Origin of the sequence: Trinickia sp. EG282A (assembly GCF_040965455.1) — a bacterium.
In the GTDB taxonomy this organism is placed as follows: Bacteria; Pseudomonadota; Gammaproteobacteria; order Burkholderiales; family Burkholderiaceae; genus Trinickia; species Trinickia symbiotica.
In genome coordinates, this window is the sequence record NZ_JBFRCC010000001.1 from 1,308,724 (window position 1) to 1,366,394 (window position 57,671).

A 57,671-nucleotide genomic window follows, 5' to 3' on the forward strand; every position below is an offset into this window, starting at 1 on the left:
GGCGACGATCATTCCGAGCATCTCCGTGCCCGTCTCGCTCATCGGCACGCTCGCGGCGATGTACGAGCTCCATTACTCGATCGACAATCTCTCGCTGATGGCGCTCATCATCGCGACGGGCTTTGTCGTAGACGACTCGATCGTGATGATCGAGAACGTAGTCCGCTACCTCGAGGAGGGCGACAGTCCGCTGCAGGCGGCGCTCAAAGGGGCAGGGCAGATCGGGTTCACGATTCTGTCGCTGACCGTATCGCTGATCGCGGTGCTGATTCCGCTCCTGTTCATGGGCGGCGTGATTGGGCGCCTATTCAGCGAATTCGCCGTGACGCTGGCCGTAACGGTCGTGCTGTCGGCCGTGGTCTCACTGACCGTTGTGCCGATGCTCTGCGCACGGATTCTGCGCGCGCAGGCGGAGCGGCATCCGAGCCGCTTCGAGCGTGTGAGCGAGCGCCTGTTCGATAAGACGCTCGCCGCCTATGAGCGCGGGCTGCGCTGGGTGCTCGATCATCAGCGGCTGACGCTCGCGGTCGCGGGCGCGACGGTAGCACTCACGGTGCTGCTCTATGTCGTCGTCGCGAAGGGGCTCTTCCCCGTGCAGGATGTCGGCGTCATTCAAGGGATCAGCGTGGCCGACAACGCGGTCTCGTACAAGGCGATGGTCGAGCGCCAATCGGCGCTGGCTGACGTCATTCTGCGCGATCCTGACGTGACTTCGCTGACCTCATACGTCGGCATCGACGGCACGAACGTGACGCTCAACAATGCGCGCTTTCTGATCAACCTGAAGCCCATCGACGAGCGTTCCGATAGCGCCGAAGCCATCGCAAGGCGGCTGCGGCGCGAAGTGGAAAACGTGCCCGGCATCAAGCTCTACGTGCAGCCCGAACAGGATCTGACGCTCGATACGACGATCTCCCCGAATCAGTATCGCTTCGTTTTACGCGGGCCGAGCCAGGCCGTGCTCGCTAAGTACGTCCCCCAACTCGTGGACCGCATGAAGCGGATCGATTCGATCGTCGACGTGACGAGCGATCTCAACAACGATGGGCTCGGCATCGATGTGGAGGTCAATCGGCAGCTCGCCGCGCGCTACGGCATCACGCCCGCGACGATCGACAATGCGCTCTACGACGCGCTCGGGCAGCGCATCGTCTCGACGATCTTCCAACAGTCCGATCAATACCGCGTCATTCTTGTCGCGAAGCCCGAAGCGATTCCCGACGTGCAGTCGCTCGGCAACCTCTATGTGCCGACGCAGACGGGATCGAGCGGTCAGGTGCCGCTCTCGGGAATCGCGACGATCAAGATCGTGAAGTCGCCGCTTGTGATCAGCCACCTTGCGCAGTTCCCCGCCGTGACGATCTCGTTCAATCTTGCCGACGGCGCATCGTTGAGCACGGCCGTGCGTCAGATCGAAGATGCGCAAAACGCCGTCGGCCTGCCGGCGTCGATCACGGCATCGTTCCAGGGTGCCGCGCAGGCGTTCGAGGATTCGCTCTCGAGTGAAATCTATCTGATCGTCGCGGCGATCGTGGCCGTCTACATCGTGCTCGGCGTGCTCTACGAGAGCTTCGTCCATCCCGTGACGATCCTCTCTACACTGCCCTCGGCCGGCATCGGCGCGCTGCTTGCCCTGATGATCGCGGGCAAGGATCTCGACGTCATTGGAATCATCGGCATCGTGCTGCTGATCGGTATCGTCAAGAAGAACGCGATCATGATCGTCGACTTCGCGCTTGCGGCAGAGCGCGATGAGGGCAAGTCGCCGAGAGAAGCGATCTTCGAAGCGTCTTTGCTGCGCTTTCGACCGATCCTGATGACGACGATGGCCGCGATGCTCGGCGCGTTGCCGATGCTCGTCGGCACGGGCACGGGCTCGGAGCTGCGCCGGCCCCTCGGCCTCGCAATCATCGGCGGGCTGACGGTGAGCCAGGTGCTGACGCTTTTCACGACACCGGTCATCTATCTCTTCTTCGACCGGCTGGCCCGTCGCTTCGGGCGCAGGCCCAGCACCGCGGCGGGCGGGGAGCTGCCGTCGTGAACCTGCCGGGGCTTTTCATTCGCCGACCCGTCGCGACGACGCTCGTCGCGGTCGCCATCGTTTTGTCGGGCATGCTCGCCTATTTCAAGCTGCCTGTGGCGCCGCTGCCGAACGTCACGTTTCCCGTGATCGTCGTGCAGGCGCAGATGGCGGGCGCGAGCCCGGAGATCATGGCGACGACCGTGGCCGAGCCGCTCGAACGCAGGCTCGGAACGATCGCGGGCGTGAACGAGCTCACCTCGATCAGCTACGTGGGGATGTCGCAAATCATCGTCCAGTTCGCGCTCGATCGCGACATCAATGGTGCCGCGCGAGATGTCGAGGCGGCGATGCAAGCCGCGCGCGCCGATCTGCCGACGACGCTGCGCGCGAACCCGACCTACCGCAAATATAATCCGGCCGACGCGCCGATCATGGTGCTGGCGCTGACGTCGGATACGTTGACCAAGGCCCAACTCTACGACGCCGCCGATTCGGTCCTTCAACAGCAACTTTCGCAAGTGAGCGGCGTCGGCGAGATCACGCTCGGCGGCGGCGCGCTGCCTTCCGTGCGCGTCGAACTCGATCCGGGCAAGCTCAATAGCTATGGCATCGGGCTCGAGGACGTCCGCGCCGCGATCGGCGCCGCCAATGCCGATAGCGCAAAAGGGCATCTCGACGTCGAAGGCGAACGCTACGAAGTGCTCTCGAACGATCAGATCACGAAAGCCGCGCCGTATCGGGACGTCGTGATCGCCTATCGAAACGGCGCGCCCGTCATGCTTCATGACGTCGCGTCCGTCATCGATTCGAACGAAAACATCCGCAACGTCGGGCTCTATAACGGCAAGTCGGCCGTCATCGCCATTCTCTATCCGCTGCCCGGCAGCAACATCGTCAACACGGTCGGGCAGATCCACAAGATTCTGCCGTCGATCGAGGCGACGCTGCCGAAAGGCGTCGATGTCGATGTCGCGCTCGACCATTCCGAGTCGGTGAAAGCATCCGTGGCCGATACGCAGCGCACGCTTTTCATCGCCGTGCTGCTCGTCGTCGGCGTCGTATTCGTCTTCCTGCGCTCGCCGCGCGCGACGCTCGTGCCCGCGGTCGCCTTGCCATTGTCGATCGTCGGCACGTTCGGCCCGATGTACCTGCTTGGCTACAGCATCGACAATCTCTCGTTGATGGCGCTGACGATCGGCACGGGCTTCGTCGTCGACGATGCCGTCGTCGTGCTCGAGAACGTCGTCAGGTATCTCGAGCTGGGGTTGAGCCCGAGAGAGGCAGCGATGCGCGGCAGCGCCGAAGTGAGCTTCACGGTGATCTCGATGAGCCTCTCGCTGATCGCCGTCTTCCTGCCGATTCTGCTGATGCCCGGCATCGTCGGCCTGCTGTTTCACGAGTTCGCGGTGACGCTTTCCATTGCGATCCTCGTCTCGCTCGTGGTCTCGCTGACCGTGACGCCGGCGATGTGCGCCTACGTGCTGAGCCGCGAGAACGCCTCGCATTCGACGAGCCGCTGGGCGAGTTGGACGGAGGCGCAGTTCGAACGGTTCAAAGCGGCTTACTCGCGCTCGCTTTACCTGGCGCTCGATCACTCGTTCATCGTGGTGCTGATCCTCTTGGGCTTGCTGGTCGCGAATGTGTTCCTCGCGAAGCTGCTCCCTTCGACGTTTTTTCCCGAGCAGGACAACGGCGTTCTGATGGGCCAGATCATCGCCGACCAGAGCATTTCGTTCCCCGCAATGGCGAAGAAGCTTGCGCAGCTGCAGGCGATCGTTAAGAAGGACCCGGCCGTAGCGTCAGTCGCGGGCTTCGCCGGAGGCCGCGCGCTGAATACGGCGATGGTGTTTATCGAGTTGAAGCCGCTCAACGAGCGGCATGCCTCCGCTCAACAGGTCGTCAATCGATTGCGGCCGAAGCTCAATCAGGTGTCGGGCGCACGGCTCTTTCTGCAGGCGCAGCAGGATTTGCGCATCGGCGGCAGGCAATCGGCGGCCGAGTATCAATACACGCTGACGAGCGACAACACGCAAGCCGTGTTCGAGTGGACGCCGAAGCTCGTCGATGCACTGCGCAAGTACCCGCAACTGCAGGACGTCAACTCCGACCTGCAGCAAAACGGCCTGCAAACCTTCATCAACATCAACCGTGCCACGGCGATGCGGTACGGCTTTCAGCCCAATCAAGTCGACAATACGCTCTACGATGCTTTCGGTCAGCGCACCGTATCGACCATCTATAACCCGCTCAATCAGTATTTTGTCGTCATGGAGGTGGCGCCCCAGTACTGGCAGTACCCGCAGACGCTCAATCAGATCTTCTTGAGCAAAGCGGCGGGTAACGCGAGCGGAACGGCGCAAACGCAAATGTCGTCGGGCACGGTCTCCGCGGTTTCCTCGTACTCGGCCGTGTCGAGCACGAGCAGCTCGACGGGCTCGATGGCCCCGACCTCAGGCACGAACTCGCTGAACGCGAACGCCGAAGCCAACGCGACAACGAACAGCATCGCCAACAGCAAGGGCGGCGGCTCGACAGGCAGCGCGGACAGCACCGCGGCCGAAACGATGGTACCGCTGCCGGCCTTCATGACCTTTACGAACAGCCATACTGCGACGCAAGTCAACCATCAAAGCGGGCTCGTGGCCGCGACGATATCGTTCAACCTGCCGCCGAACGGGTCGCTGAGCCAGGCGGCGGTGGCGATTCGCGACGCTACCGAGAACATTGGCATGCCCGCCTCGGTGCACGGCGCGTTCGCGGGCGCGGCTCAAGCGTATTCGCAATCGATGGGCACCGTGCCGCTGCTGATTCTTGCCGCGCTCGGCGTCGTCTACATCGTGCTCGGCATCCTCTACGAGAACACGATCCATCCGCTCACGATCCTGTCGACGCTCCCGTCGGCCGGCATTGGGGCCACGCTCGCGCTGCTGATCTTCGGTACGCCGTTTTCCGTGATCGCGCTGATCGGCATCATTCTGCTCATCGGCATCGTCAAAAAGAACGGCATCATGATGGTCGATGTGGCGATCCAGCTTCAGCGCCAGCAAGGCCGCGATACGAGGCAGGCGATTCATGAAGCCGCCGTGATGCGTCTGCGGCCAATCCTCATGACGACGGCCGCCGCCGTGCTCGGCGCCGTACCGCTCGCGGTCGGGATCGGGCAGGGCGCGTCGTTGCGCCAGCCGCTCGGCGTCACCGTGATGGGCGGCCTACTGCTATCGCAGGTGTTCACGCTTTATACGACCCCCGTCATCTACCTCTACCTCGACCGCTTGCGTGCAAGGCTCGCAAGATGGTCCTCACGTCTCCCGTGGAATCGCACCACACCCGACACGGCGGCATAAGCATGAAATTCGTTCGCACTCCTATCGTTCTGGTTCTGGCATTGGCGCTCGGCGCTTGCGCTGTCGGGCCCGATTATCGTCGGCCGGCGGTCGCGGTGCCCACCAAGTTCAAGGAGCTCGACGGCTGGGCGCAGGCGCAGCCCGCGGCCGAGGCGCCGAAGGGCGACTGGTGGACCGTCTTCCACGATCCGCTGCTCGACGAACTCGAGCCCATGGTCGTCGTCTCGAATCAGACGGTGAGGCAGGATTACGCAAACTACGAGGAGGCGCTCGCCGAAGTGCGCGTCGCGCGCGCGTCGCTCTTTCCCAGCATCGGCGCAACCGGCTCGGCAACGCGCGAACGGTCGTCGACCGGCTCTTCGAGCTCGTCGCTCTCGGCGAGCAGCTTCTCGGTGTCGCGACGCAACGTCAATAATTCCGCGTCTCTCGAAGGCAGCGTCAGTTGGGCCCCCGATCTCTGGGGCCAAGTGCGGCGCACGGTCGAGGAGAACGCTGCGTCGGCGCAGGCGAGCCAGGCGACGCTGGCCAACGCGACGTTGTCCGAGCAGGTGACGCTCGCGACTGCCGTCATCGACTTGCGCATCACCGATGCGAACATCGATCTACTGACGAAGACGGTCGAGAACTACAAGGAGTACCTTCGCGTCGTGTCGGACCAGGCTCAGGCCGGCACCGAGCCGCCGTCCGATCTCATCACCGCGAAGACGCAGCTCGAGAGCGCGCAGTCGAGCCTGATCGCGCTCGGCGTGTCGCGCGCGCAGTACGAGCATGCGATCGCGGTACTCGTCGGCAAGAATCCGGAGGATCTCGACATTTCGCATAGCACCTCGATGCCGGTGTTGCCGTCGATTCCGGTCGGCCTACCGTCGACTCTGCTGCAGCGGCGGCCCGATATCGCCGTGGCCGAACGCGAGATGGCCGCTCAAAATGCTGCGATCGGGGTGGCTGTTTCGGCCTATTATCCGACGATCTCGCTTTCGGCCGCCGCCGGTTTCTCGGCCTCGCCGCTAGCCGGCTTGCTCAATATCGGCAACTACGTCTGGTCGCTCGGCGCCGATGTGAGCCAGACGCTTTTCGACGGCGGCGAGCGTAGCGGGAAGGTCGCCGCCGCGAAGGCAGCCTACGATGCGGCCGTGGCCAACTATCGGGGGACGGTGTTGACGGCGTTCGAAGGTGTCGATAATGACTTGGCGGGTTTGCGCATTCTCGCCGAGCAGGCGAAGGTGCTCGAAGCCGAAGTGAAGGACGCGACGCGCGGCGCGCAGATCGCGCTCGACGAGTATCAGGCCGGCACGGTCGATTACACGACGGTGGCTACCGCGCAGACGACGCTGCTGAGCGCGCAGGAGACGGCGCTCGGTGTCGAGCAGACGCGGCTCGTCGATGCCGTCTCGCTGATCGGTGACCTGGGCGGCGGATGGTCGGCCGACGCGCTTTGCGATCCTCAGCATACCAAGTGCGAAGCGCCGGCCTCGGGGAATTCGGGCGCATCGGCTCCCGCCGCCTCCGCGCCCGCCGGCTCCAATGCTAGTGCGGAACGTTCACCACTCCATGCTTCACGCTGATCGCGTTGGCGCCCGGGCTCTCGGCGATCGCCGGCAGGTTGGCGAGCGTCAGCGCGGGAGCCGCACCCGGGGTACCTCCGCGCGGCACCGTGCGAACGACCTGCGACGGCGGCAGCGGCGTGCCGCTTTTCAGGTGAGTCCACATCAGGTTGAGTGCCTGCAGATAGTAGTAATGAACGGGCACGAAGCGCGTGTCGAAGCCAGGGAAGCCGAGAAACGCGTCGAAGTGCTGGCCGTTCGTCACTTCGATCAGTGACAGTCGGCTGTGCGACCCTTCGACGACGCTGTTCGCCGCCAGATACGCGCGCGACGCGTGATTGATCGGCACGAGCGCATCGCTGCGGCCCTGAACGACGATCGCGGGCTTGCCATGCAGATCGGCGCGCACACGAATCGCGTCGACGCTCGCCACCATGCGCGGGTCCTGATTCGTCCATAGCGCGCGCAGGCAGGCGGCCCCGGCGAAACTGGCATCCGGCGTGGCCAGTCGATGATCGGCACCGCCCGCGGGCGCTTCGTTGTAGACGAGATTGATGCCGTTCGTAGGCGGCACGCCATTGCCGAGACCGAAGATCGTCGGCATCGGCGAGACGGCGGGCGTGAAGCCGGCCGCGCCCGTCGACGGATTCGTCGTGCCGAAACTGAAGCCGCAGAGATTGTCGATCACGCTCGATCTCGTATAGGCATTCGCGTAGGTCACGGCCACGGCCGGAACCGCCTGCGAATCCCACATCGGCGCCTGCAGCAGATCGGAGTCCGCTTCGTAGCCGGCTTCGTGCAGTCGCGCGAGTGCGTCGTTCGCCTGGCTTTGCGTGTCCGTTCCGCTCACCATGCCGGCCGCGGCAAGCGACGCGCAGCGAGCCTCGCGGATCGCCGTCGTGGTCGCGAGGGGCAGCGCCGTGAGATACGGTGCGCCGGCGGCAGCCTGCGCGAGCGCGGCGCACGGCTGCAGCAGATTCGCGAGCGTCGTGTAGTCGGCGAGCGGCTTGCCGGCCGCGAAGATGCGCTGGCCGCCCTCGAATACCTCCGCGCGGGGCGGCATCCAGACGTTGACTTGCGGCTCCCCGACGACGACGGCGGTGATCCATCCTCGTCTGTCCTGCTCCGCTGCTTCGAGCGACGCGCCGCCGCCGTTGCTGACCGACGTTGCGATCGTCGTAATGCGGCCGGGCCGATAGAGCACGCGGTGATTCGACGAATCGCCGATGACGGGGCCGAACTGCTGATTCAGCACCCAATAGGCGAACTTGATGGCTTCGAGCGTATCTTTTCCCCAATCCTGCTCGGGGTTTTGCTGCGAATGCGCGTGCTTGAACGCGTAACGGTTCGGAAACATCTGGTTGTAGGTGGCAAGGGCGCCGCTCGCGACGTTCGCGGTGAAGAGGCTGGCGCGTCCGGCCGCCGCCGCATCCTCGATCTCGCCGTCGATCAACGTGACGAGATTGGTCCTGAGCTCTTGCGCGCCGTTGCCGGTGCCTTTGTCGGTATAGGCGACGGCGCAGCCGCGCTTGAGGCCCCATTCACCGGCCGCCGATATGGCGCCGTAGACGCCGCGCGAGCCCGACGAGGTCGCCGTCACGATGCAGGGGTGGGCCGGATCGAAGCTGACCGGGACCTGAACGAGCAGGGTGACGTTGCGACGGCCCGTGCCATTGTCGGCATAGGCGAGGTATTCCGTGCCCGCGATCTTTCCTTCGCCGAGCGTGTCGTTGCCGTTCAGATCGACGTTGGGCCCCCAGAAGCGGCCGTAGCCGCCGTTCGCGGTGATATCGACGAGCGCCCGATAGTTCGACCAGATCGCCAACCGCCGCAACTCGGCGGCGCTCGGATGGGCGGGATCGGCAATCGCGGGTTGCGGGCCCGCCAGGCCGGTCTTGCCCAAGCCCGCGGTCAGCAGATCGTCGCTGACGCCGTCATAAGTCTTCGTTCGCAGGCTGCTCGCCACGATGAACGAGGGCAGGGTATTCACAGCGGGGCCGTCGTGGTCGTCGTCCGCGCCCCATGCGCTCGACAGCGACGCGCCAACTGCGATTGCGGCGCTCAACAGCACCGCGGCACTGCGGACTGCGACGGGAACGTCTCTCATGCGTGTCTCCTTACTGTTGTTGGGATGCACCGCACCGATCAGTTTGGAACAAATAGTAATGCTTCTCTCCCGGTTTGGCGGAAGACGATGGATAGGTGTCCGAACCAATGACCGCGCTCACTGGCCATGTGAGTCGATAACGAAAAGCTTATTGGTACGCAAAGAATTATTGACTGTCCATATTGGTGCAAGAAACCGTACTCTCGCCACACTGGGCGACGAGCCCGACTTTCGATCACGAACGAGCGACGTCGATGAGAAACGGAGCGGCAGCGAAATCCAAGCGCCTTTTGTCGTCCCTGGGCGCGTTGTTCGGCATAGCGTTCACCGGTTGGGTGGCGCATCTCGTACTGGGGGAGACAGTCGATGTGCCGCTGCTGGTTGCGCCGATGGGCGCGTCGGCGGTTTTGCTTTTCGCGGTACCGGAGAGTCCGCTTGCTCAGCCCTGGTCGATCATGGGCGGCAATGTCGTCTCAGCCATCCTCGGGGTGGCCTGCGCGCAGCTGATCGCCACTCCGGTCTTTGCCGCGGCGACCGCGGTCGCGCTCGCCATCAGCGCGATGCTCGCACTGCGCTGCGTGCATCCGCCTTCGGGTGCCGTTGCGCTGACAGCCGTGCTCGGCGGCCCCAACATTCACGAGCTCGGCTTTCGATTCGTGGCGATGCCCATCGCACTCCAATCGGGCGCGCTGTTGATGGCGGCATTGCTGTTTCACCGGATGACCGGACATCGCTATCCGCGCATCCACGAGAGCGATTCGGCAGAAGGGATGTCGGCCCTGCGCCGCGTGTTTTCGAAGTTCCGCAGCCGCGAGCGCGATGACGTTCCATACATCGACGATCCTGAATCGACATAATAAAAAACTTTAACTTTTCCTGATGGATCGCGCCGCGCACTATGAGCCGTAAGCGATGCGGACGATAAGAAGCGCGCCGCCTGTGCGCGAACCGTTCGAGGATCGCCTCTGACGACCGGGCGCTATCGGGCCGAGCTGACCGACCAGATTTCTTGACTCGACCAAAGGGAAACGACAATGAAGATCTGCGTTTATGGCGCCGGAGCGATCGGCGCGTACATGGGCGCCCAGCTCGCGCTGGCCGGCGCCGACGTGAGTTTCATCGCACGCGGCGCGCATTTGGCGGCCATGCAGAAAAACGGCGTCCGTCTGCAGCTGGAGGGCGCCGAGCGCGTCGTCCAAGTCAAATGCACGGCCGATCCGCGCGAACTCGGGCCGCAGGACTACGTCATCGTCGCGCTCAAGGCGCATTCGGTGCCCGGCGTCGTCGATGCGATGCAGCCGCTCATCGGGCCGCACACGGCGATCGTCACAGCCGTCAACGGTATTCCGTATTGGTATTTCTATCGTCATGGCGGCGTTTTCGCCGGCACCCTGCTCGATAGCGTCGACCCCGGCGGCAAGCAATGGAAGGCGCTCGGTCCCGAGCGCGCGATCGGTTGCGTGCTTTATCCGGCGGCGGAAATCGTCGAGCCCGGCGTCATTCGGCATGTCTACGGCAAGAAGTTTCCGATCGGCGAGCCCAGCGGCGAGAGGACCGAGCGCATCGTGAAGCTCCACGAGATCATGACGGCGGCGGGCTTCGATGCGCCGATCCGCGAGGATATCCGCGACGAAATCTGGCTGAAGCTGTGGGGCAACCTCTGCTTCAACCCGATCAGCGCGCTCACGCATGCGACGCTCGACGTCATCACGAGCAATGCCGGCACACGCGCCGTCTCGCGCACGATGATGCTCGAAGCGAAGTCGATCGCGGACCGGTTCGGCGTGCACTTTCGCGTCGATGTCGAAAGGCGCATCGACGGGGCCGGCGCGGTTGGCGCCCATAAGACTTCCATGTTGCAGGACCTCGAGCACGGCCGGCCGATGGAAATCGATCCGTTGCTGACCGTCGTGCAGGAAATGGGGCGTCTCGTCGGTGAGCCCACGCCGATCATCGATACCGTGCTCGCGCTGATCAAGCTCAGAGAGCAGACGGTGCAGCAGGCACTCGGTCAGCCAGTGGCCCGCGCCAATCACGACGCCGAGCGGAAGGTGGCGCTCGGCGCGGCCTAGCGACGCATTTCAAACTCACGGCGCGCCCGCAACCTGACGGCGGGCGCGGTATCCTTTCGTCTCAGCCGAAGAGAGTCACACTTATTGCACCGGAGTCTTTGTCGTACGAAAGCAACGCGTCATCTTATTCCGTGAAATATCACATACAAAATATTGACGATTGCCGCGACGCAGCATAACATGACTTCATTCCCGTCATGTTTTCCGGAGCAAGCAAATGGACCTTCTTTCGTTGGCATGGTTTGCCATTGGTGCCGTCGGCCTCGGGGCCGCCGCGACGTATTGGATGGCGAAGTGGATTCCGGCGCCTGTGGCGATGAAGGCGGCCGAGCATGGGCGTTTCGCCGGTCTCGGCGAAGCGGATCATCCGGCCGCACCACAACACCGGCGGCCGCAACGTGAGGCATTGAATGTCGTCAGAACTGCTAACTAATAAGAATGCGGCAGCGCCGTTGACGCTGTCGCTCAAGTCGATCGGGGCGAGCGCGAGCCTGCGCGATCAGGCTTACGCGATGTTGCGCAAAGCGATCGCCGATGCGGATATCTACGCGACGCGCGAACCCGTGCGTCTCGACGAGCGGATGTTGAGCGAGACGCTCGGTGTGAGCCGCACACCGATCCGCGAGGCGATGACGCTGCTCGAGCAGGAGGGGTTCTTGCGCACCGTGCCGCGGCGCGGGATTTACATCGTGCGCAAGAGCAAGCGCGAGATCGTCGAAATGATTCAAATGTGGGCCGCGCTCGAGAGCATGGCGGCGCGGCTCGCCACGCTGCATGCGAGCGATGAGGAGATTGCCCGGCTTCGTCGCATGTTCGACAGCTTTCGCGACACGACGCCCGCGGAGCACATCGAGGAGTACTCGGACGCCAACATCGCCTTCCATCAGGCGATCGTCGAGTTGTCGAAGTCGCAGATCATCCTCGATACCATCAAGAATATCTTCGTGCACGTGCGCGCGATTCGGCGCATGACGATCTCGCAGAGCGATCGTGCCGCACGCTCGATCGTCGATCATCTGCGTATCATCGAAGCGCTCGAAGCGCGCGATACGGAGCTTGCAGAACGCCTCGTTCGCCAGCATTCGCTCGATCTCGCCGCCTACGTCGAGGCGAATTGCGATTTCCTCGATTGAGGCGTTTGGCCCGCGGGCGCGTCAAGAGCAGGCTCGCGCGAGCCAAGGCCGCCCATGGCCGCGGTGGCCGCTCGCGCGAGTCGAGTCTCAAAGGCGCTTTGCCGTCAACGCGTTGACTCGCGTGATCTGTTCGATCTGCGCCGCGCCTTCGTCGATCAGGAATTGCTTGAACGCGTCCGCGACGGGCGGCAGCCGCTTGTTCTTGCGGTGCACGACATACCAATTGAGCATGACCGGGAAGCCCTCGACGTCCAGCACGACGAGGTGGCCGACCTGAAGCTCGAGGCTGATCGTATGCGCCGATAGGAACGCAATCCCCATCCCGGCGATCACTGCCTGCTTGATCGTCTCCGTGCTCTTGATCTCCATGGCGATCTTGGGATTCTCGAGTCTGCCGGCCAGGCCTTCCTGCATCGAATTCCACGTATCGGAGCCGCGCTCGCGAACGACGAACGGCTCCTCGGCAAGTTGCGCCATCGTGATGAAGCGCTTGTTCGCGAGCGGATGACTCGGGGCGGCGACGATGACGTAGGGATGCGGGGCGAACGGCTCGGTCGTCACGTCCATGCCGACAGGCGGACGCACCATGACCGCGAGATCGGTCTGATTGGTGACGAGCTGCTGAAGCAGCTCCTCGCGATTGTGAACGGACAGATTGAGCGTGACGCCCGAGTGCCGGCGCGTGAATTCCGCGAGAAGGCGAGGGAAGAAGTAGTCCCCCGCGCTGATGACGGCCACGTTGAGCTTGCCGCCCGAGATGCCCTTGAGCTGGCTCATCGCTTCGTCTTCCTGCTGAAACTGCAGCAGGATGTTGCGGCTGAACTGGAGCATTTCTGCGCCCGCCGGCGTCAGGTAGATCTTCTTGCCCAACTGCTCGAAAAGCGGCAGTCCCGCGTGCTCCTCAAGTTGAGCGACCTGAGTCGAGACGGCCGGCTGAGTCAAGTGAAGCTCCTCGGCGGCGCGCGAGAAGCTGAGCAGACGTGCCACGGTCTCGAAAACCTTCAGTTGCCGAAGCGTGGCGTTTCTGATTGTCATGGGCCGATGCATAAGGAAGAGGCTATCGGCATCGTAACAAAGTTCAGGTTTTCCAAAGCTAGCGAAGACCCTAATGCGCGCGCCGACTCGCGGTGTTGCCGCAAGCTCGAATCGACCGGCCCATAGCGGCGGTTACGTCATATATAAGGGCTCCTTAATCCAAACGGTAACAAAGTTTGATTATCGGCAATTGATCGCAGCCCCTAGCATGCAGGTATGCGATCAAGCGGCTGTCGACAACGGGCCCGGTCCAACCGCAAGCCATCGCGCCTCTCGCTTTAATAAATAGATCGATGGAGACAAAGCACATGAACGGATCCGTTCAGCATGCCCCCGTGTTCTGGAAGAACAGATGGTGTCAGCTAGTCATCGGCATGCTATGCATGGCGCTGGTCGCCAACCTGCAATACGCCTGGACCCTCTTCGTGGGGCCGATGCACACCAAACATCACTGGGACCCGGCGTCCATTCAAGTGGCTTTCTCGATCTTCCTCATCACCGAGACGTGGCTCGTGCCCGTCGAGGGATGGCTCGTCGACCGGTTCGGGCCGCGGCTCGTGGTTGCGATCGGTGCGGTCTTCGCCGGTGCGGCGTGGATCATGGACTCTTACGCGACGACGCTGCCCGAGCTCTACATCGCGTCGGTCATTGCGGGCGTGGGCGCCGGGTGCGTCTATGGAACTTGCGTCGGCAACGCCCTTAAGTTATTCCCCGACCGCCGCGGCCTCGCTGCGGGGCTGACGGCGGCCGGCTTCGGCGCGGGTGCCGCGGTGACCGTCATTCCGATCGCGACCATGATCACGCGCTCGGGCTACGAACAGGCGTTCCTGGTCTTTGGCGGCTTCCAGGGCGTCGCCATCTTCTTGTTGGCCATGCTGCTCACGAAGCCCGTCGTCCGCGCCGGCGTGGTGCCGGCACGCAAGTTCGCCGTCACGAAGGTCGACTACACGCCGGGGCAGATGGTGCGTACGCCCGTGTTCTGGCTCATCTATGTATCGTTCGTCGCGGTCGCGGCCGGCGGCGTCATGGCGACGGCTCAGATCGGCCCGATCGCGAAGGACCTCGGGCTCGCTCGCATTCCGATGACGCTCTTCGGGATGACGCTGCCGCTGCTCACGATGACGCTTTCGATCGACAACATCTGCAACGGCTTCACGCGTCCGCTCTGCGGCTTTGTTTCCGACAAGATCGGCCGCGAGAACACGATGTTCATCGTCTTCATCGGGGAGGGCCTCGCGCTGCTCGGGCTCATGCAGTACGGCACGAACCCCTATGCGTTCATGACGTTCGCGGCGCTGATCTTCCTCTGCTGGGGCGAAATCTTCTCGATCTTCCCGGCCATTTGCGCCGATACGTTCGGCAGCAAGTTCGCCGCCGCAAACGCGGGCTTGCTTTATACGGCGAAGGGTACGGCCGCGCTACTCGTTCCGCTCGCGTCGATCCTGGCCGAGATGGGCGGCTGGAACGCGGTGTTCCTCGTCGCGGCCGCCATCACGATTACGGCCGGCATCGGCGCCAAGTTCGTCCTTGCGCCGATGCGCGCACGTTGGATCGAAGCGCAGAACGCAGGCTCGGCTTTCGTCACTACGCATCAGTCTTCGTCGACGCTTTCGCACTGATCGTCGCGCGCACTTTGATCGACGTTTGAACCGTGGGCGCCTTGCTCGATTCACCGAGCAAGGCGCTTTGGGTTTGAGGGAAGAGGTTGGCGCAACGGGCTTCGCCCGCGAAGCCGGAGAAAAGAAAACGCCGCGTGGGAGTCACGCGGCGTTGGGATTGCGGTTAGAGACGGGATGTCAGGCGCCGCTGAGCATGGGCAGCCCGAAGTCCCCGGAGAAGTCGTCGTTGAAGCAGGGCGAGGCACGCATCTCTCGCGTGCGGACCTGGAGCACGGAAGGACGCTTCGTTTCGGCGGCGATAGCCGCGCACGCTTCGAGCGCCTCGGGCCGCAGCGCGTTCTTCTTCGCCAGGATGGCCTCGCTAAGAAACTCGGCGCTATAGGCGGTCAGCAGATGAGGATGGTGCGTTTCGATGTACGTGACGATGCGAGCCGCCTCGCCATCGATCGATGCAAGCGACGCCAGCGTATGCGTGTCCCAACGAAAGCGCAGCCCCAGTTCGGCGAACGCCATGTTGTACGCGCAAACATGCGCCTTCAGGTCGCGATCGTCGTCGAGGCGACGATCGTCGAATGCTGTAGAGGTCATGGGCTTCTCCTTCCATCGTGAATCGATGAGTTGGCTAAAGCATAGGGCTGCAGCTGAATAGGTGATAGTTAAAGTTTTATTTGAAATCCATAAACGATTGCTTATCAAAGACCACACGCGGCGCGAGCCAGAGGGAAAACAAGCGAGCGCACCAGGCGCGGCTCGCGGGCGTTTCTAAAATCGCTTGACCTCGTAGATATCTGATATACAGTATTAAACATACTCAGACCGCGAGGAGACTATGTCCACGGACAGGCACATCGAGCCCGGGTCGCCGCAAGTGTCGTTATCGCTTGCGCCGATCGGAGGTTCCCTGTCGTTGCGTGACAGGGCTTATGCCAGCTTGAGGCGAGCCATCGCCGAGACGGACATCTATGAGTCCCGCGAGGACATCCGGCTCGACGAAAAGGAATTGGCCGAGGCGCTCGGTGTCAGCCGTACGCCGGTGCGCGAAGCGATGACCCTGCTCGAGCAGGAGGGGTTTCTGCGGACGGTGCCGCGGCGCGGCGTCTATATCCAGCGCAAGACGAAGCGCGAAATCGTCGAGATGATCTATATGTGGGCGGCGCTCGAGAGCATGGCGGCGCGGCTCGCGACCGCACGCGCTTCGGACGCGGAAATTGCAGGGCTGCGCCGCATCTTCGCCGACTTCGGCGAAACGACGCCCGCCGAGCACGTCGACGAGTACTCCGAGGCCAACATCGCATTTCATCAGGCGGTCTTCGAGCTCTCGCAATCGTCCGTGCTCGTCGAAACGAGCAAAAACATCTTCATGCACGTGCGCGCGATCCGTCGGATGACTATCGGCGAGCGCGATCGCGCCGCGCGTTCGATACACGATCACATGCGCATCATCGAGGCACTGGAGGCTCGTGATACCGAGCTTGCCGAGCAGCTCGCGCGCCAGCACTCGCTCGATCTGGCGGCATTCGTGGAAGGGCACTGCGACTTTCTCGACTAAGGGGCGAGCAGAACAGGCGACGCCGAGCGGCGACGCAAAAAACGCTTGATCTAATACAGTGTGTGATATATGGTATATCACAACAAACACAAACAACTCTGCGCCAAGGAGGCATGACATGGCAGAAGCAGCTGGGGCGATCGAACTGAAGGTCCCCCAAGTCACTGAAACTAAAACTTCGCCGATGACGGACGGCTTTCATCTCGTCATCGAAGCGTTGAAGCTCAACGGTATCGAGAACATCTACGGCTTGCCCGGAATTCCCGTTACCGACCTGGCGCGGCTTGCGCAAGCTGAAGGAATGCGCGTCATCAGCTTTCGGCACGAGCAAAACGCGGGCAACGCGGCGGCGATTGCCGGCTATCTGACGCAAAAGCCCGGCGTCTGCCTGACCGTATCCGCGCCTGGCTTCCTGAATGGGCTGACGGCGTTGGCCAACGCGACGACGAACTGCTTTCCGATGATCCTCATCAGCGGCTCGAGCGAGCGCGAGATCGTCGATCTCCAGCAAGGCGATTACGAGGAGATGGATCAACTCAACATCGCCAAGCCGCATGCGAAGGCGGCTTTTCGGGTGCTGCATGCGCAGGACATCGGTATCGGCGTAGCTCGCGCGATCCGCGCCGCGGTGTCGGGACGCCCGGGCGGCGTTTATCTCGACCTGCCGGCGAAGCTGCTGGCTCAGGCCGTCGACGCCGTCGAGGGACGCAACTCGCTCGTGCGCGTGGTCGATCCCGCGCCGCGCCAGCTGCCCGCGCCCGACTCGGTCCAGCGCGCGCTCAACCTGCTCAAAGGCGCGAAGCGTCCGTTGATCCTGCTTGGCAAGGGCGCGGCCTACGCGCGGGCCGATGCCGAGATCCGGGCGCTCGTCGAAAAGACGGGCATTCCCTATCTGCCGATGTCGATGGCGAAGGGGCTTCTGCCCGATACGCATCCGCAATCGGCATCGGCCGCGCGTTCGTTCGTGTTAGCCGAGTCCGACGTCGTCCTGCTCGTCGGCGCGCGCCTGAACTGGCTGCTCGCTCATGGCAAGGGCAAGACCTGGGGGGCGCCGAAGCAGTTCATCCAGGTCGATATCGCGCCGACCGAGATCGACAGCAACGTTGCAATCGCGGCGCCCGTCGTCGGCGATATCGGCTCGTGCGTCTCGGCGCTCCTCGAGGGAATCGACCCGAGCTTCCCGAAGCCGAGTGCCGAGTGGCTTTCAGTCGTGGCCGAGCGCAAGAACAAGAACCTCGCGAAGATGGCGGAAACACTCGGGAAGGACCCGACGCCGATGAGCTTCCACAGCGCACTGCGCGTGCTGCGCGATGTCGTGAAGGCGCATCCGGACATCATGCTCGTCAACGAGGGCGCGAATACGCTCGACTACGCGCGGGCGGTCATCGACATGTACGAGCCGCGCAAGCGTCTCGATTGCGGCACCTGGGGCGTGATGGGCATCGGCATGGGCTTCGCGGTCGGCGCGGCCGTCGAGACCGGCAAACAAGTGCTCGCGATCTGCGGCGATAGCGCGTTCGGCTTTTCGGGGATGGAGGTCGAGACGATTTGCCGATATGACCTGCCCGTTTGCATCGTCGTCTTCAACAACAACGGCGTCTATCGCGGCACGGATGTGAATCCGTCCGGCGGCAAGGACGTGGCGCCGACGGTGTTCGTCAAGGGCTCGCGTTACGACAAGCTGATCGAGGCGTTCGGCGGCACGGGTTATCACGTGACCACACCGGCCGAGCTCGAAAAAGCCGTGGCCGAGGCGTTCAAGACCGGCAAACCCGCCCTCATCAACGCCGTCATCGACGAATCGGCCGGCACCGAAAGCGGCCGCTTGACCAACCTCAATCCGCAAAGCTCGGCGAAGAAGCACTGACGCCTGACATCGCCCGACACGACACCCTTAGGAGAATGAAAGTGACACTGCCGCTCAAAGGAATCAAGATCATCGATTTCACGCACGTCCAGGCGGGTCCCGCTTGCACGCAGATGCTGGCTTGGTTCGGTGCCGACGTGATCAAGGTCGAGCGTCCGGGCTCCGGCGACGTGACGCGTAATCAACTGCGCGACATTCCGGATGCCGATGCGCTTTACTTCACGATGCTCAACAGCAACAAGCGTTCGCTGACGCTCGACACTAAGACGGCCGAAGGCAAGGAGGTTCTCGAGAAGCTGATTCGCGGCTCGGATGTGCTCGTCGAGAACTTCGGGCCCGGCGCGCTGGACCGCATGGGCTTTTCGTGGCAACGCATCAACGAGCTCAATCCGAAGATGATCGTCGCCTCGGTGAAGGGCTTCTCCGAAGGCCATCATTATTCGGACCTGAAGGTCTACGAGAACGTCGCGCAGTGCGCCGGCGGTGCCGCCTCGACGACGGGCTTCTGGGACGGCCCGCCGACGGTCAGCGCGGCCGCGCTCGGCGACAGCAACACGGGCATGCATCTCGCGATCGGCATTCTCACGGCCCTCATCGGCCGCCAGCAGACGGGCAAGGGACAGAAGGTGGCCGTCTCGATGCAAGACGCCGTGCTGAACCTGTGCCGCGTGAAACTGCGCGATCAGCAGCGTCTCGAGCGCGTCGGCTACCTCAAAGAGTATCCGCAGTATCCGCACGGCACATTCAGCGATGTGGTGCCGCGCGGCGGCAACGCGGGCGGCGGCGGCCAGCCCGGATGGGTGCTCAAGTGCAAGGGATGGCAAACCGATCCGAACGCCTATATCTATTTCACCGTTCAAGATCACGCGTGGGAGCCGATCTGCCGCGCGATCGGACGTCCTGAATGGATCAACGACCCCGACTACAACACGCCCGACGCGCGCCAGCCGCATATCTTCGACATCTTCGCGAAGATCGAGGAGTGGCTCGCCGGCAAGACGAAGTACGAGGCCGTCGATATCCTGCGCAAATTTGACATTCCTTGCTCGCCGGTGCTGAGCATGAAGGAGCTCGCCTACGACGAATCGATGCGCAAGACCGGCTCGATCGTCGAAGTCGATCACCCTGTGCGCGGCAAGTATCTGACGGTGGGCAGTCCTATCAAGTTCTCCGACCTCAGGCCCGAGATCACCGCCTCGCCGCTCCTCGGGCAGCACACGGACGAAGTGCTGGCCGAACTCGGCTACAGCAAGGAGCAGATCGCCCATATGCACGAGGCGAAGGCCGTCTGAAGACATGGGCGGGCGAGGCCACCGCGGCGGGCGTGCGTTTTTTCGTTTATCGTCGAAGCAATCGCCCCGCGGCGCCTGCCATCGACGTCAGCAGAGGCGCCAGGCGTCGCGGCGACCCGGTCTATCCTGCCCGTAGCGGCACAACGAACGGAGTGAGAGAGCACCATGCAAACGACGATCGATCTCGAACAACTGGTCGCGGCCGTCGGCGACGCGATCATCGTCTCTGATCCGCAAGGCAGGATCACCCTCTGGAATCCGGCGGCGCAGCGAATATTCGGTTTCAGCGAAGAAGAGGCGCTGGGCAAGTCGCTCGACCTCATCATTCCGCAACGTCTGCAAGCCCGTCATTGGGAGGGCTACCAGAAGACGATGCAAACGGGCGAGACGCGCTACGGCAACGATGTGCTCAAGGTGCCCGCCGTGCACAAGGACGGAAGGGCGTTGTCGATCGCATTCACCGTCGCGCTGCTGTATTCGGCGCCGGGCACGCTCAGCGGAATCGTCGCTGTCATTCGCGACGAAACGAGCCGCTTTCAGGAAGAGCGCAATTTGCGCAAGCGGCTCACCGAATTGGAGGCCCGAGTCGGGGCTTGACGTCATCCACCGATCGGTCGCCGCGCCGCGCTCGACGCATGCGCGGCGACACGGCGGCTCGGGTTGGCAAGAGCAAACGAGGAAGCGATGCGCGTGGAGATTGTGGGATCGTACCGGCTGGAGCTGTCCGCGATGCAGCTCATCGAGAACGGCGGGTGGACCGCCTATGCGGCGGTCCGAAACGCCGAAGATGGGGCGGCGGGCGAACCGAAGCTGAGTATTCTGCCGTATCAACGCGTCGTCGATGACGCCGTGTTCGAGAGCGAAGCTGCCGCGCTTGCCGCCGCGCGGCGTGTGGCAATCGCGCTCGTCGGCGCCGCCTCGGCCTGAGTTCTGCGGTGCATGCTCGGGCGGCGTTCTTGGTTATTTATTTAGTAGTACAGAACAAATTGAATGCGCCGACCCGGGTTTGAAAACCTGCCGGTGCAATGGCACCGAAGCTGTGCAGAGAACACGGTGCCGATAGAGACAAACGAGTTTGGGAGACAGGAAGTGAGCAAGGCACTGATGGGTGTGCGCGTCCTCGATTTCACGCATGTGCAGTCCGGCCCGACCTGCACGCAGCTGCTCGCCTGGTTCGGCGCGGACGTGATCAAGGTCGAGCGGGCGGGAGCCGGCGACGTCACGCGCGAGCAACTGCGCGACATCCCCGATGCCGACAGCCTTTACTTCACGATGCTCAACCACAACAAGCGTTCGGTCACGATCGACGCGAAGCATCCCGAAGGCAAGAAGGTCCTCGAGGCGTTGATTCGACAATGCGACGTGCTCGTCGAGAACTTCGCGCCGGGTGCGATCGAGCGGATGGGTTTCGGTTGGGAGCGCATCCAGGAATTGAATCCGCGCATGATCATGGCGTCGGTCAAGGGCTTCGGCCCCGGCCCTTACCAGGACTGCAAGGTCTATGAGAATGTCGCGCAGTGCGCGGGCGGTGCCGCGTCGACAACGGGTTTCGACGATGGCCCGCCCGTCGTGAGCGGCGCGCAGATCGGCGATAGCGGCACCGGACTCCATCTCGCGCTGGGCATCGTGACAGCGCTCTATCAACGGACGATGACCGGCCGCGGACAGTATGTGCTCGCGGCGATGCAAGATGCCGTGCTCAATCTGTGCCGCGTCAAGCTGCGCGATCAGCAGCGGCTCGACCGCACGGGTGTGTTGCGCGAATATCCGCAGCACCCGCAGGGGACGTTCGGGCCGGCCGTGCCGCGCGCGGGCAACGCGTCGGGCGGCGGTCAGCCGGGTTGGATCCTGCGCTGCAAGAATTGGGAATGGGACTATAACGCCTACATCTATTTCATCGCGCAGGCCCCGGTATGGGCCAAGGTCTGCAACGTGATCGGCAAGGAAGAGTGGATTACCGATCCCGACTACGCGACGCCGCAAGCACGCTTGCCGCGCCTTAAGGAGATCTTCGCCGAAATCGAGCGCTGGACGATGACGAAGACGAAGTTCGAGGCGATGCAGATTCTGAACAAGTACGACATCCCTTGCGGCCCGGTGCTCTCGATGAAGGAGATTGCCGAAGACGAAGCGCTGCGCGAGACCGGCACGATCGTCGAAGTCGATCATCCGGTTCGCGGGCCGTACCTGACGGTCGGCAATCCCATCAAGCTGTCGGACAGCCCCACGTTGGTGACGCGCTCGCCGCTGCTCGGCGAGCATACCGACGAAGTCATGGCCGAGCTAGGCTTCACACCCGAAGACGTCGCGCATCTGCGCGAGGTCGGAGCGATCTGACGATCCGATAAAGGAGAACCCCCATGACATCATGGGTCCGCTTTCTGTCGAAGGACGAAAGCGTCGGCTTCGGCTTGCTCGAAGACGACTGCGTTGTTGAATATCGCGGCGACATGTTCGGCGACCCCGAACGAACGGGAGGCCGGCGGCATCTCGACGACGTGACGCTGTTGAGTCCGTGCGTGCCGACCAAGGTCGTCGCGCTCTGGAACAACTTCCATGCGCTTGCCGAGAAGCTCGGCAAGGCCGCGCCCGTTCATCCGCTGTTTTTGATCAAGCCGCCGATGTCCGTGATCGGGCCGGGCGCGCCCATCCGACGCCCCCGTGCATACCGCGGCAAGATCGCCTATGAGGGCGAGCTCGGGATCGTAATCGGGAAGCGCTGCAGCAACGTGGCGGTGGACGAGGCCGATCGGTACATCTTCGGCTATACCTGCATCAACGATGTCACGGCCGTCGAGTTGTTGGACGAAGATCCGAACTTCGCGCAATGGTGTCGGGCAAAGGGCTTCGATACGTTCAGCTGCATCGGCCCTGCGATCCGCTGCGACTTCGATTGGCGCGCCGCGCGCGTGGCAACCCGACTCGACGATACAGAGCGGCAGAACTATCCGCTCGACGACATGATCTTCTCGCCGGCGCAGCAGGTGAGCCTGCTCTCGCAGGACATGACGCTGATGCCGGGCGACGTGATCGCGTGCGGCACGTCGATCGGCGTCGGATCGATCAAGGACGGGGCGACGGTGACGGTGTCGATCGATGGGATCGGCTCGCTTTCGAACACGCTCGCGGCGACGGGGGAGCAATGACGACCATCGCCGTGCCACGCGAAGTGCATCCGGGCGAGCGCCGCGTCGCGGCGACGCCCGATACCGTCGCGCAGTTGATCAAGCTCGGATACACGGTGACGGTCGAAGCGGGTGCCGGAGCCGCCGCGTCGTTCGACGACGACGCCTATCGCACTGCCGGCGCCGAGATCGTCAGTGATACCCGCGCACTTTGGTCCGGGGCGGATGTCGTCGTCAAAGTGCGTCCGCCCGCAGTCCACCCGCGGCTCGACGTCGACGAGACCTCGCTGATCCGGGAAGGTGCCACGCTGATCGGCTTCGTCTGGCCCGCTCAAAACCCGGGGTTGCTGACGTGCCTCGCCGAGCGTCGGACGAGCGTCCTCGCGATGGACTGCGTGCCGCGCATTTCGCGTGCGCAAAAGCTCGACGCGTTGAGCTCGATGGCGAACATGGCCGGCTATCGCGCCGTGATCGAAGCGGCTCACCACTTCGGGCGGTTGTTCACGGGGCAGATCACCGCGGCGGGCAAGATGCCGCCGGCGAAGGTGATGGTCATCGGCGCCGGCGTGGCGGGGCTTGCGGCCATCGGCGCGGCGCGCGGCCTCGGCGCGATCGTGCGCGCATTCGATACGCGCCCCGAAGTCGAGCAGCAAGTGCAAAGCATGGGCGCTGACTTCCTGAAAGTCGATATCGAAGAGGAGGGCAGCGGCAGCGGCGGCTACGCGAAGGAAATGAGCGCGCGCTTTATCGAGGCCGAGATGGCGCTCTTCGCGGCGCAGGCGAAGGAAATCGACATCATCGTCACGACTGCGCTGATTCCCGGCAAGGCCGCGCCGACGCTCATCACGGCCGAGATGGTCGAGTCGATGCGGCCGGGCAGCGTGATCGTCGATATGGCGGCCGAGCAGGGCGGCAACTGCGAGCTCACGAAGTCCGGCGAGGTCGTGAACGTGCACGGCGTGACGATCGTCGGCTACACGGACCTGCCGAGCCGGATGGCGACGCAGTCGAGCCAGCTCTATGCGACGAACATCCGGCATTTGCTGACCGATCTCACGCCGAACAAGGATGGCGCGCTGCGAATCGATATGAACGACGAAGTCATGCGGGGCGCGACGGTCGTTCACGAAGGTTCGATCGTCTGGCCGCCGCCCGCGCCGAAGCAGCCGGCGACGGAAAACAAGGCGAGCGTCGAGCGTGCCGGCGAATCGGCGAACCATGCGGCGCGCGCGCCGGGCGCAGCCGCTCAGAAGGAAAACGGCGAAGGCGCTCGACGGAAACCCGGTATGGGCACGCTCGCGTTCGTCGCCATTGCCGCCGTGGCGTTGCTCGCATTGGGAGCCGTTGCGCCCCCGTCGTTCGTTGCTCATCTGACGGTCTTCGTGCTCGCGGTCTTCGTCGGGTACCAGGTCATCTGGAACGTGACGCCGGCGTTGCATACGCCGCTCATGAGCGTGACGAACGCGATCAGCGGCATCATCGTCATCGGGGCGCTGCTGCAGCTCGGCACGTCGAACACGCTTGTGACGACGCTTGGCGGCATCGCGCTTTTCGTCGCGACGATCAACATCGCGGGTGGATTTCTCGTCACGCAGCGCATGCTGAGAATGTTCCAGCGCAATTGATAAGGAGTCCTGATGTTGAACGGAATCGGCAATATCGCGTATCTGGGCGCGAGCACGCTGTTCATTTTGAGCCTGCGCGGCCTCGGCAATCCGCTCACGGCGCGGCGCGGCAACCTGTACGGCATGATCGGCATGCTGATTGCCGTCGCGGCGACGCTTGTCATCGCGCCCGGCGTCAGTCTTGCGATCGTTGTCGTCTGTGCCGCGACGGGGGCGGCGTTGGGCGCGCTTCTCGCGCAGCGCGTGGAAATGACGCAGATGCCGCAGCTCGTGGCGATCCTGCACAGTTTTGTGGGCCTCGCGGCCGTCGTGACGGCCGTCAACAGCTATATCGCGCCCGCGGCGGGGCAAGAGGGCGTGCAGCAGACGATCCACGAATGCGAGATCTACCTTGGCGCACTGATCGGCATGGTGACGTTCGCCGGATCGATCGTCGCGTTCCTCAAGCTGCAAGGGACGATCGGCGGCAAACCGCTCGTCTTGCCCGCTCGGCACCTGCTCAATCTTCTCGTCGTCGCACTGTGCGCCGTGCTCGGTTATCGCTTTCTGACGGCACCGACCGTCGAGTCCGGATTGTTCGCACTCCTGACGATGATCGTGCTCGCCGCCGCGCTCGGCGTTCACCTCGTGATGGCGATCGGCGGGGCGGATATGCCCGTCGTCGTGTCCATGCTGAACAGCTACTCGGGCTGGGCGGCGGCGGCCACGGGGTTCATGCTCGACAACGATCTGCTGATCACGACGGGCGCGCTCGTCGGGTCCAGCGGCGCGATTCTGAGCTACATCATGTGCCGCGCGATGAACCGAGGCTTTCTATCGGTGATACTCGGCGGTTTCGGCGCGTCGAGCGGCGCGGCCGCGGCGCAGGTCGAGGGTGAGGTCGTCTCGGCGACGGTCGACGAAGTCGGCGCCATGTTGCGCGATGCGTCGGATGTCATCATCGTGCCGGGCTACGGCATGGCCGTGGCTCAGGCGCAATCGACGATCAGCGAGATCACGCGCAAGCTTTCCGCGATGGGCGTGCGCGTGCGCTTCGGCATTCATCCCGTCGCGGGTCGGTTGCCGGGTCACATGAACGTCCTGCTCGCCGAAGCGAAGGTACCGTACGACATCGTGCTCGAGATGGACGAGATCAACGACGACTTCGCCCATGCCGACGTCGTGCTGGTGATCGGTGCGAACGATATCGTCAATCCCGGCGCGCTCGAAGACCCGGCGAGCCCGATTGCCGGGATGCCGGTGCTCGAAGTCTGGAAGGCTCGCACCGTCGTCGTCTCGAAGCGCAGCATGGCGTCCGGCTATGCGGGCGTCGACAATCCGCTCTTCTGCAAGGAAAACACGCGGATGCTGTTCGGCGACGCGAAAGCGAGCGTAGATGCGCTGCTGCAGGCTCTGGCGGTCTGAGGAAGGGGCCGGTCGGCGGACCGATTGCTGATCTCTGTTGGGCCAACCCGAACCCCGAACCTGACGTCGGCGTTCGCTTGCGCATCACGGCGGACGATGCGTATAATCGCAGGCTTCGCTTTCGAAGCTAGGGCGCTTTCGCGGAACGCGATCGATCGTTGCGGGAATGGATCCGCCGGCGCGCAGAAAGTCCTTCCGGCGCCCGATGTGAGGAAAGAAAAAACTTCACAAACGGCGAACGGGAAGCTAGAATAGCGTTCTTCGCTTTCGGCGAAAGTTGATTGCGAAGCGCGGTAGTACGAAGAGATTTTGTCCCCTTCGTCTAGAGGCCTAGGACATCACCCTTTCACGGTGAGTACAGGGGTTCGAATCCCCTAGGGGACGCCAGACATCGGCGGTATTTCAGTCGCGGAAGCGATGAGGTACGGCAGCTCGAGAGACGAGACCGACGCTCGCGAGTATGATGCAAGAAAGTGGAGTGGTAGTTCAGTCGGTTAGAATACCGGCCTGTCACGCCGGGGGTCGCGGGTTCGAGTCCCGTCCACTCCGCCAGACAAAGCCCGTTCAGTAGGCTTGAACGGGCTTTTTTAATAAAGGTGTAAGCGGTACGTTTGTCCCCTTCGTCTAGAGGCCTAGGACATCACCCTTTCACGGTGAGTACAGGGGTTCGAATCCCCTAGGGGACGCCAGATATCGGTGGCGTATTCGAGCGCCGGGTTGAACCCGGAGGCACGAGACGCCGCAGCCCGTGAGACACGACCGACGCTCGCGGGCCATGATCTGCAAGACTGGAGTGGTAGTTCAGTCGGTTAGAATACCGGCCTGTCACGCCGGGGGTCGCGGGTTCGAGTCCCGTCCACTCCGCCAAATCGAAAAGCCCGTTGATGAATTCAACGGGCTTTTTTTTGGCTTACAGCTAATCGCACGTGGATCGGAACCGAAGAGAGCGGCCGTGACACGCGCCGGCAGCCATGTGTCGCGCCGCACCATCGCCGGGGGAAATCTCAGTTGCAAGCGGCGTCCCAGTGCCGTACCGTGTCCCTGAATCGTCCCGTTGCCGCGCAGATGTTCGCTCCCACCGACGCACCGCTGCCGTTCGCCCTGCGCGACGCCGCGCCCGAAGACTTCGAGTTCGCCGAGGCGCTGACGCGCAACAACATGAACGGCTACTACGAACGCCATCATCTCGTCTGGCGTGCCGATCTCTTCTTCGTCAGCTGGCGCGAATCGGAAAACTATATTCTCGAAGCGGACGGCGAGCGGGTGGGCGTCATGCGCCTGACCGAAGAGGGTGATTCGCTGCACATCCGCGACGTCCAAATCGCGCCAGGCTACCGCGGCCAGGGTGCCGGCACTTATATGCTCGAGACGGCGCATCGCTGGGCTCATGAGCGGGGATTGAGCGAGCTGCAGCTGCGCGTCTTCGTCGACAACCCGGCTGCGCGTCTCTATCTGCGCATGGGCTATCGCGTGAGCGGCCCGCGGATCGCTCAGATCGGCGCGATCCGCCATATGACGCGGCGCGTCTGATCCGCATCCGCCCAGAAAAAGCGCCGGGCGCCGATCAACGGCCGGCCTGGCCGTCCGGTAGATCCTCGAGTTCGTCTTCTTCGAGCGCCTCGCTTTCTTGCCGGCGCTCGTGCCCGCGCACCATGAATGCCCGCGGGCTCTCGCCAAACGCTCGGCGGAACATGGCCGAAAACGCGCTCTGACTCTGGTAGCCGAGCGCCTGCGCGATATGCGACAGCGGCCTGCCCTGGCTGAGCAGCGGAATCGCCCGCGCGAGCACGGCCTGCTGGCGCCATTGCGAGTAGCTCATGCCGAGTTCCTGCCGAAAGAGCCGCGCAATCGTGCGCGTGCTCGCGCCGACCGTTGCCGCCCAATACTCGAGCGGGTCCGCGTTGCCGGGGTCGGCGAGCAGCGCATCGCAAAGTGCGCGCAACCTTTTTTCGCGCGGCATCGGCACCGATAGCGGCAACGGGACCGAGTGCGTCAGCTCATCGAGGGCGAGCGCGCCGAGCAGGCGCTCACGCGCGGGCGACAAATCGGCCGCGTCGATGGACGCGATCAGTTCGCGCAAAAGCGGCGAGACTTCCATGACGCGGCAACTCTCGAGTCCCGCCGGCACTACCGATTCGTCGATATAGAGCGCGCGCAGATAGGCGTCTTCCACGATGACGACTTCATGGGGCACGTGCGGCGGCACCCAGATTGCGCGCGAGGGCGGGACGATCCAGGTGCTGCTCTCGACGCCGATGCGCAGCACCCCACGCGACGCGTAGGCCACCTGCGCCCATGCGTGCATGTGCAAGGCGATGCGTTCGCCGGCCGGGACGGCTCGCGAGCGTACGCGGACCGGATGGTCGCGCGTCGGCGCGAATTGCGGCGGAATGTCGGCAAAGCGTACGCGCGCCGAAGGCAGTGGGACAGTCGATTCGGTCATGGTGAAACGGATCGGCAGGCGACTCGAGCGGGCTTCGCGGAGCGCGGCATAGGGCCGGCGCGCGAATCCTCACGGGTCCTCATGGTTCGCTATTGTATGAGCGGCCCGGGTTCCGCGGTGCCGCTCGAGGCATGCATAATGCGTTCTTTGGATGCGCGCGGCCGGCACGGCTCCGGCGGCGTGCGTGCCGTATTCCGCGCTTCGAGCCTGCCTGGCAGGCGAGCGGCGTCCGGCGGAAAGAGCCACCCACCATGCCACTACGGGGCGAGCGAACAGGAGAACGAGTGCGGATGCGATACGTTTTCGTGTACGGCACGTTGCGCGCAGGCGAGATCAACGATATTGTGCGCGCCGCGGCACGCCATGACATCGAGGCGCCGCGTCTCATCGGCACTGCCGCGGTGCGCGGGCGTCTCTATGACTTTGGGGCTTACCCGGGACTCGTGCTGGACGCCGCTGCCGGACCCGTGCGCGGCGACGTCTATGAGATCGACGATGCCCTCGTCCCCGTTCTCGACGAAATCGAAGAGGTCTACCCCGGCGTGGAGGGGCTTTTCAAGTCTCGCGAAGTCACCGTCGCCGTGGACGGGCGCAACCTGACCTGCCTTTACTATCCCGTCGACGCCGAATCGGTGGCCGGCCTGCCGCGAATCGCAATCGGCGACTGGGTCGAGTACCGGCTCGCACGCGACGCGGAGCCGGCGCTCGGATGACGTCGGGGGCTCATGAGTTGCAGTCGGGTGTCGAGAGAACGATGGCGCAACGCGCAGACACGGGTGCACGCAGCTCGCGACAGCCGTGCCTGCCGTTCAGGCCACGGCTTATAGCTCCTCGTAAAGCGGCAGCGTCAGGAACTCGGTGAATTGCTCCGCCGTCGACATCTTTTCGAAGATCTGCGCGGCGCGGACGTAGGGCGCCACGTCGCTGCCCACCTCACTTTTCACTTTCTCGAGTTCCTCTTTCGTCAGATCCCGCACGAGTTCGGCCGTGACCTTGCGGCCGTCGTCGAGCTTGCCCTTCGACGAGCGAATCCATTGCCAGACTTGCGAGCGGGAGATCTCCGCCGTCGCGGCATCTTCCATCAGGTTGTGGATCGGCACGCAGCCGTTGCCCGCGAGCCAGGAGCCGAGGTAGTGGATGCCGACGTTGATGTTGTTGCGCAGGCCGGCCTCCGTGATCGGCGTCTCGGGGCGGAAGTCGAGCAGATCCTTCGCCGTCACCTGTACGTCGTCGCGCTGCTTGGCGATCTGATTCGGCTTGTCGCCGAGCACCTTGACGAACTCTTCCATCGCAACGGGAACGAGTCCCGGATGCGCGACCCAGCCGCCGTCATAGCCGTCCGTGGCATCGCGCGCTTTGTCGGCCCGTACGCCGCTCATGGCCTTTTCGTTCGCCGCCGCGTCGCTCTTGATCGGGATCAGCGCGCTCATGCCGCCGATCGCGGGCGCATTTCGCCTGTGGCAGACCTTCAGCAGATGCAACGCATAGGCGCGCATGAACGGTACCGTCATCGTGATCTGCGCTCGGTCCGCGAGGCAAAAGTCTTTGTCGTTCCTGAATTTCTTGATTGCCGAGAAGATGTAGTCCCAGCGGCCCGCGTTGAGCCCCGAACTGTGCTCGCGCAACTCGTAGAGAATTTCGTCCATCTCGAACGCCGCGAGGATCGTTTCGATCAGCACTGTCGCGCGGATGGTGCCGCGGGCGATGCCGAGCGCTTCCTGTGCCGCGACGAATACGTCGTTCCAGAGGCGCGCTTCGAGATGGCTCTCGAGCTTCGGCAGATAAAAGTAGGGGCCGCTGCCGCGCGCGACGAGTTCCTTCGCGTTATGGAAGAGATAGAGCGCGAAATCGAAGATGCCGCCCGATACGCGCTGGCCATCGACCTTCACGTGCTTCTCGCCGAGGTGCCAGCCGCGCGGACGCACGATCAGCGTGGCGATCTTCTCGTTGAGCCTGTATGTCTTGCCGCTCTGCTCGAGCGAAATCGTGCGGCGCACCGCGTCGATCAAATTCAGCTGCCCCGTGATCTGGTTGTGCCAGTTCGGCGTGTTCGAATCCTCGAAGTCCGTCATGTAGGCGTCGGCGCCCGAGTTTAGAGCGTTGATGATCATCTTGCGCTCGACGGGGCCCGTGATCTCGACGCGCCGGCATTCGAGATCGCGCGGAAGCGGCGCGATCGTCCAATCGCGTTCTCGAATCGCTTTCGTCTCGGCGAGGAAGCTCGGGCGCTCACCCGCATCGAGCCGTTCGGTGCGGGCCGCGCGTGCCTGCAATAGCTCGCGCCGGCGCGGCTCGAACGTGCGATGCAGCTTCGCGACGAGCGCGAGCGCGTCATGCGTGAGGATTTTCTCGAAGCCCGGCTCGATGGCGCCGGTGATTTCGACGCCCGAAGGCAAGGGCAGCGTGTTGGGCATGATGGTATGTCTCCTGGAAGGGGGATGGCGAGATCGGCGGGGCCGCGGCGAACGAGCGGGTCGCGCGACGAGGCGGTCGGGTCGGGCGGGTTTTCGATATGCGGACTGTCCCTTACATCGGACGAAAGCGGCGCGACCCGCGCACTACAATCGGATCAGGCGCTGCCGCCTTCGCACAACGCGCGCATCGCGGCGACGCCGCGCCATGCGCGACGCAGCCGCCGAGGAGGGCATCATGTTCAAGCACATCCTGGTCCCGACCGACGGTTCGGATCTCTCGCAAAAGGCGATCGACGGCGCGATCGAGCTTGCGCGAGCGATCGGCGCGCGTGTCACTGCCTACGCTTGCCTGCCCCAGTATCCTTATTCGCCGTTTTCCGATGCGGCCGTCGAGTTGCCGGAAGACTTTGTCGCGCGCAGCGAACGCGAAGCCCGCTCGCACCTGGAAGACGTGGAGGAGGCGGCCCGGCGCGCGGGCGTCGCCTGCACGTGCCAGACGAGCGTGCATCCGTCGCCGTACCTCGGCATCATCGAAGCCGCGGAGCAGGGCCGCTGCGACGTCATCTTCATGGCGTCGCACGGCCGCCGCGGACTCGGCAGTCTGCTCATCGGCAGCGAAACGCAGCGCGTGCTCACGCATACGAAGATCCCCGTCCTCGTCTACCGATAAGCGCGCCGTGCAATAGCGCCGATCGGTCCGTCACCGGCGCGCCGGGGCGGATCGAAGACGCGAGCGGGCCGGCTGGCCCGTCGCGTTTCCGAATGGCTCCTCACACTGATCTGCTTAGGCGGCGACCTTCTTGCTGTCGAAGAATTGCTCGTCTTCGGTCGAGCCGTGAAGCGCCGTCGTCGATGCTTCGCGCTCGACTGTCTGCGTCACGGCGTCGAAGTAGCCGGTACCGACTTCGCGCTGGTGCTTGACGGCCGTGAAGCCCTTCTCGGCCGCCGCGAACTCGGCCTGCTGCAGTTCGACGAATGCGCTCATCTGCGTGCGCGCGTAGCCGTACGCGAGATCGAACATCGAGTAGTTGAGCGAGTGGAAGCCCGCCAGCGTGATGAACTGGAACTTGTAGCCCATCGCCCCGAGTTCCTTTTGGAACTTGGAGATCGTGGCATCGTCGAGATTCTTCTTCCAGTTGAACGAGGGCGAGCAGTTGTAGGCCAGCAGCTTGTCGGGGAATTGCTTGTGGATTGCTTCGGCGAATTTCTTCGCGTATTCGAGATCGGGCTTGCCCGTTTCGCACCAGACGAGATCGACGTAGGGCGCGTACGCGAGGCCACGCGAGACGGCTTGCGCGAGCCCGGGCTTCGTGCGGAAGAATCCTTCGATCGTGCGCTCGCCCGTCAGGAACGGCTTGTCGTTCTCATCGACATCGGACGTGATCAGGTCGGCCGCCTCTGCGTCGGTGCGGGCAATCAGCACCGACGGCACACCGCAGACATCGGCTGCCAGGCGCGCCGCGACGAGCTTGGCGATGTTCTCGCGCGTTGGCACGAGCACCTTGCCGCCCATGTGGCCGCATTTCTTCACCGAGGCGAGCTGATCTTCGAAGTGCACGCCCGCGGCGCCGGCTTCGATCATCGCCTTCATCAGCTCGAAGGCATTGAGGACGCCGCCGAAGCCCGCTTCCGCATCAGCCACGATCGGCGCGAAGAAATCGATATAGCCTTCGTCGCCCGGGTTCTTGCCTTCCGACCACTGGATCTGGTCCGCTCGCGTGAACGTGTTGTTGATGCGCTTGACGACCTGCGGGACGGAATTGGCGGGATAGAGCGACTGGTCGGGATACATCTCGCCAGCGACGTTCGCATCGCCCGCGACTTGCCAGCCCGATAGATAGATGGCCTTGAGGCCTGCTTTGACCTGCTGCATCGCCTGGTTGCCGGTCAGCGCGCCGAGCGCGTTGACGAACGGCTCCGTATTGATGAGCTTCCAGAGCTTCTCGGCGCCGTGCTTGGCGAGCGTGTGCTCGGGATGCAGCGAACCGCGCAGACGCACGACGTCTTCGGCCGTGTAGCCGCGCTTGACGCCCTTCCAGCGAGCGTCGGTCTCCCACTGCCGTTGAAGTTGAGTTGCCTGCTCTTGACGGGACATGATGTGCTCCTTGTTGCCTAGAGTAAAAAAGCCTGTGCTCGTCGTCGCTTCGCCGGCGGCGAGGTCTTATATAAGAGTCTAGGCAATCTCGTTAGCTGGCAACAGCCATCGTCTCTATCTTTTTTAGTCTTTATTTTCCTTAAATATCAAGGCATTATGTTTTTAATTTCACGATGAGAAACGACATCTTTCATCCCGCAACGCTCGTCGTTGTGCCACGCAGCACCGTTTTTACGTCTCAAAAATATTTTTCGCATCGTGAAATTTCGAGACAGGCTACGGCTGCGTCGTTCAAGGCGGGTAGGAGCCTGTCCGATCGCCGGCGCCGTGATCGGCGCGGCGATCAGCCGGCGCGCCCGTAAAGAGGCGCGCCGGCTGTTGCTGCCTTAGCTACCGCGGCGGGTGCCTCGCGCACTGTCGCCGCGCCGGGCGGCGTAGCCGTCCCGGGAGCCGTCGGTCGGCCGGCCGCTCCAACCGCTGCCGCCGCGCCGGTCGCCATTCGCGGACGCCTTGCCGCGGCTCTCTCCATACCCACCGGCGCCGCGCGAGTTGCCGGCGCCGGTGCCTGCCGCGTTCGAGCCGAATCGCCGGCGCTCGCCGCCGGGGCGACCTCGGCCGCCCGCGCCCGCGCGCGATTTCGCGGGCGGTGCCTTGCGCGGCTCGAATCCCTCGATGACGTTGACCGGAAGCGGCGAGCGTACGAAGCGCTCGATCCGCTTCAACGCGCCTTGCTCCGCATGATGAACGAGGCTCACCGCCGTGCCCGAACGGCCCGCCCGGCCCGTGCGGCCGATACGGTGAACATAGTCCTCGGCGAACTTCGGCAGATCGTAGTTGAACACGTGCGTGATGCCGGGAATGTCGATCCCGCGGGCCGCGACGTCGGTCGCCACGAGCACGCGCAAACGGCGCTCGCGCAGCGCACGGATCGTGCGGTTGCGCGCGCCTTGCGGCAAGTCCCCGTGCAGCGCCGCCGACGCGAAGCCGGCATCGGCAAGGCGGCCGGCGAGCTGGTCGGCATCGTTCTTCGTCGCCGTGAAGACGATCGCCTGATCGAGCGCGGCATCGCGCAGCAGGTGATCGAGCAGGCGGTCCTTATGGTCGCGGTCGTCCACGAAATGCACCGTCTGTGCGATATTCGAGCTCGACTCGGCTTGCCGGCGAATCTCGATGCGCTCCGGGTCGCGCAGCAACCGGTTCGTGAGCGAGCCGATCTTGCCGTCGAGCGTGGCCGAGAACAGCATCGTCTGGCGCGACGCGGGCGTGGCCGCGACGATCGTCTCGATGTCGTCGATGAAGCCCATGTCGAGCATGCGATCGGCTTCGTCGAGCACGAGCATCTGCAATTGCGACAGATCGATGCGGCCGCGCTCGAGGTGATCGAGCAAGCGCCCCGGCGTGGCCACGAGAATCTCGGGATTCTTCGCGAGGAGCATCAACTGCTGGCCGTAGGCGACGCCGCCGAGAATGCTGACCGTGCGCAACCGGCGCAGATGCTTGCCGTAGGTCGACGCCGCGGTCGTCACCTGCATGGCGAGTTCGCGCGTCGGCGTGAGGACGAGCAGAGCCGGGCGCGCCACGGGCGGCCCGCGCCGCGTCCGGCGCTCGCCGTTCTGTTCCGCCGGCTGCGAGGCTGGCGTCTTTTGCAGTTGAGCGAAGCGCTCGATGGCCGGCAGCATGAAGGCCGCCGTTTTACCGGAGCCCGTCGGGCTCGACACGAGCAGGTCTCGGCCCGCCAAGCCGGCCGGAATGGCACGCTGCTGAACCGGCGTCGGCTCGACGTAGCCCGCGGCCGTCAGTGCGGAGACGATGGCGGGCGAAAGGCCCAGCGCGGCAAAGCCGCTGCCCGCGGGTGCGGCCACCTGGGGCTCGTCGCCGGCGGGCGTCGCCGTGTCGTCGAGACGGAGTGCGCGATCGGCGATGGCGGTGAGCGGGGAGGCCGAGGTGGAGGTGAAGCTCGAAGTCATGAGAATCCTTGTGACACAGGGAAAAAACGCCGGCGCCAATCGACCGTTTCGTTCGAGATCGGAACTACGCGCAAAAGCGCTCATTCCGACCGACCTGAGTCACAGGTTCGGCCTGCACGACCGCTGCGAGCAAATCGAAAAACGGGGGCAGCCCGCATGTTGCTGCGAGCATTTCGTTAGAAGCTGTTTCGAATGCGGGACGCCGGGAAGACGCCGCCGCCAGCCGTTCAAGACGACCCGTAGCGGGCCTAGGCGGAAGGGACAGTTTCTAAACTGGATTGGAGCGGAACGCTACTTAAGCGCCCGATCGCAGCGGAAGCCGAGGAAGACTTCCGCCACGACAGGGCGCGGAGCGGATTATACCGGGTTTTGCTGCGCTGCGCCACCCGAGCCGATTTACCTCGTCAGGGCCCGGGGACGGCCGGTCACGCTGCGACGAGCCGATAGGCGAAAGGCGATCTCACAGGAGCCACGCGCGAGTCGGAGGACGCCCTGTTTAGCTGACCGCGCCGCTTTTGAGCGATTCGACGAGCTCGATGTAGAGCTCTTTGGCGCGATCCCGCTCCGTCCCCTTGAGAGAAGCCCAGGCGTCATACTTGTACTTGCCGACGATATCGGCGAAGCCCGGCTTGTCGCCGTGCGCGTCGCCCTCCGTTGCCTGCTTGTAGAGCGCGTAAAGCCGCAGCAGCGTCATGTTGCCCGGTTTTTCGGCGAGCGCCTTCACGTCGGTCAGCGCCTGCTCGAAACGCGCGTCGAGAGTGGTCATTGAACGGTCTCCTTGCCTGAAAGTCAGGCGGCCGATCATAGCAAGCGGCGAGCGCGAAAGCCTGGAGCACCGCCTCCAAACGCGGTCAGTCACTGGTGTCGCATTACAATACCGGCCATGACCCGTACCGTTTTACTTGCGATCGACACTTCGACCGAATATTGCTCGGTTGCATTGCTTTGTTCCGACGATAGTCCTGGCGCGCAATCCGGCGCGCCTGTGCGAATCTGGGGCCGTCACGATAGGACCGGCGCCGTATCGAGCGCCCGCGTGCTGCCCGCGGTGCGCGAGCTCTTCGACGAAGCGGGACTCGCACTGGCCGAATGCTCCGCGATCGCGTTCGGCGCCGGCCCAGGCTCGTTCACGGGCCTGCGCACGGCCACCGGGGTAGCGCAAGGGCTGGCGTTCGCGCTCGGCGTGCCCGTGGTTCCCGTCAGCACGCTGCTCGCCTGCGCCGAGAGCGCCAGGATGCGCGATGCGGCGTCGACGCGCGTGCTCGCCGCACTCGACGCTCGCATGGACGAAGTCTACTGGGCCGACTACGCGTGGGATGCCGGCGAGGGCGAATGGAAGACGCTGTCGCGGCCCGCGCTCGCGGCACCCGCGGCCGTCGTCGTTCCTTCCGAGCCGTTCGCGCTCGCGGGCAACGCCGCGGCGCAGTTCGACGAGCGGCTGCCGGCCGCGGCGGCTGCGAGCATCGTCGACCACGATGCGGTTCCGCACGCCGTCCCGCTTGCGTACGCGGCCTTGCGCGCCTATCGCGGCGGCCGTACCGTGCCGGCCGATCAAGCGGCTCCCGAATACGTGCGCGACAAAGTCGCGCAAACGACGGCCGAACGGCTCGCGACACGGGCCCTTCGGGCGCGGGAGTCGGCTCCATGAGCGGAGTGTTGCTGACCGACCGCTATATGACGCCGATGACGGACGCGGACCTCGACGAAGTCGCGGTAGTCGAGCGCGAAGCCTATGAGTTTCCGTGGACGCGCGGCAATTTCGAGGATTCGCTGCGCAACGGCTACTTCGGCGTCTGCATGCGGCACGTCACGGGCATGCTCATCGGCTACTGCGTGCTCATGCCCGTCGTCGACGAGATGCATCTGCTGAACCTCTGCGTCGCGCCGCGTGCTCAGCGCACGGGGGCGGGGCTCGCTTTGCTGCGTGAAGCCGTGCACATCGCGCGCGGCAAGGGGCTTGCGGGCATCCTGCTCGAGGTCCGGCCGTCGAACTTGCGCGCCGTGCGGCTCTACGAGCGCTTCGGCTTCGTGACGATCGGCCGCCGCAAGAACTACTATCCCGCCCGCCATCGCGGCCGCGAAGACGCGCTCGTCATGCGATTCACGTTTCCGAAGGAGGACGCGCATGGCGTTCGATGAAGCCGCGCTCGAAACATTGGGGCTCGCGCCGATCTGGGTGCGGCGAGGTGAGCGGACAGCGACGACAACACCGACCGCGACCGCCGAGGCCTCCTCGGGCGGGGATCGCGGCGCCACGGTACCGGCAACGACCGTCGCCGGGCCAGCCGTGGCGGCGCGCGAAGCGACAAAGCCGGTGTCGCCGGTCGAGCCGACGGTCCGAGCGCAGACGGACTCGATCGAGAACGAGACGGCATTCGACGACTCCGATTCATCCGGGGCCGACGTCTCGCCGCCAGCGGCATCCGTCGAGACTACGTCGGCTGTTTCGGCGCGGACCAGTAACACTGATGCGTCGGAGCCCGGCGTCGCCGCGCTCGACTGGGAGGCGCTCGAGGCGCGTGTCGCGTCCTGCCAGCTTTGCCGCCTCTGCGAGCGGCGCACGAAGACGGTCTTCGGCGTCGGCGACCGGGAAGCCGACTGGATGCTGATCGGCGAGGGGCCGGGGGAAAACGAGGACAAGCAGGGTGAGCCGTTCGTCGGGCAGGCCGGCAAGCTGCTCGACAGCATGCTGCATGCGCTCGAGCTTGCACGCGGCCGCAACGTGTATATCGCGAACGTCGTCAAGTGCCGACCGCCCGGCAATCGGAATCCGGAACCCGACGAAGTGGCGCGCTGCGAGCCCTACCTGCAGCGTCAGGTCGAGCTCGTGAAGCCGAAGCTGATCGTCGCGCTCGGCCGCGTGGCGGCGCAGAATCTCCTGAAGACCGACGCAAGCATCTCCTCGTTGCGCGGGCGCGTTCATCGATACCAGGATGTACCCGTCATCGTCACCTATCATCCGGCCTACTTGTTGCGCAGCCTGACGGACAAGGCGAAAGCCTGGGTCGACCTGTGCCTTGCGCAAGATACCTACCGGCGCGCGCTCGCCGAACAGGCGGAAAGATGAACGCGCTCGAGCCGGCCGATCGGCGAGCCGTGCTCGAAGCGTTGCTGGCTGTACTCGACGACGACGCCGTACGCGATCTGGCCTGGCTCCTCTTCAGTCCACCTCTGCTGCGCGAGCAGCCCCCGCTCGGCATGCTGGTGAATGCGTTCGAGACGGCGGACGAAGTGGCTGCGACCGAAGCCTGGCTTCTCGCGCTCGACCGCGATTCTGATCCGTTGCGGCAAACGCTCGCCACATCGAGGCTGACACGGCTCGGCCGGTATGCCGAATGCCTGCTGGCGTACTTTCTCGCCCATGGTCCGGCGACGCGGCTCATCGCCGCGAATGTGGCGCTGCGCTTCGCGGGGCGCACGGTCGGGGAATGCGATTTCCTCGTCGAAACGGCAAGCGGCCGACGCCAGCATTGGGAGCTCGCGGTCAAGTGCTATCTGCATCTCGGCGGTGAATCAGCGTCTCTGGCCGACTATGTCGGGCCGAACCTGCAAGATCGCTTCGATGTGAAGCTCGCCCGTCTGCTCGAGCATCAGTTGCCGTTGTCGGCACGCGACGAATTCGCTTCGCTCGGCCATGCGGGCCCGTGGGAAGCTCAGATGCTCGTCAAAGGCTGGCTGTTTTACCGTTGGCGAGAGGACGCCCCCGTCGGCAGCGTTGCCCCGTCTAGGTCGTATCCCCGAGCTGTCGATCCGCTGCACGCGCGCGGCTTCTGGATCACGCGCGGGCAGTGGCCGCGCTTCGCGGCGCGGTTCGCGTGCGACGCAGCCCGAGTCGACAATTTGGCATCCCACTCAGCTATCGAGCAAAGCTCACGCTTGTCGCTCCAGCGCGCCGACGCCTGGGCGGTCCTGCCACGACTGGCGTGGCTTGCGCCGCGGCGCTCGAGCAAAGGCGACGGGGCGCAAGCGGCCAGGCTTTCCACGGCGCAGGCGCTCGCCGAGCGGTTGGCGCAGCACGACGATCCGACGATGGTCGCGGCGTTCGTCCGTGCAGAGGGCGATGACGGCTCGCACCATTGGCGGGAATGCGCGCGCGGCTTCGTCGTACCCGACGATTGGCCCGAGCGAGCCTGCGCCTTCGCGGCCCGGCCTTACCACCAGCGGTGAAAATGATGGAGCGGCCCGATCCCGCTCCCGACGCTCAGCCGGCCGCTTTCGCGCAATGCATCGAGCAAGTAGGCCTTGGCGTCGGCGATGGCGCTCCTGAGGTCAGCGCGCTGCGGCACGAGGGCAGCGATGGCCGACGACAGCGTACAGCCGGTGCCGTGCGTATTCGAGACAGCGATGCGAGGGCCGCCGAACCGGTGCGACCCGCTCGCGTCGACGAGCCAGTCGGGGCTGTCGGGCGCCGCAAGGTGTCCGCCTTTCATGAGAACCGCACGAGCGCCAAACGCGCGCAACGCTTCGCCCTGACGCAGCATCTCCGGCTCGTCCGCGGCCGGGACGACGCCCAGCAGCGCGGCCGCTTCGGGCAGATTCGGCGTGACGACTGTCGCGAGCGGCAGCAGTTCGTCGCGCAGCACCGCGACTGCGTCCGGCTCGAGCAGCGCGCGATGGCTTTTGGAGATCATCACCGTATCGAGCACGACGCAACGCGGTTCGTAGCGCCGCAACGCGGCGGCGACGACGCGCACGATGGGGGCGTTCGAGAGCATGCCGATCTTGACCGCGTCGATGCCGATATCGCCGAAGACAGCGTCGAGCTGCGCCGCGACGAACGACGCGTCGGGCGTATGGACAGCCGTGACCCCCTGCGTATTTTGCGCGGTCAACGCTGTGACGACGCTCGCACCATACGCGCCGAGCGCCGAAAACGTCTTCAGATCGGCCTGAATGCCGGCGCCGCCGCCCGAATCGGAGCCGGCGATCGTCAACACGTTCGGAATGGAGCGCGACATGGTTCTAGACGTGCGAGAGCGGGACGTGTGCGAAGCCTCGGGACACCAGTCGCCGCCCGTCAGTGCTTGACCTCGCCGATCAATGCGACGGCGTCGAACGCGCGCTGATTGGCCTGATGCCGGCGCATGACCATCCACATCGTCAGGCAGACGAACGTGCCGAACAGCACGATCACGATGGCAACGGGGACGTCGAGCCAGACGAGCACCGCATAGAGGCAGAGCATGACGAGCACCGAAAGATTCTCGTTGAAGTTCTGCACGGCGATCGAATGGCCCGCGGAGAGCAGGACGTGGCCCCTGTGCTGCAGCAGCGCATTCATCGGCACGACGAAGAAGCCCGAGAGCGCGCCGACGAACATGAGAAACACGTAAGCGATGATGAGATAACCGGGCACGCGCATATGCCCGAAGTAGAGGCCCCAGTTCGGGGGAACGAGATTGCGCGTATAAAACGCCATCACCATGACGGCGATGCCCATGAGAATGCCGACGGGCAAGACGCTCAGCGATTTCTTGAGCGGCACTTTGGCGGCGGCCATCATGGCCCCGACCGCCACGCCCACGGCGACGATCGCCTGCAGGATTGCGCCCTCGGAAAGCGACATGCCGAGCGAGACCTCGGCCCATTTGAGCACGATGAATTGCAGCGTGGCGCCGGCGCCCCAGAAGAGCGTCGTGACGGCAAGCGAAATCTGCCCGAGCTTGTCGCGCCAGAGCGTCAGGAAACAATCCGCGAAATCGGTCACGAGCCGGATCGGCCCGTGCTGCTGTTTCGGATAGCGGGCGCCCGTATCGGGAATGCGCAGGTTGAATATCGCCGCGACGATGTAGATGCCGACGATTACGACCATGGCCGCCTCGGCGGCCGTGGCGATGACGGGCAGATGGTGCCGCAGGATATGACTCGCGATGTGCGGGCTGATCAGCGCGCCGCCGAGCACGGTGCCGAGGATGATGGAGGCGACGGTCGTTCCCTCGATCCAGCCGTTCGCGGCGACGAGTCGCTCGGGCGGCAGCAGCTCCGTGAGAATGCCGTACTTGGCGGGCGAGTAGGCGGCGGCGCCGAAGCCGACGATGCCGTAGGCGATGAGCGGATGCGCGCCGAACAGCATGAAGAGGCAACCGCCGATCTTGATCGTGTTCGTCACGAACATGACGCGGCCTTTCGGGCGCGAATCGGCGAACGCGCCGACGAAGGCGGCCAGCACGACGTACGAAAGGACGAAGAACAGCTTGAGCAGCGGTGTCATCCAGTTCGGGGCGTGAAGGTCTTTGAGCAGTGCAATGGCGGCGATCAGAAGGGCGCTATCGGCCAGCGACGAGAAGAACTGCGCGGCCATGATGGAATAAAAACCTTTTTTCATCTGATGCGTGTGTGTCCTCGCTGCGGTCGTCCGCCCGGCCGCGCGAGAGACGCGTTGGGACCTATGCCGTTCGAAATGGGTTGTGCGCACGGCTTTATATCACGAAAATAGGTGCCTTCGGACTGCCGGCGCGTCGGGAAGACGACGCTTTTTGGCCGGTTTATATGCACGAAAAGAGCGCCACGAGCGTTCTTCGTTCCCTATTCAGACGAAAACACCTATGCCGCGCCCGCTTCTCGCCACCGTTCATACCGCCGCCTTAGCCAACAATCTTGCCGTCGCGCGCCGCCATGCGCCGCGCTCGAAAGTGTGGGCCGTCGTCAAGGCCAATGCATACGGCCACGGGCTCGCCCGCGCATTCCCCGGTCTGCGCGCGACAGACGGCTTCGGTCTGCTCGATCTCGAAGAGGCGGTCAAGCTGCGAGAGCTTGGCTGGGCCGGGCCGATTCTTCTGCTCGAAGGTTTTTTTCGACCGACCGACATCGACGTCATCGATCGCTATAGCCTCACGACGACGGTGCACTGCGACGAGCAGCTGCGCATGCTCGAAATGGCCCGGCTTTCGAAGCCCCTCAACATCCAGCTCAAGATGAACACGGGCATGAATCGGCTCGGGTATACGCCCGAAAAGTTCCGCGCAGCGTGGGAGCGCGCGCGCGCCTGCCCCGGCGTCGGCCAGATCGTGTTGATGACCCATTTCTCGGACGCCGACAGCGAGCGCGGCATCAGCGAACAGATGGCGGCTTTCGCGCGCGGCGCCGAAGGGATAGCGGGCGCGCGCAGTCTCGCGAACTCCGCGGCGACGCTCTGGCACCCGCAGTCGCACTTCGACTGGGTTCGGCCCGGCATCATCCTTTATGGCGGGTCGCCGTCGGGCGTCTCCAGCGCGATCGAGGGGCTGGGCCTGCAGCCGGCGATGACGCTCGCCTCCGAACTCATCGCGGTGCAGACGCTCGCGGCCGGGCAAAGGGTCGGCTACGGGTCGACCTTCGCCGCGGCGGGGCCAATGCGCATCGGCGTGGTCGCCTGCGGGTATGCGGACGGTTATCCGCGCTGCGCGCCCGAAGGTACGCCGATCTTCGTCGATGGTGTGCGCACGCGCGTCGTGGGCCGGGTATCGATGGACATGATCACGGTCGACCTGACGCCATGCCCGACGGCGAACGTCGGCTCGCGCGTCGAGCTGTGGGGCGCGCAGCTATCGATCGACGACGTCGCTCGCGCTTGCGGCACGATCGGCTACGAGCTCATGTGCGCCGTGGCGCAGCGTGTGCCCGTGCGCGCCGAATAAACCGCCCGGCTCTCTCCGGAAAAAGAACCGACAAGAAAGATCAAGGCGGCGCGTGGCAAAGCAGAAAACGACTTTTACCTGTTCCGAATGCGGGGGGCAGGCTCCCAAGTGGCAAGGGCAGTGCCCAGCCTGCGGGGCGTGGAATACGCTCGTCGAGGCAGTCGCCCCCGCGGCGGGCGGGCATCGCTTCCAGTCGCTCGCGAAAAGCGCCCCCGTGCAGCGTCTCGCCGAGATCGAAGCGGCGGACGTGCCGCGCTTCTCGACCGGCATCGGCGAATTCGATCGCGTCCTCGGCGGCGGATTCGTCGCGGGCGGCGTCGTACTGATCGGCGGCGATCCGGGTATCGGCAAGTCGACGCTTTTGCTGCAATCGCTCGCCGCGGTCGCCGAAAGCCGTCGCGCGCTTTATATCAGCGGCGAGGAATCGGCCGCGCAGATCGGCTTGCGTGCGCAGCGGCTCACGTTGCTCGAATCCGGCTCGAAGGCCGCTGAGCTGAAGCTGCTCGCCGAGATCCAGCTCGAGAAGATCCAGGCCGCGATCGAGGCCGAGCGTCCCGACGTGGCCGTGATCGATTCGATTCAGACGGTTTACTCCGAGGCGCTGACTTCGGCGCCGGGCTCGGTCGCTCAGGTGCGCGAGTGCGCGGCGCAATTGACGCGCATCGCGAAGCAGTCGGGTACGACGATCGTCATGGTCGGGCACGTGACGAAGGAGGGCAACCTCGCCGGGCCGCGCGTGCTCGAGCATATCGTCGATACCGTGCTCTATTTCGAAGGCGATACGCACTCGTCTTTCCGCCTCGTGCGCGCGTTCAAGAACCGCTTCGGCGCCGTCAACGAGCTCGGCGTGTTCGCCATGACCGAGCGCGGCTTGCGCGGCGTCGCCAATCCGTCCGCGCTGTTTCTCTCCCAGCATGGCCAGCATGTGCCGGGCTCGTGCGTGCTCGTCACCCAGGAAGGGTCCCGGCCGCTGCTCGTCGAGATTCAGGCGCTCGTCGATACGGCCCATGTGCCGAATCCGCGGCGTCTTGCAGTCGGGCTCGAGCAGAACCGGCTCGCCATGCTGCTCGCGGTGCTGCATCGTCATGCGGGCATCGCCTGTTTCGATCAGGACGTGTTTCTCAACGCGGTCGGCGGTGTCAAGATCGCCGAGCCGGCCGCCGATCTCGCCGTCTTGCTCGCTATCCATTCGTCGATGCGCAACAAGCCGCTCGGCAAGGGGCTCATCGTCTTCGGCGAAGTCGGGCTCGCCGGAGAAATCCGGCCTTCGCCGCGTGGCCAGGAGCGGCTCAAGGAAGCGGCGAAGCTCGGCTTTACCGCGGCGTTGATCCCGAAGGCCAATGCGCCGAAGCAGGCCGTCGACGGCTTGCAGGTGCTCGCCGTCGAGCGCATCGAAGAGGCGATCGACCGCGTGAAGGAGCTGGAATAGGGCGCGGCGGCGAAGGGGCGTGCATCAGCATGGCCCCTTCGCAGGTGCCCTGGCTAGGCTGACGGAGCTTATCCCGAGTCGCGGCGGCCGAGGCGGCTTTCGGCTATCGGCTTTCGGCTTTCGGCTTGCGCTTACGCCGGGCCGTCGTTGCGAAACAGCAGGTGGCGGCGCGCCTCCTCGACCGTGAGGACCGGCGAGACGCAGCAATCGAGCGGCTCCAGCAGCTCGAGCCAGCTTGCGAGCGGTTGCGCGGCAATGCGCGCGGCGAGCTCGCGCGTGAGCGCCGTCGCATCGGGGCCGCCGATGGCTTGCCCGAGACTCCAGTGGCGGCTTGCCCAGTCTTCGCGGCCGAGCGCCCGGCACAGCTTTTCCCAGAACTTGAGCTCGAGCGCGCCGACCGCGAGCCAGCGGCCGTCCGCCGTGCGGTAGACGTTGTAGCAGGGCACGCCGCCGTCGAGGAGCCCGCGGCTGCCGGCGAGCGCATCGGCCGTGCCTTGCGCGTCCGCGGCCGCATCCCTCGTCTCCAGCGCCGCATGCGCCACGACGTTGTTGTCGCGAATCGCATGCGTCATCGATACGTCGAGGAATGCGCCGTTGCCGCCCTGGGCGACCTGCCAGAGTGCCGCGAGAATTTGCGTGACGGCCGTGGCGGCGCCGCCGAGCAAATCGGCGATCTGGATATTGGGAAGGACGAGGGTGCCGTCGGCTGCCCGAATCTGATCGAGCACGCCCGCGTACCCGAGGTAGTTGATGTCATGGCCGGGCCGATGCGCGAGCGGTCCGTGCGCGCCGTAGCCCGTGATCGCGCAGTAGACGAGCTTCGGATTGATCTGCGCGAGGCTCGCATAGTCGAGCCCGAGACGCGCCATCACGCCCGGACGAAAACTCTCGACGAGCACGTGCGATTCGCGCACGAGCGCACGCAGCACCGTGCGGCCCGTTTCGCTCTTGAGGTCGAGCCGCGTCTCGCGCTTGCCGCGATTGACGATCCGGTAGAACGCGCTTGGCCGGCCGGCGGCCCGGTCGGCAGCACTTTGCATCATGGCGCGTGCGCCGTCGCCGGCACCGGGCTCCTCGATCTTGAGCACGTCGGCGCCGAGCTCGGCCAGCCGCAGTGTGGCGACCGGTCCCGGCAACAGGCGGGTGAGATCGAGTACGCGAAGACCTCGCAGCGGACTGTGCGTCGTCAACGAACACCTCCTAACCGATTTGTTCGAGTTCCTCCTGCGCTTCGAGCCAAGCGGCTTCGAGCGTTTCGAGCCGCGCCTGGACGTCCGCTTGCCGTCTGATCGTATCCGTCAGCTTCGCTTTCGTCGCGGGCTCGTAGCTCGCGGGATCGGCAACGAATGCGTCCAGCGTCGCCTTTTCCGCGTTCAATGCTTCCATTTCTTTCTCGATCTTGGCAATCCGCGTTTGCAGCGGCTTTCTGAGCTGCGCAAGCTTTTGCCGGGCTTCGGCTTCCTGGCGCCGCAGGTCTTTGCGGTTCGCCGCCCCCTCCGTCGCGCCGTTGCCGGCTCCGGCGCCCAGGCTTCCCGTCTTTGCCGCGTCGGCCGTTCCCGCGGCCCTCGCCGCCTCGCGTACCTGCGCCGCGTGCTGCAACAGCCAGTCGCGGTAGTCGTCCAGATCGCCATCGAACGGTTGCAGCCGATGGTTGGCGACGAGCATGAACTGATCCGTGCAGGCCCGCAGCAGGTGCCTATCGTGCGAAACCAGAATCAGCGTGCCCTCGAACTGCGCGAGCGCCATCGTCAGCGCATGCCGCGTTTCGAGGTCGAGATGGTTCGTCGGCTCGTCGAGCAGCAGCAGATTCGGCTTCTGCCAGATGATGAGCGCAAGCGCGAGCCGCGCTTTTTCACCGCCCGAGAACGGCGCGATCGACGAGCTCGCCATCTCGCCGGGGAAATTGAAGCCGCCGAGATAGTCGCGCAGCTCCTGCTCGCGCGCGTCGGGCGCGATCCGGGCGAGGTGCGCGAGCGGCGAGTCGTCCGGCCGCAGCGTTTCGAGCTGATGTTGAGCGAAGTAGCCGATCGCGAGCCCGCGGCCTTGACGCATCGAGCCCGCAAGCGGCGGCAGCGTATCGGCCAGCGTTTTGACGAGCGTCGACTTGCCTTGGCCGTTCGCGCCGAGCAGGCCGATACGCTGACCGTTTTGTATCGACAGCGAGATACCGTCGAGGATCGCGATCTCGCTGCCGTCGTCCGAACGGTAGCCGCAGCGAACGTCCTCCATGACGAGCATCGGGTTCGGCGCCGCATCGGGCTCGCGGAACTCGAACGTGAACGGCGACGCGACGTGCGCCGGCGCGATGCGCTCCATCTTCTCGAGCGCCTTCATCCGGCTTTGCGCCTGTTTCGCCTTTGTCGCCTTGGCTTTGAAGCGATTGATGAAGCTCTCGAGATGCTCGATCGTCTTCTGCTGTTTCTCGTAGGCGCTCTGCTGCAACGTGAGCTGCTGCGCGCGCAGGTTTTCGAACTGCGAGTAGTTGCCGCCGTAGCGCTTCACCTGCCGGTTATCGAGGTGCAGCGTGACATTGCAGACAGAATCGAGGAACTCGCGATCGTGCGAAATGATGACTAGCGTGCCGGCGTAGCGATGGAGCCAGTCTTCGAGCCAGACGATCGCATCGAGATCGAGGTGGTTCGTCGGTTCGTCGAGCAGCAGCAGATCGGAGCGGCACATCAGCGCCTGCGCGAGGTTGAGCCGCATGCGCCAGCCGCCCGAGAAGCTCGCGACCGGCTCGCGCGTTTGCGCGAGCGTAAAGCCGAGCCCGAGCAGCAGCGCTTCGGCGCGCGACGGTGCCGTGTAGCCGTCCGCATCGGCGAAGGCCGCATGCGCATGGGCGAGCGCCTCGCCGTCATGCGCGGCCTCGGCCGCGGCCATTCGAGCTTCGATCTCGCGCAGCGCCGCGTCGCCGTCGAGCGTGTAGTCGAGCGCGGTCCTCTCGACGGCAGGCGTCTCCTGAGCTACATGCGCGATGCGCCAGGAGGGCGGCAGAGAGAAATCGCCGGCGTCGGGATGCAGCTCGCCGCGCAAGACGGCGAAGAGCGTCGACTTGCCGGCCCCGTTTGCACCGACTAACCCGGCCTTTTCGCCGGGGTTCAGCGTGAATGTGGTGGCGTCGAAGAGCGGCTTGACGCCGCGCGATAGACTGAACTGGCTGAAGCGGATCACGGCGGACGGGGCGGCTGGAGCGAAAACCGCTATTTTAGACGGCTCGGGCGACCCCGCGCCGGAGATGCGGCGGCAGATCGCGCCTTTCGATGGCGGCGGGCCGATGCAGTGCCGAAGCGACGGTGCGCCGGTAAGCACGACTGAATGCGTTTGAGAGGAATCCGGTCGTTGTCGCGCTTACGTTTCGCGTAGACTTCGCGATTCATGGAGGGAGATGCGCATGAGTCCGGTCTACACATTTTCGGCACGCACGCTCGGCGGCGAAACGATCAGCCTCGATCGCTATCGCGGTAAGGTGCTCGTGATCGTCAATACAGCGAGCGAGTGCGGTTTCACGCCGCAGTACGCGGGGCTGCAGCAGCTCTACGAAAAGTACGCGGCGCGTGGCCTCGAGTTGCTGGGCTTCCCGTGCAATCAGTTCGGCAAGCAGGAACCCGGCGATGCCGCGCAGATCGCGACTTTTTGCGAAAAAAACTTCGGCGTCACTTTTCCGATGTTCGAGAAGGTCGACGTAAAGGGGGCAAACGCGCACCCGCTTTATCGCTATTTGACGAAGGAAGCTCGCGGCCTGCTTTGGACGAAGTCAATCAAATGGAACTTCACGAAGTTTCTCGTCGATCGCAACGGTAACGTTGTCAGGCGTTACGGGCCGAAGGTGAAGCCTGAAGCGCTGGTGCCCGATATCGAGGCGCTGCTCTGAAAGCACTGGTCGAAACGCCGCTGGCAGCGGGATCCGGTTTTCCGAATCGTTGCAACGTCAATTCGCGCTAATACAAGTGGCCGGCGGCGCGTGAGCCTCGATTTTTTGGCCGACAGAGCCGCCGACGTCGGTTACAAAATCGGCGAAAAAAGCCGCGCGACGTGCATCGTGACGCGTCTTAGCGCAGGCGCTTCCCGATATTCGCTGCGATCGACCTCGTAAGCGAGTGCAAAGTCCTCGGCCAGCATCGCTTCGACTTCAGCGGCGAATTCATGATCGATCGTCAAGACCATGATCTCGAAGTTGAGGCGAAACGATCGATTGTCGAGGTTGGCGCTGCCGACCGCCGCGGCCACGTTATCGATCAGTACGACCTTTTGATGCAGGAAGCCGGGGCGGTACCGAAAAATCCGCACGCCCGCCCGAATGAGGTCGTAGGCATAAAGCTTCGATGCCTCGAAAACCACGTAGTGATCGCGCCGGCTCGGAATGAGAATCCGCACGTCCACGCCGCGCATGACCGCAAGGCGCAGTGCCGCGAATACGGCCTCATCCGGGATCAGGTAGGGCGTCGTAATCCAGATTCGCTCGCGTGCCGCGTGAATCGCCTCGACGAAGAACAGCGAACCCGTCTCGCCTTTGTCCGCCGGACTCGGCGCGACCACGAGGCAGTGCATGTCGTGCCCATGCTGCGGCTGCGGCTCTTCGGCCTGCGACGGCTCGAGCCGCGGCAGCCGCTGCGTCGCCCAGTGCCAGTCCTCGAGAAAGACGAACTGCACGCTCGCCACGACGGGACCGCGCATGTCGATGTGCGTGTCGCGCCACGGCGAAAGCCGTGGATTTCCGCCCAGGTACTCGACGCCGATGTTATGACCGCCGACGAAGGCGCGCTCGCCGTCGACGACGACGATCTTGCGGTGGTTGCGGAAGTTGAGCTGGAATCGATTGACGAAGCGCCGGTTGGTCGCGAACGGATGGATTTCGACGCCGCCGGCCAGCAGCTCGGCCACATACCGTTGCGGAAGATCGAAGGAGCCGATGCTGTCGTAAAGGAAGCAGACGCGCACCCCTTCGCGGGCTTTGGCGATCAGCAGATCCTTCACCATCGTGCCGAGCGGATCGTCGCGCACGATGAAGAACTGCACGAGCACATAACGGCGCGCGTTCTCGATCGCGTCGAGGATCGCGCCGAAGGTCGCATCGCCGTTGACGAGCGTGCGCACCGCGTTGCCGGGCAAAAACGGCATCCCCGAGAGACCCGTCAGCGCGCGCACGACATGGTGGCCGAGCGCGTCGGCGGGGCGGCCCGCGGATGACGCGTGCGTGTCCCAGGCGCTCGGATGCGCGCGCGTGCGCAGCAATTCGTTTTCGAGGCGGCGCGCATCGACATAGCCGGCGAACTTGCTGCGGCCGAGAAAAAGATAGGGGATCAGCGTAAGGTACGGCATCGCGACGAGCGAGACGGCCCACGCGACGGCGCCTTGCGATGTACGCGTATTGAGGATGGCATGGATGGCCGCGATGACGCCAAGCGTATGCGAGACGAAGATGAGCGTGCCAAGCGAGAGCCAGTTGAATTCGAATTGCATGCGTGCGCGAGACTGCCGGTTCGGTCTACCCGGCGACGCTCGAAGCGCCGCCGGTTCGCATCTTACCGAACGCCGTCCAATGAGGGGCGGATCTTCCGCGTGCGCGCGACGGAAAGCGCGCATGAGCGCCGCAAGGGCGGTCGATCAAAGCTCGGGCAGATCGCTCGCCTGGATCAGAAACACGCTGTCTTCGCCCGCGCTCGTCGGCAACCAGACGAGATCGAGCCCGCCGAACGCTGCCTCCACGTTATGGCGCTCGTTGCCGATCTCGACGACGAGCACGCCGTCGTCCTCCAGCCACGAGCGTGCCGCTCCCACGATCCGGCGGACGACGTCCATGCCGTCTTCGCCGCCGGCGAGCGCGAGCTCGGGCTCGTGCCGATATTCGGCCGGCAACGTCTCCATCGACGAACGGTTCACGTAGGGCGGATTCGCGAGAATGACGTTGTAGCGCCGCTCGGGCAGCGGGGCGAACAGATCGCCCTCGAAAAGGGCGACGCGGTCGTCGAGCCCGTAGTCGGCGACGTTGATACGCGCCACTTCGATTGCTTGCGGCGAAACATCGACCGCATCGACGTCGGCATTCGGAAATGCCTCGGCGGCCAGGATCGCGAGGCACCCCGAACCCGTGCACAGCTCGAGCACGGCGGCGACTTCGTCGGGATCGGCAACGTACGGCTGCAGCCCATCCTCGAGCAGCTCGCCGATGAACGAGCGCGGCACGATCACGCGCTCGTCGACATAAAAGCGCCGCCCGTGCATCCATGCCTCGTTCGTGAGGTAGGCCGCCGGCACGCGCTCCGTCGCGCGCCGCTCGATGACCTTCAGCACATCCGCGATTTCACTGTCCAGTAGCCGCGCGTCGAGAAACGGATCGAGCGTATCGAGCGGCAGATGCAGCGTATGCAGGATCAGATAGGCGGCTTCGTCATAGGCATTCGCCGTGCCGTGGCCGAAGGCGAGCTGCGCGGCGGTAAAACGCGACACGGCGTAGCGCAGCAGATCGCGCACGGTGGTGAACGGGGTCATGGGCGTCGTCATCGTCAGCGGCTCCTCGGTTGCGCGCTCGGCGCTATGCAATCAGCGCTTCGAGCACGCGCCGGTAGATGTTCTTCAGCGGCTCGACGAAGGCGAGCTCGATATGCTCGTCGATCTTGTGGATGCTGCCGTTCGGCGGCCCGAACTCGACCACCTGCTGGCATATGCGCGCGATGAAACGGCCGTCGGATGTGCCGCCCGTCGTCGAAAGCGCCGCCGTGACGCCGGTTTCGTCGGCGATCGCGCGCGAGAGCGCGTCCGAAAGCTGGCCGCGGGGGGTAAGAAACGGCAGGCCGCTCACGGTCCATTCGAGCTCGTAGTCGAGGCCGTGCTTGTCGAGGATCGCATGCACGCGCCGCTGCAAGCCCTCGACGGTGCTCGCCGTCGAGAACCGGAAGTTGAAGATCAGCTCGGCGCGACCCGGAATGACGTTGGACGCGCCGGTTCCGCTGTGCAGGTTCGAGACCTGCCAGGTCGTCGGCGGAAAGTACTCGTTGCCGGCATCCCAATGTTCGTCGACGAGCTCGGCCAGGGCCGGCGCGAGCAGGTGAATCGGGTTCTTTGCCAGATGCGGGTAGGCGATATGGCCTTGCAATCCCTTGACGGTAAGCTTGCCCGACATGGAGCCGCGGCGGCCGTTCTTGATGATGTCGCCGAGCGTCGCGTCCGAGGTCGGCTCCCCGACAATGCAGTAGTCGAGCCTTTCACCGCGCGCCTGCAGCGCCTCGACGACCTTGACGGTGCCGTCTGTGGCGGGGCCTTCCTCGTCGCTCGTGATGAGAAAGGCGATCGAGCCGCGATGGCCGGGATGCGCGGCGACGAATTCCTCGCTCGCGATGACGAAGCCCGCGATCGACGCCTTCATGTCGGCGGCTCCGCGTCCATAGAGCTTGCCGTCGCGCCGCGTAGGCGTGAAGGGCGGCGATTTCCACTGCTCGAGCGGCCCCGTCGGCACGACATCGGTATGGCCCGCGAACGCGAGCAGCTTGCCGCTCGTCCCGTCGGCGCCGCGCTTGACCGCCCAGAGATTCGTGACGCCGTGCGAGGCGATCGTCTCGCACTCGAAGCCGATCGCTTCGAGCCGCTCGATCAGAAGCTGCTGGCAATGCTGATCGTCGGGCGTCACCGAGGCGCGCGCGATCAGTTCTTCGGTGAGGGCAAGGGTGCCGGACATGAATGCGAACCCGTTTCAATAAAAGTTGGCCGGACCGCCTGCGGGCGGCGGGCGGGCGCGAGACCGCCGCGCCGACCGGTCAGCCGAAGAGCGATGCGTATTCGTCCGCGGAGAAGCCGAGCGACTTGACGCGTCCGTCGACGACCACCACGGGCCGCTTGACGATCGACGGCTTCTCGACCATGAGCGCGATCGCACCGTCGAGGGTCTCGGCGGCGGCCTTTGCTTCGTCGGGCAGACCGCGCCACGTGGTGCCGCGGCGGTTCAGCAGCGATTCCATCGACACGTCGGCAAGCCACGACTTCACGAGCGCAGCGCTGAGGCCGGCTTTTTTGAAATCGTGGAATTCGAACGGGACGCCGCGCGCTTCGAGCCACGTGCGGGCCTTCTTGACGGTGTCGCAGTTCGGAATGCCGTAGACGATCGTTCGCCCTTTCGCCGCCATCAGTCGCCTCGCAACAACTCGTTGAGTCCGACTTTCGCGCGCGTCTTCGCATCGACCTTCTTGACGATCACGGCGCAATAGAGGCTGTGCGTGCCGTCCTTGGACGGCAGGTTGCCGGCCACCACGACCGAGCCCGGCGGCACGTAGCCGTAGCTGACTTGACCGGTTTCGCGATCGTAGATCTTCGTGCTCTGGCCGAGGTAGACGCCCATCGAAATGACGGAGTTCTCGCCGACGATGACGCCCTCGACGACCTCCGAGCGCGCACCGATGAAGCAGTTGTCCTCGATGATGACGGGATTCGCTTGCAGCGGCTCGAGCACGCCGCCGATGCCGACGCCGCCCGAGAGGTGAACGTTCTTGCCGATCTGCGCGCACGAGCCGACCGTCGCCCACGTATCGACCATCGTGCCCTCGTCGACGTAGGCGCCGATGTTCGTATACGACGGCATCAGCACGACGTTTTTCGCGATGAACGAGCCGCGCCTCGCAATGGCGGGCGGGACGACGCGAAAGCCGCCGGCCGCGAAGTCCTCGGCGGTGTAATTCGCGAATTTGGACGGGACTTTGTCGTAGAACTGCGAGTAGCCGCCGGCGGGCAGCGGCACGTTGTCTTCGAGTCGGAACGACAGCAGCACGGCCTTTTTGAGCCATTGATTGACGACCCATTGGCCGTCCTTCTTTTCGGCGACGCGCAGGGCGCCTTTGTCGAGCTGCTCGAGCGCGTGCTCGACCGCATCGCGCACCTCGGCCGGCGCCGCCTTGGGCGAGAGCTCGGCGCGGTTTTCCCAGGCGTTATCGATGATCTGCTGTAGTTGTTGCGACATGTTCGTGGTCTGGCGGATTGGATATCGGTGGATCGAGCGCGAGCGCGACGGATGCGCGCTTCACGCGTGCCCGCGCGAGAGTCACAGCGCGCGGCAGAAATCGACGATGCGGCGTGCGCCTTCGACGCATTCGGTCACATCGGCGACGAGCGCAATGCGGACGAAATCGCGGCCCGGGTTCGTGCCGTGAGCGGTTCGTGCAAGATACGACCCCGGCAAAACGGTCACATTATAGTCGGCGTAGAGACGCCGGGCGAACTCGGTGTCCGAGAGGCCCGTGCGCGCTACGTTGGCCCATAGGTAGAACGCCGCATCGGGCATCCTCACGTCGAGCACCTCCGACAGCATCGGCGTGACGGTCGAAAATTTCTGGACATACTTCGCGCGGTTCTCGCGTACGTGCGTTTCGTCGTTCCATGCCGCAATGCTGGCCGCCTGGTAGACCGTCGAGAGCGCGGCGCCATGGTAAGTGCGGTAGAGCAGGAACTTCTTGATCAGCGCCGCATCGCCGGCCACGAAGCCGGACCGCATGCCCGGCACGTTCGAGCGCTTCGACAGGCTCGAGAGCATGACGAGCCGCTCGAAGCCGCGGCCGAGCCGGTGCGCCGCCTCGAGGCCGCCGAGCGGCGGCGTTGCCTCGTCGAAATAGATTTCCGAATAGCATTCGTCCGATGCGATCACGAATCCGTGGCGGTCGGAGAGTGCGAAGAGTTCGCGCCAGTCGTCGAGCGTCAGCACGGCCCCCGTCGGGTTGCCCGGCGAGCAGACGTAGAGGAGCTGCGTGCGCGCCCAGACCTCGTCGGGCACGGCGCCGTAGTCGCAGGCGAAGTTGCGCGCGGGGTCGCTGTTCGCGAAGTGGGCTTCAGCGCCGGCAAGAAGCGCCGCGCCTTCGTAGATCTGATAGAACGGGTTCGGGCAGAGCACGACCGCGCCTTCGCGCGTCCCGTCGACGACGGTCTGCGCGAGCGCGAAAAGCGCTTCGCGCGAGCCCGAGACCGGCAGCACGTCGGTGGCCGGATCGAGCGCGGGCAAGCCGTAGCGCTTCGTCGTCCAGCGCGCGATGGCCTCGCGCAGCGCGCCAGAGCCGGCGGTGGCCGGGTAGCTCGAGAGTGCATCGAGCGAAGCGACGATCGCCTCGCGGATCAGCGTCGGCGTGGCATGCTTCGGCTCCCCGATGCCGAAACTGATGTGCGGCAAGTTGGCGGGCGGCGTCGCCTCTTTCAGCAGCACGCGCAGCTTTTCGAACGGATAGGGCTGAAGCAGATCGAGGCGAGGGTTCAGTGCGTTCACGTTGAGCTCGGCGGTGCGGAACGGGATGCGCGATGCCGGCCGGCGCGTCGAAACGCACGGGTGCCGGCGCGGGGCGCGCCAAAAAATCACGAATCGTCGGAAGGCGGCAATTATAGCCCCGCGGGGCGACTCGACGGCGCCGGACCCGATGGTATGATTGCCGATCTTATTCAAAAACAGCGAAATCGCCGTGCGTCTCACCTCGATCAAACTCGCTGGCTTCAAGTCCTTCGTCGATCCCACGCATTTTCAGGTACCCGGCCAGCTGGTCGGGGTCGTCGGGCCCAACGGCTGCGGTAAGTCGAACATCATCGATGCCGTCCGCTGGGTGCTCGGCGAATCGCGCGCGTCCGAGCTGCGCGGCGAATCGATGCAAGACGTGATCTTCAACGGATCGACGGCGCGCAAGCCCGGCAGCCGGGCGAGCGTCGAGCTCGTGTTCGACAATTCGGACGGCCGCGCGGCGGGCCAATGGGGCCAGTACGCCGAGATCGCGGTCAAGCGCGTGCTGACGCGAGACGGCACGTCGAGCTACTACATCAACAACCTGCCGGCGCGCCGGCGCGACATTCAGGACATCTTCCTCGGGACGGGCCTCGGGCCGCGCGCCTACGCCATCATCGGCCAGGGCATGATCGCGCGCATCATCGAGGCGAAGCCCGAAGAGCTGCGCGTGTTTCTCGAAGAGGCCGCGGGCGTGTCGAAGTACAAGGAACGCCGGCGTGAAACGGAGAACCGCCTGCACGACACGCGCGAGAACCTGACGCGCGTCGAGGATATCGTGCGCGAGCTCGGCACGAATCTCGAGAAGCTCGAAGCGCAGGCCGTGGTGGCGACGAAGTTCAAGGAGCTGCAGGCCGAGGGCGAGGAGAAGCAGCGCCTGCTCTGGCTGCTGCGCAAGAACGAGGCGGCCGCCGAGCAGGCCCGCCAGCAGCGCGCCATTTCCGAGGCGCAGATCGATCTCGAAGCGCAGACGGCCAAGCTGCGCGAGGTCGAGGCGGAGCTCGAAACGCTGCGTGTCGCGCACTACGCGGCCAGCGACGCAATGCAGGGCGCGCAAGGCGCGCTCTACGAGGCCAACGCCGAAGTGAGCCGGCTCGAGGCCGAGATCAAGTTCATCATCGAATCGCGCAACCGCGTCCAGGCGCAGATCGCCGCGCTGACGGCGCAGCGCGAGCAGTGGCAGATGCAGGCCGAAAAAGCGCGCGGCGATCTCGAGGATACCGAGGCGCAGCTTGCCATCGCGGAAGAAAAAGCCGCGATCGCCGAAGAGGAGGCCGCCGCCAAGCACGACGCGCTGCCGGCGCTCGAGGCGCGCTGGCGCGATGCGCAGGGGCAACTCAACGACGAGCGCGCCGCGATCGCGCAGACGGAGCAGGCGCTCAAGCTCGAGGCCGCTCACCAGCGCAATGCCGATCAGCAGCTGCAGCAGCTGCAGCAGCGCCAGGAGCGCCTTCAGACGGAGGCGAGCGGCCTCGACGCGCCCGACGAGGCCCAGCTCGAAGAGCAGCGAATCCAGCTCGCTGAGCACGAAGAGATTCTGAGCGAGGCTCAAGCGCGGCTCGCCGACGCGCAGGAAGCGCTGCCGGTGCACGACGCCGAGCGCCGCGCGGCCCAGGAGCGCGTGCAGTCCGAGAGCGCCCAGATTCACCAGCTCGAGGCGCGTCTCGTCGCGCTCAAGCAGCTTCAGGAGAATGTGCAGACCGAGGGCAAGATCCAGCCTTGGCTCGACAAGCACGAGCTCGGCAGCCTGCCGCGGCTATGGAAGAAGCTTCATATCGAGGCGGGCTGGGAAACGGCGCTCGAGTCGGTCCTGCGCGAGCGGTTGGCCGCGCTCGAGATCTCGAACCTCGACTGGGTGAAGGCGTTCGCAAGCGATGCGCCGCCCGCCAAGCTGGCTTTCTACGCGCCGCCGTCCGCGGCGACGCCGCGCGAAACGCCGGCCGGGCTCACGACGCTGCTCTCGCTCGTACGCATCGACGATGCGGGCTTGCGCGCCGTGCTTTCGGATTGGCTCGGCACGGTCTATATCGCCGACGATCTGCCGCAAGCGCTCGCGATGCGCTCGCAGTTGCCCGAGGGCGCCGCGCTCGTCGTCAAGGCGGGGCATATCGTCACGCGCGTCGGCGTTCAGCTCTATGCGGCCGATTCGGAGCAGGCCGGCATGCTCGCGCGCCAGCAGGAAATCGAGAATCTCACGCGCCAGCTTCGCGCGCAGACGCTCTTGGCCGACGAGGCGAAAACCGCGGCGATTCGCGCCGAGGCCGCCTATACGCAGGCTTCGCAAACGCTCGCGGATGAACGCGCGCACGCCGAGCGCGCGACACAGCGCGTCCATGCGCTGCAGTTGGAGGTGCTGAAGCTCGCGCAGGCCCACGAGCGCTACACGCAGCGCAGCACGCAGATTCGCGAAGAGCTCGAGGAAATCAAGGCGCAGATCGAGGAGCAGCGTGCGCAGCGAGCCGAATCGGAGGGCAATTTCGAGCGCCACGACGGCGAGCTCGCCGAACTGCAGGCGCGCTTCGAAGAAAATCAGCTGTCGTTCGAGGCGCTCGACGAGGAGCTCGGCGCGGCGCGCACGCAGGCGCGCGATCTCGAGCGCGCGGCGACCGACGCGCGCTTCGCCGCGCGCAACGTGGCGACGCGGATCGAGGAGCTGAAGCGGAACATCCAGGTCGCGCACGATCAGAGCGAGCGGGTTGCCGCTTCCCTCGACGATGCGCGGGCCGAGTTGGAGACAATCAACGAGCAGACCGCGCACACGGGCCTGCAAGATGCGCTCGAGGTTCGGGCGGCGAAGGAAGCCTCGCTCGGCGCGGCGCGCATGGAGCTCGACGACCTGACGGCGAAGCTGCGCCAGGCGGACGAGCTGCGGCTCACGGCCGAGCGGTCGCTGCAGCCGCTGCGCGACCGGATCACCGAGCTTCAATTGAAGGAGCAGGCCGCGCGAATCTCCGGGGAGCAGTTCGTCGAGCAGTTGAGCGAGGCCGGCGTCGACGAAGCGCAATTGCAGCAGAAGCTGACGCCGGACATGAAGCCGTCCTACCTGCAGGGCGAGGTGACGCGCATCAACAATGCGATCAACGCACTCGGCCCCGTCAACATGGCGGCGCTCGAGGAGCTGGCCGCGGCGAGCGAGCGCAAGACGTTCCTCGATGCGCAATCGGCCGATCTCACGCGCGCCATCGAGACGCTCGAGGACGCGATTCGCAAGATCGATCAGGAAACGCGCACATTGCTGCAGGGTACGTTCGATGAGGTCAACCGGCATTTCGGCGAGCTGTTCCCGCGCCTTTTTGGCGGCGGCCAGGCGAAGCTGATCATGACGGGCGACGAAATTCTCGATGCGGGCGTGCAGGTGATGGCGCAGCCGCCCGGCAAAAAGAACTCCACGATTCATTTGCTGTCGGGCGGCGAAAAAGCGCTGACCGCGACCGCGCTCGTCTTCGCGATGTTCCAGTTGAATCCGGCGCCATTCTGTCTGCTCGACGAAGTCGACGCCCCGCTCGACGACGCCAACACCGAGCGGTTCGCGAACCTCGTTCGGGCGATGTCGGACAAAACACAGTTCCTCTTCATCTCGCACAACAAGATCGCAATGGAAATGGCGCAGCAGCTTATCGGCGTGACGATGCAGGAGCAAGGCGTCTCGCGTATCGTTGCCGTCGACATGGAAACGGCCGCGGGTTTCGCCCAGAATACGGCTTGACATTGAACGGTCCGCCGAGGCGGCG

General features: G+C 64.7%; 45 protein-coding genes, 4 tRNA genes and 1 pseudogene (1 of these 50 running past the window's edge). 32 read left to right on the forward strand and 18 right to left on the reverse strand.

Going from position 1 to position 57,671, the window contains the following annotated elements:
• The 3 genes in view from AB4Y31_RS06020 to AB4Y31_RS06030 are tightly spaced (at most 2 nt apart) and all read left to right on the forward strand, a layout consistent with a single transcriptional unit that may run on beyond the window.
• Positions 1 to 2,041 carry the 3' portion of an efflux RND transporter permease subunit gene (locus tag AB4Y31_RS06020; protein ID WP_368673117.1) on the forward strand. The gene continues 1,070 nt to the left of window position 1, outside the view, so the window shows 2,041 of its 3,111 coding nt (coding positions 1,071–3,111); its start codon lies off the left edge, out of view; the stop codon is at positions 2,039 to 2,041.
• Complete coding sequence (locus tag AB4Y31_RS06025; RefSeq protein ID WP_368673118.1) at positions 2,038 to 5,367, forward strand: efflux RND transporter permease subunit; 3,330 nt, start codon at positions 2,038 to 2,040, stop codon at positions 5,365 to 5,367. The genes AB4Y31_RS06020 and AB4Y31_RS06025 overlap by 4 nt, the downstream gene beginning before the upstream one ends.
• Before the next feature lie 2 nt (positions 5,368 to 5,369).
• Entirely contained in the window at positions 5,370 to 6,932 is a 1,563-nt protein-coding gene (locus tag AB4Y31_RS06030; RefSeq protein ID WP_368673119.1) for an efflux transporter outer membrane subunit, read from the forward strand.
• Here the strand turns inward: AB4Y31_RS06030 and AB4Y31_RS06035 are convergent.
• Positions 6,895 to 9,018 carry a D-(-)-3-hydroxybutyrate oligomer hydrolase gene (locus AB4Y31_RS06035; RefSeq protein WP_368673120.1) on the reverse strand — a complete coding sequence of 708 codons (2,124 nt, stop codon included), beginning with the start codon at positions 9,016 to 9,018 and terminating at the stop codon, positions 6,895 to 6,897. The two genes, AB4Y31_RS06030 and AB4Y31_RS06035, sit on opposite strands and share 38 nt — an antisense overlap.
• A gap of 254 nt (positions 9,019 to 9,272) precedes the next feature.
• On the opposite strand from AB4Y31_RS06035, the pseudogene AB4Y31_RS06040 reads away from it, so the two are divergent.
• The 4 genes and pseudogenes from AB4Y31_RS06040 to AB4Y31_RS06055 all read left to right on the forward strand — a co-directional run.
• A pseudogene (locus tag AB4Y31_RS06040) lies at positions 9,273 to 9,758 on the forward strand (HPP family protein); the annotation flags it as partial.
• A 294-nt stretch (positions 9,759 to 10,052) separates the two neighbouring features.
• Positions 10,053 to 11,090 carry a 2-dehydropantoate 2-reductase gene (locus AB4Y31_RS06045; protein WP_368673121.1) on the forward strand — a complete coding sequence of 346 codons (1,038 nt, stop codon included), beginning with the start codon at positions 10,053 to 10,055 and terminating at the stop codon, positions 11,088 to 11,090.
• A 217-nt stretch (positions 11,091 to 11,307) separates the two neighbouring features.
• Positions 11,308 to 11,523, forward strand: a complete 216-nt coding sequence (locus AB4Y31_RS06050) for a hypothetical protein (protein ID WP_018444147.1) — start codon at positions 11,308 to 11,310, stop codon at positions 11,521 to 11,523.
• On the forward strand, positions 11,501 to 12,223 hold the full coding sequence (locus tag AB4Y31_RS06055; RefSeq protein WP_368673122.1) for a GntR family transcriptional regulator: 723 nt from the start codon (positions 11,501 to 11,503) through the stop codon (positions 12,221 to 12,223). The genes AB4Y31_RS06050 and AB4Y31_RS06055 overlap by 23 nt, the downstream gene beginning before the upstream one ends.
• A gap of 87 nt (positions 12,224 to 12,310) precedes the next feature.
• On the opposite strand, the gene AB4Y31_RS06060 is transcribed toward AB4Y31_RS06055, so the two are convergent.
• Positions 12,311 to 13,258, reverse strand: a complete 948-nt coding sequence (locus AB4Y31_RS06060) for a LysR family transcriptional regulator (protein WP_018444149.1) — start codon at positions 13,256 to 13,258, stop codon at positions 12,311 to 12,313.
• A gap of 308 nt (positions 13,259 to 13,566) precedes the next feature.
• On the opposite strand from AB4Y31_RS06060, the gene oxlT reads away from it, so the two are divergent.
• Positions 13,567 to 14,877: an oxalate/formate MFS antiporter gene (gene oxlT, locus AB4Y31_RS06065; RefSeq protein WP_368673123.1), complete on the forward strand. Its 1,311-nt coding sequence runs from the start codon at positions 13,567 to 13,569 to the stop codon at positions 14,875 to 14,877.
• Between the two features lie 177 nt (positions 14,878 to 15,054).
• Here oxlT and AB4Y31_RS06070 read toward each other — a convergent pair whose 3' ends face one another.
• A complete protein-coding gene (locus AB4Y31_RS06070; protein ID WP_368673124.1) occupies positions 15,055 to 15,465 on the reverse strand; it encodes a hypothetical protein in 411 nt (136 codons plus the stop codon).
• A 241-nt stretch (positions 15,466 to 15,706) separates the two neighbouring features.
• Between AB4Y31_RS06070 and AB4Y31_RS06075 the strand changes: the two genes are divergently transcribed.
• From AB4Y31_RS06075 to AB4Y31_RS06140, 14 genes are all read left to right on the forward strand, one after another.
• Positions 15,707 to 16,426 (forward strand): GntR family transcriptional regulator, encoded by a 720-nt coding sequence (locus tag AB4Y31_RS06075; RefSeq protein WP_368673125.1) that lies wholly within the window; start codon positions 15,707 to 15,709, stop codon positions 16,424 to 16,426.
• Positions 16,427 to 16,544: 118 nt separating this feature from the next.
• Positions 16,545 to 18,293 carry an oxalyl-CoA decarboxylase gene (gene oxc, locus AB4Y31_RS06080; RefSeq protein WP_368673126.1) on the forward strand — a complete coding sequence of 583 codons (1,749 nt, stop codon included), beginning with the start codon at positions 16,545 to 16,547 and terminating at the stop codon, positions 18,291 to 18,293.
• Positions 18,294 to 18,334: 41 nt separating this feature from the next.
• Positions 18,335 to 19,585, forward strand: a complete 1,251-nt coding sequence (frc, locus tag AB4Y31_RS06085) for a formyl-CoA transferase (RefSeq protein WP_026230318.1) — start codon at positions 18,335 to 18,337, stop codon at positions 19,583 to 19,585.
• Positions 19,586 to 19,750: 165 nt separating this feature from the next.
• Entirely contained in the window at positions 19,751 to 20,182 is a 432-nt protein-coding gene (locus tag AB4Y31_RS06090) for a PAS domain-containing protein (protein WP_368673127.1), read from the forward strand.
• A gap of 87 nt (positions 20,183 to 20,269) precedes the next feature.
• Positions 20,270 to 20,512, forward strand: a complete 243-nt coding sequence (locus tag AB4Y31_RS06095; protein ID WP_018444156.1) for a hypothetical protein — start codon at positions 20,270 to 20,272, stop codon at positions 20,510 to 20,512.
• A 162-nt stretch (positions 20,513 to 20,674) separates the two neighbouring features.
• A complete protein-coding gene (gene frc, locus AB4Y31_RS06100; protein WP_368673128.1) occupies positions 20,675 to 21,922 on the forward strand; it encodes a formyl-CoA transferase in 1,248 nt (415 codons plus the stop codon).
• 23 nt (positions 21,923 to 21,945) lie between these two features.
• On the forward strand, positions 21,946 to 22,731 hold the full coding sequence (locus AB4Y31_RS06105) for a fumarylacetoacetate hydrolase family protein (protein WP_368673129.1): 786 nt from the start codon (positions 21,946 to 21,948) through the stop codon (positions 22,729 to 22,731).
• Positions 22,728 to 24,335, forward strand: a complete 1,608-nt coding sequence (locus AB4Y31_RS06110) for a Re/Si-specific NAD(P)(+) transhydrogenase subunit alpha (protein WP_368673130.1) — start codon at positions 22,728 to 22,730, stop codon at positions 24,333 to 24,335. Before AB4Y31_RS06105 ends, AB4Y31_RS06110 begins: the two co-directional genes overlap by 4 nt.
• Before the next feature lie 12 nt (positions 24,336 to 24,347).
• Positions 24,348 to 25,739, forward strand: coding sequence for an NAD(P)(+) transhydrogenase (Re/Si-specific) subunit beta (locus tag AB4Y31_RS06115; protein ID WP_368673131.1), 1,392 nt, complete (start codon positions 24,348 to 24,350; stop codon positions 25,737 to 25,739).
• Positions 25,740 to 26,050: 311 nt separating this feature from the next.
• A tRNA-Glu gene (locus AB4Y31_RS06120) sits at positions 26,051 to 26,126 on the forward strand.
• 88 nt (positions 26,127 to 26,214) lie between these two features.
• Positions 26,215 to 26,291: transfer RNA gene (locus AB4Y31_RS06125), tRNA-Asp, on the forward strand.
• 61 nt (positions 26,292 to 26,352) lie between these two features.
• Positions 26,353 to 26,428 (forward strand) — tRNA-Glu (locus AB4Y31_RS06130).
• A gap of 101 nt (positions 26,429 to 26,529) precedes the next feature.
• A tRNA-Asp gene (locus AB4Y31_RS06135) sits at positions 26,530 to 26,606 on the forward strand.
• Between the two features lie 198 nt (positions 26,607 to 26,804).
• Entirely contained in the window at positions 26,805 to 27,269 is a 465-nt protein-coding gene (locus tag AB4Y31_RS06140) for a GNAT family N-acetyltransferase (RefSeq protein ID WP_368673462.1), read from the forward strand.
• 34 nt (positions 27,270 to 27,303) lie between these two features.
• Here the strand turns inward: AB4Y31_RS06140 and AB4Y31_RS06145 are convergent, their stop codons facing one another.
• Positions 27,304 to 28,182: a helix-turn-helix domain-containing protein gene (locus AB4Y31_RS06145; RefSeq protein WP_368673132.1), complete on the reverse strand. Its 879-nt coding sequence runs from the start codon at positions 28,180 to 28,182 to the stop codon at positions 27,304 to 27,306.
• 290 nt (positions 28,183 to 28,472) lie between these two features.
• Between AB4Y31_RS06145 and AB4Y31_RS06150 the strand changes: the two genes are divergently transcribed.
• Positions 28,473 to 28,895: a gamma-glutamylcyclotransferase gene (locus tag AB4Y31_RS06150; protein ID WP_368673133.1), complete on the forward strand. Its 423-nt coding sequence runs from the start codon at positions 28,473 to 28,475 to the stop codon at positions 28,893 to 28,895.
• Between the two features lie 108 nt (positions 28,896 to 29,003).
• Here the strand turns inward: AB4Y31_RS06150 and aceB are convergent, their stop codons facing one another.
• A complete protein-coding gene (gene aceB / locus AB4Y31_RS06155; protein ID WP_368673134.1) occupies positions 29,004 to 30,596 on the reverse strand; it encodes a malate synthase A in 1,593 nt (530 codons plus the stop codon).
• 235 nt (positions 30,597 to 30,831) lie between these two features.
• Here aceB and AB4Y31_RS06160 point away from each other — a divergent pair, with 235 nt between their 5' ends.
• A complete protein-coding gene (locus tag AB4Y31_RS06160; protein ID WP_026230320.1) occupies positions 30,832 to 31,266 on the forward strand; it encodes a universal stress protein in 435 nt (144 codons plus the stop codon).
• Between the two features lie 114 nt (positions 31,267 to 31,380).
• Here the strand turns inward: AB4Y31_RS06160 and aceA are convergent, their stop codons facing one another.
• The 3 genes from aceA to AB4Y31_RS06175 all read right to left on the reverse strand — a co-directional run bounded on the left by aceA (position 31,381) and on the right by AB4Y31_RS06175 (position 35,424).
• Positions 31,381 to 32,691 carry an isocitrate lyase gene (gene aceA, locus AB4Y31_RS06165; RefSeq protein WP_018444166.1) on the reverse strand — a complete coding sequence of 437 codons (1,311 nt, stop codon included), beginning with the start codon at positions 32,689 to 32,691 and terminating at the stop codon, positions 31,381 to 31,383.
• A 386-nt stretch (positions 32,692 to 33,077) separates the two neighbouring features.
• Positions 33,078 to 34,658: a DEAD/DEAH box helicase gene (locus tag AB4Y31_RS06170; RefSeq protein WP_368673135.1), complete on the reverse strand. Its 1,581-nt coding sequence runs from the start codon at positions 34,656 to 34,658 to the stop codon at positions 33,078 to 33,080.
• A gap of 496 nt (positions 34,659 to 35,154) precedes the next feature.
• A complete protein-coding gene (locus AB4Y31_RS06175; RefSeq protein WP_018444170.1) occupies positions 35,155 to 35,424 on the reverse strand; it encodes an acyl-CoA-binding protein in 270 nt (89 codons plus the stop codon).
• A 117-nt stretch (positions 35,425 to 35,541) separates the two neighbouring features.
• On the opposite strand from AB4Y31_RS06175, the gene tsaB reads away from it, so the two are divergent.
• The 4 genes from tsaB to AB4Y31_RS06195 are packed head-to-tail and all read left to right on the forward strand — an operon-like array spanning position 35,542 to position 38,825.
• A complete protein-coding gene (gene tsaB, locus AB4Y31_RS06180; protein ID WP_368673136.1) occupies positions 35,542 to 36,306 on the forward strand; it encodes a tRNA (adenosine(37)-N6)-threonylcarbamoyltransferase complex dimerization subunit type 1 TsaB in 765 nt (254 codons plus the stop codon).
• Positions 36,303 to 36,797 (forward strand): ribosomal protein S18-alanine N-acetyltransferase, encoded by a 495-nt coding sequence (gene rimI / locus AB4Y31_RS06185; RefSeq protein WP_107151658.1) that lies wholly within the window; start codon positions 36,303 to 36,305, stop codon positions 36,795 to 36,797. Before tsaB ends, rimI begins: the two co-directional genes overlap by 4 nt.
• Positions 36,784 to 37,725, forward strand: coding sequence for a uracil-DNA glycosylase family protein (locus AB4Y31_RS06190; RefSeq protein WP_368673137.1), 942 nt, complete (start codon positions 36,784 to 36,786; stop codon positions 37,723 to 37,725). The genes rimI and AB4Y31_RS06190 overlap by 14 nt, the downstream gene beginning before the upstream one ends.
• Entirely contained in the window at positions 37,722 to 38,825 is a 1,104-nt protein-coding gene (locus AB4Y31_RS06195) for a DUF1853 family protein (protein WP_368673138.1), read from the forward strand. Before AB4Y31_RS06190 ends, AB4Y31_RS06195 begins: the two co-directional genes overlap by 4 nt.
• Here the strand turns inward: AB4Y31_RS06195 and thiD are convergent.
• Positions 38,810 to 39,616: a bifunctional hydroxymethylpyrimidine kinase/phosphomethylpyrimidine kinase gene (gene thiD, locus AB4Y31_RS06200; RefSeq protein WP_368673139.1), complete on the reverse strand. Its 807-nt coding sequence runs from the start codon at positions 39,614 to 39,616 to the stop codon at positions 38,810 to 38,812. The genes AB4Y31_RS06195 and thiD overlap by 16 nt on opposite strands.
• A gap of 59 nt (positions 39,617 to 39,675) precedes the next feature.
• On the reverse strand, positions 39,676 to 40,983 hold the full coding sequence (gene lplT, locus AB4Y31_RS06205; protein ID WP_018444176.1) for a lysophospholipid transporter LplT: 1,308 nt from the start codon (positions 40,981 to 40,983) through the stop codon (positions 39,676 to 39,678).
• A 220-nt stretch (positions 40,984 to 41,203) separates the two neighbouring features.
• Here lplT and alr point away from each other — a divergent pair, with 220 nt between their 5' ends.
• Both alr and radA read left to right on the forward strand, forming a co-directional pair.
• Positions 41,204 to 42,274, forward strand: a complete 1,071-nt coding sequence (gene alr / locus AB4Y31_RS06210; protein ID WP_368673140.1) for an alanine racemase — start codon at positions 41,204 to 41,206, stop codon at positions 42,272 to 42,274.
• A 52-nt stretch (positions 42,275 to 42,326) separates the two neighbouring features.
• Positions 42,327 to 43,703 (forward strand): DNA repair protein RadA, encoded by a 1,377-nt coding sequence (gene radA / locus AB4Y31_RS06215; RefSeq protein WP_026230322.1) that lies wholly within the window; start codon positions 42,327 to 42,329, stop codon positions 43,701 to 43,703.
• Between the two features lie 131 nt (positions 43,704 to 43,834).
• On the opposite strand, the gene AB4Y31_RS06220 is transcribed toward radA, so the two are convergent.
• Positions 43,835 to 44,893: a CaiB/BaiF CoA transferase family protein gene (locus AB4Y31_RS06220; RefSeq protein ID WP_368673141.1), complete on the reverse strand. Its 1,059-nt coding sequence runs from the start codon at positions 44,891 to 44,893 to the stop codon at positions 43,835 to 43,837.
• 10 nt (positions 44,894 to 44,903) lie between these two features.
• Positions 44,904 to 46,874, reverse strand: a complete 1,971-nt coding sequence (locus AB4Y31_RS06225) for an ATP-binding cassette domain-containing protein (RefSeq protein ID WP_368673142.1) — start codon at positions 46,872 to 46,874, stop codon at positions 44,904 to 44,906.
• A gap of 220 nt (positions 46,875 to 47,094) precedes the next feature.
• Here AB4Y31_RS06225 and AB4Y31_RS06230 point away from each other — a divergent pair, with 220 nt between their 5' ends.
• On the forward strand, positions 47,095 to 47,574 hold the full coding sequence (locus AB4Y31_RS06230) for a glutathione peroxidase (protein ID WP_368673143.1): 480 nt from the start codon (positions 47,095 to 47,097) through the stop codon (positions 47,572 to 47,574).
• 131 nt (positions 47,575 to 47,705) lie between these two features.
• Here the strand turns inward: AB4Y31_RS06230 and cls are convergent, their stop codons facing one another.
• The 6 genes from cls to dapC form a co-directional block, all read right to left on the reverse strand.
• Entirely contained in the window at positions 47,706 to 49,163 is a 1,458-nt protein-coding gene (gene cls / locus AB4Y31_RS06235) for a cardiolipin synthase (RefSeq protein WP_368673144.1), read from the reverse strand.
• Positions 49,164 to 49,307: 144 nt separating this feature from the next.
• Positions 49,308 to 50,192, reverse strand: coding sequence for a 50S ribosomal protein L3 N(5)-glutamine methyltransferase (gene prmB, locus AB4Y31_RS06240; RefSeq protein WP_368673463.1), 885 nt, complete (start codon positions 50,190 to 50,192; stop codon positions 49,308 to 49,310).
• Positions 50,193 to 50,235: 43 nt separating this feature from the next.
• Complete coding sequence (dapE, locus tag AB4Y31_RS06245) at positions 50,236 to 51,375, reverse strand: succinyl-diaminopimelate desuccinylase (RefSeq protein WP_368673145.1); 1,140 nt, start codon at positions 51,373 to 51,375, stop codon at positions 50,236 to 50,238.
• Positions 51,376 to 51,454: 79 nt separating this feature from the next.
• Positions 51,455 to 51,820 carry an ArsC family reductase gene (locus AB4Y31_RS06250; protein ID WP_368673146.1) on the reverse strand — a complete coding sequence of 122 codons (366 nt, stop codon included), beginning with the start codon at positions 51,818 to 51,820 and terminating at the stop codon, positions 51,455 to 51,457.
• Positions 51,820 to 52,647 carry a 2,3,4,5-tetrahydropyridine-2,6-dicarboxylate N-succinyltransferase gene (gene dapD, locus AB4Y31_RS06255; RefSeq protein ID WP_018444187.1) on the reverse strand — a complete coding sequence of 276 codons (828 nt, stop codon included), beginning with the start codon at positions 52,645 to 52,647 and terminating at the stop codon, positions 51,820 to 51,822. Before dapD ends, AB4Y31_RS06250 begins: the two co-directional genes overlap by 1 nt.
• 81 nt (positions 52,648 to 52,728) lie before the next feature.
• Entirely contained in the window at positions 52,729 to 53,928 is a 1,200-nt protein-coding gene (gene dapC / locus AB4Y31_RS06260) for a succinyldiaminopimelate transaminase (protein WP_368673464.1), read from the reverse strand.
• 199 nt (positions 53,929 to 54,127) lie between these two features.
• Between dapC and smc the strand changes: the two genes are divergently transcribed.
• Positions 54,128 to 57,646 carry a chromosome segregation protein SMC gene (smc, locus tag AB4Y31_RS06265; protein WP_368673465.1) on the forward strand — a complete coding sequence of 1,173 codons (3,519 nt, stop codon included), beginning with the start codon at positions 54,128 to 54,130 and terminating at the stop codon, positions 57,644 to 57,646.
• Positions 57,647 to 57,671 lie beyond the last annotated feature (25 nt).

Excerpts from the sequence above, each read along its gene's own strand:
- oxc (WP_368673126.1), top strand. The coding sequence starts at position 16,545 with ATGGCAGAAGCAGCTGGGGCGATCGAACTGAAGGTCCCCCAAGTCACT.
- AB4Y31_RS06110 (WP_368673130.1), top strand. The coding sequence starts at position 22,728 with ATGACGACCATCGCCGTGCCACGCGAAGTGCATCCGGGCGAGCGCCGC.
- AB4Y31_RS06050 (WP_018444147.1), top strand. The coding sequence starts at position 11,308 with ATGGACCTTCTTTCGTTGGCATGGTTTGCCATTGGTGCCGTCGGCCTC.
- AB4Y31_RS06060 (WP_018444149.1), bottom strand. The coding sequence starts at position 13,258 with ATGACAATCAGAAACGCCACGCTTCGGCAACTGAAGGTTTTCGAGACC.
- rimI (WP_107151658.1), top strand. The coding sequence starts at position 36,303 with ATGAGCGGAGTGTTGCTGACCGACCGCTATATGACGCCGATGACGGAC.
- AB4Y31_RS06195 (WP_368673138.1), top strand. The coding sequence starts at position 37,722 with ATGAACGCGCTCGAGCCGGCCGATCGGCGAGCCGTGCTCGAAGCGTTG.
- AB4Y31_RS06150 (WP_368673133.1), top strand. The coding sequence starts at position 28,473 with ATGCGATACGTTTTCGTGTACGGCACGTTGCGCGCAGGCGAGATCAAC.
- aceB (WP_368673134.1), bottom strand. The coding sequence starts at position 30,596 with ATGCCCAACACGCTGCCCTTGCCTTCGGGCGTCGAAATCACCGGCGCC.
- AB4Y31_RS06055 (WP_368673122.1), top strand. The coding sequence starts at position 11,501 with ATGTCGTCAGAACTGCTAACTAATAAGAATGCGGCAGCGCCGTTGACG.
- AB4Y31_RS06030 (WP_368673119.1), top strand. The coding sequence starts at position 5,370 with ATGAAATTCGTTCGCACTCCTATCGTTCTGGTTCTGGCATTGGCGCTC.
- AB4Y31_RS06035 (WP_368673120.1), bottom strand. The coding sequence starts at position 9,018 with ATGAGAGACGTTCCCGTCGCAGTCCGCAGTGCCGCGGTGCTGTTGAGC.
- AB4Y31_RS06145 (WP_368673132.1), bottom strand. The coding sequence starts at position 28,182 with ATGACCGAATCGACTGTCCCACTGCCTTCGGCGCGCGTACGCTTTGCC.
- AB4Y31_RS06095 (WP_018444156.1), top strand. The coding sequence starts at position 20,270 with ATGCGCGTGGAGATTGTGGGATCGTACCGGCTGGAGCTGTCCGCGATG.
- dapE (WP_368673145.1), bottom strand. The coding sequence starts at position 51,375 with ATGTCCGGCACCCTTGCCCTCACCGAAGAACTGATCGCGCGCGCCTCG.
- AB4Y31_RS06075 (WP_368673125.1), top strand. The coding sequence starts at position 15,707 with ATGTCCACGGACAGGCACATCGAGCCCGGGTCGCCGCAAGTGTCGTTA.
- prmB (WP_368673463.1), bottom strand. The coding sequence starts at position 50,192 with ATGACCCCGTTCACCACCGTGCGCGATCTGCTGCGCTACGCCGTGTCG.
- cls (WP_368673144.1), bottom strand. The coding sequence starts at position 49,163 with ATGCAATTCGAATTCAACTGGCTCTCGCTTGGCACGCTCATCTTCGTC.
- tsaB (WP_368673136.1), top strand. The coding sequence starts at position 35,542 with ATGACCCGTACCGTTTTACTTGCGATCGACACTTCGACCGAATATTGC.
- alr (WP_368673140.1), top strand. The coding sequence starts at position 41,204 with ATGCCGCGCCCGCTTCTCGCCACCGTTCATACCGCCGCCTTAGCCAAC.
- AB4Y31_RS06170 (WP_368673135.1), bottom strand. The coding sequence starts at position 34,658 with ATGACTTCGAGCTTCACCTCCACCTCGGCCTCCCCGCTCACCGCCATC.
- AB4Y31_RS06105 (WP_368673129.1), top strand. The coding sequence starts at position 21,946 with ATGACATCATGGGTCCGCTTTCTGTCGAAGGACGAAAGCGTCGGCTTC.
- AB4Y31_RS06160 (WP_026230320.1), top strand. The coding sequence starts at position 30,832 with ATGTTCAAGCACATCCTGGTCCCGACCGACGGTTCGGATCTCTCGCAA.
- dapD (WP_018444187.1), bottom strand. The coding sequence starts at position 52,647 with ATGTCGCAACAACTACAGCAGATCATCGATAACGCCTGGGAAAACCGC.
- thiD (WP_368673139.1), bottom strand. The coding sequence starts at position 39,616 with ATGTCGCGCTCCATTCCGAACGTGTTGACGATCGCCGGCTCCGATTCG.
- AB4Y31_RS06230 (WP_368673143.1), top strand. The coding sequence starts at position 47,095 with ATGAGTCCGGTCTACACATTTTCGGCACGCACGCTCGGCGGCGAAACG.
- AB4Y31_RS06250 (WP_368673146.1), bottom strand. The coding sequence starts at position 51,820 with ATGGCGGCGAAAGGGCGAACGATCGTCTACGGCATTCCGAACTGCGAC.
- AB4Y31_RS06175 (WP_018444170.1), bottom strand. The coding sequence starts at position 35,424 with ATGACCACTCTCGACGCGCGTTTCGAGCAGGCGCTGACCGACGTGAAG.
- AB4Y31_RS06090 (WP_368673127.1), top strand. The coding sequence starts at position 19,751 with ATGCAAACGACGATCGATCTCGAACAACTGGTCGCGGCCGTCGGCGAC.
- oxlT (WP_368673123.1), top strand. The coding sequence starts at position 13,567 with ATGAACGGATCCGTTCAGCATGCCCCCGTGTTCTGGAAGAACAGATGG.
- aceA (WP_018444166.1), bottom strand. The coding sequence starts at position 32,691 with ATGTCCCGTCAAGAGCAGGCAACTCAACTTCAACGGCAGTGGGAGACC.
- AB4Y31_RS06190 (WP_368673137.1), top strand. The coding sequence starts at position 36,784 with ATGGCGTTCGATGAAGCCGCGCTCGAAACATTGGGGCTCGCGCCGATC.
- AB4Y31_RS06140 (WP_368673462.1), top strand. The coding sequence starts at position 26,805 with ATGTTCGCTCCCACCGACGCACCGCTGCCGTTCGCCCTGCGCGACGCC.
- lplT (WP_018444176.1), bottom strand. The coding sequence starts at position 40,983 with ATGAAAAAAGGTTTTTATTCCATCATGGCCGCGCAGTTCTTCTCGTCG.
- AB4Y31_RS06045 (WP_368673121.1), top strand. The coding sequence starts at position 10,053 with ATGAAGATCTGCGTTTATGGCGCCGGAGCGATCGGCGCGTACATGGGC.
- AB4Y31_RS06115 (WP_368673131.1), top strand. The coding sequence starts at position 24,348 with ATGTTGAACGGAATCGGCAATATCGCGTATCTGGGCGCGAGCACGCTG.
- AB4Y31_RS06070 (WP_368673124.1), bottom strand. The coding sequence starts at position 15,465 with ATGACCTCTACAGCATTCGACGATCGTCGCCTCGACGACGATCGCGAC.